Genomic DNA, 57671 nt, shown 5'->3' with positions numbered 1-57671 from the left:
GAGCAAGGCGGCACAGGCATAGCCTACGGCCATCACAAGCGCCCCGCATATCAGCGTGGTCTTCGCGCCTCGGGATTTGGTGATGCGTGCGCCCAGCGATGAAACCGCCATCATGCCCAGTCCGCTGGGGGCCATGCACAGCCCCATCTCCAGCATGCTCAGGCCCAGCCCGTATCCGGTCGCTGCAGGCAGCTGCATGAGCTGGGGCAGCAGCAACGACTGCGAATACATGGCGAATCCGATGAAAATCGACGCGATATTCGTGAACAGCACATTATGCTTGCGGGTCGTGCGCAGATCGACCAGAGGATTGGTGTGGCGCAGCTCCCAGTAGCCCCAGGCAAGCGTCACGATGAGCGCGGCAATGAACAGGCCGATGGTCTCCGGGCTTCCCCAACCCCATGCGCCCCCATCGATAATCGCCAGCAGCAGGCAGAGCAGCGCGACTCCCAATCCGATTGCGCCGACAAAGTCAAAGATATCGTAGGACTTCTGCTCAGCCGGAGCGGGGATGAGCACGGCGATAAGGACAGCAATAGCCAGCGCTATCGCAAAGTCCGCCATGAACAGCCCTCGCCAGTTGATGTACTCGATCACTGCGGCGGCTGCAGGCAAGCCAAGCGCCCCGCCGATGCCCATGGACGAACTCATCAGGGCTATCGCCGTGCCGACCTTGTCCTTGGGAAGAATGTCATGCAGCAGACTGATGCCGAGCGGGACCATGCCGGTGGCGATGCCCTGCAGCGCCCGTCCTGTGATGAGCACGGCGATGTTCGGGGCCACGGCACAGACGAGCGAGCCGACGATAAGTGGCACCAAAGCGATGAGCAGCATCCGCCGTTTGCCATAGGAATCCGCGAGTTTGCCGAGTATCGGCATGCCTACAGCCCCGGTGAGCAGCGTGACCGTGACCGCCCAGGCGCTCACTGACGACTGGGTGTGAAATAGGGTCGGGAGCTGGCCGATAAACGGAATCACCAGCGTCTGGGTCAGTGATGACGTGATGCCTGCGGCGGCGAGCACCGCGACGATGACGGTGTCGCTTGTGGTTTTTCGTGATGGGGTGGATGGTAATGGCGAAGTGGCTTGGGTTGGCATATGCCTCATGGATTCCTTCCGGCAAACAGAGAATGGTTATGTATCATACAATCAATATGTATAATACACATCTAGGTGTTTGCGCAAGCTGTGTATTCTGCATATCGGCGGGCTATACTGATAGGCGACTGTTGAGAGATAACTGTTGAGAGACGACTTAAGAATTGGCCAGACGCTGCGAACGGTGAGTTCGTCATCCGTCATGGTCGAATCGGTCAATGGTTGATGACGATGAATGGTGAATGAGGAGGAATGCATGTCAGCGAGCGACAATCGCAAGGACGCGATGCGCGATACTGCGGCGAATGAAACTGGCGAACGCGGCAGCAGATCGGCTAGTCTGTCTGCAGTGGAGCGAAGCGCTGCAGATCCGCCGGCAGCGGTGGCCGAAAACATTGTCGCCATCGAGTATGAAGCCTTGCTGCTCGGCAAGCGCATCAACCGGGTAGCTGGTTTCCGTGGGTCCCGTCTCGGCATGCTTGACCGCAGCGCCTACATACTGCTCGTCAGCTTGGAGGACCGGCCGATGAGCATCGGCGAGCTCAGCGAGATAACCGGTTTGGACGCTTCTACGCTCAACCGGCAGACGGCCGCGATGCGACGGCAGAATATGATTGAGCGCATCCCCGACCCCGACGGCGGGATGGCGCGCAAGTTCACACTCACGCAGGAGGGCGAGCACAGTCTTGCCCAGCAGCGCAAGCGGAACCTCGGTGCGCTGTCCACGGTGCTCGCCGATTGGAGTCCGGATGAGATATCCCAGTTCGCTGCGGCGCTCACCAGATTCAACCGTGCCGTGCAAAGCCTCGCAACGCGCATCGATCGAACGAATAACGACCATTGAATCGAGCGGCGGTGCCCTGCTCTAGCTGTTCAAGGCGCTCAGGTCGACGTTGAAGGGCATTGAATCGGGCAACCGCTCAGGTGCCAGAAACATCGTCATATAAAGCGGCAGATAGGTGATGCCTCGACCGGCGTCATGGCGAAGGTTGCCTTTGCACAGCACATACGCCTGGCCCAGATGCCATTCGCGAACCGCCATCGTGTTGCCCAGAGCCTTGTGAATGGTCCAGTCATTGCCTGATTTGACTTCAATGGGCAGGACATGTGCTCCCGACTGTATGACGAAGTCCACCTCGCCGTATCGCTTCGTATCGAAGTAAAAGAGTGTGAACCCATGCGCCAACAGCTCTTGTGCCACGACATTCTCAGTGATAGCTCCCATGTTGATGCTCAAGTCGCCCTGCAGAATGGGGAATTGCACATTGTCGAGCGAACTGGCGCACAGCAGGCCGGTATCGTTCATGAACAATTTGAACAGGCTGTGTTTCGCATTGGCCTGCAGTGGTGCGACCGGTGCCGTGACGTTGTAGCAGGGCAGCGCCACACCTGCGTCGGCAAGCCATAGAAAGCCGCTGGCATAACGGTTCTGTCTGGCATTCTTGTTCAAATTGGCTAGGACAAAACGTCGATTGCGGTCATCGAGCTGCGAGGGAACAGCGTCAAAGATCGAGCGAATCTTTGTTCTGTCGCTCGTTTCCGCATATTTGGCGATATCTAAACGGTACAGATCGAGTATGTCGTGCTGCAATGTCACGATTTGAGCGATATCGTGCGTGTCCACATACCGCTGCACGATCTCGGGCATCCCTCCGACCACGATGTAGGCTAGAAACAGACGGCTCATTGTCTCATGAACGGCTTCGCTCACTGGCTGGCGATTTGCGAAATGCTCGCGCAGCATCGTTATCGTCTCACTCTGCACGCCGTCGGCTAGGCAGAACTCTTCGAAATCCATCGGAAACATACGATGCTGTTCTTCGAACCCAACCGGATACGATGTCACCTCGCCGGTGCGCACGCCTAGTAGCGAGCCGGTTTCAATATAGTCGAAGCGGCCATCCTCGACGAGGAATTTGATGGCGGTTCGTGCACGGGGGCATTCCTGAATCTCGTCAAGCAGCACAAGCGTGTTGCCTGGTTCCAAAGGAGTGCGCAGATACGCGGTGAGATTTGTGATGATGGTTTGCGCGTCGAGCGGGCCCGCGAAGATGCTCGCAGCATTGTCATCGGTAAGAAAATTCAGCTCGGCAAACTGCGCATATTCATTTCGTGCGAATTCACGGACCAGCGTGGTTTTGCCGATCTGCCGCGCCCCCGTGAGCATAAGCGCCCGATGACGGCTGCGCGACTTTTTCCACGATTTGAGTACGTGCAGAGCCTTGCGTGAAAGCATTGCAATTCCTTACCTCGTAACGTTTTTCCTAATATTTATACTACCATATGTCACGTTTTTCTCATATTTGCATTGCTCATTTGTAACGTTTTTCTTGACGTATGGACTCGTTTTGTCACGTTTTCTGCATATGTAGGCCAATAAAATCTTTCTTAGTCGACTAGTTCTTGTAGTTGCCGAATGCCGATGACGCGTCCATGTAGGGTCATCGGCATTCGGCATATAAATAACTGGTATAGATCCCATTAACAGAATGTCATATACGCTACTAACAATTTGTCATAGATTATTTATCGGCGCTCTTGAGCTTTACCGCATCGCCGGTACTAAGGATTCCGTCGAGCCGCATCTGCGCAAGGTGCGGCACGGTGAGTCCTCCTAGCCGTTCAATGCTCAGGCGCAACGGTGAAAGAGATCGATTCAGACAGTTCGAGCCCTCGGGCCCCAAAAGAGTCCGGAGCTGGCCAATATGCAAAATCCCCGCTCTGGCATAGAAACCAGAGCGGGGATTAATCGGAATGAAGAAGCGCGAGAAGCGCCTCGTAGCGCTAAGGCAACGCCAGCGCCTACTGCACCTCGACGGAGATGATGATGGCCGGCTCTAATGGGGCGTCGGAGCGGTCGGTGGGGACGGCCTCGAGCTTGTCGACGACGGCCTTGGACTCGTCATCGGCGACCTCGCCGAAAATCGTGTGATGGCCGTTGAGCCAAGGGGTAGGCACCGTGGTGATGAAGAACTGCGAGCCGTTCGTGCCGTGGATCTTGCCGTCGGCGCCGCGGCGCACTCCGGCGTTCGCCATAGCGAACAGGTAGGGCCGGTCGAAGGTCAGCGCGGGGTCAATCTCGTCGTCGAAGTCGTATCCGGGGCCGCCAGTGCCGGTGCCCAGCGGGCAGCCGCCCTGGATCATGAAATCCTTGATGATGCGATGGAAGGTCAGCCCGTCGTAGAACGGGTCGTGGGAGGTCTCGCCGGTAAGCGGGTTCGTCCACTCCTTCTCGCCGGTGGACAGGGAACGGAAGTTCTCGACGGTCTTTGGCGCTTCGTCGTCGAACAGATTAATGGTGATGTCACCTTCGGAGGTGTGCATAACAACTGTGCTCATACGCCCAGTCTGTCATGCGAGTGGGACGGGGAACTATGTGTGGGGGCAGAAGTTCTGTCCGGCCTAAAAGCTGGACATGTCGTAGCTTTCACTATATGCATGCGCGCCCAGCAGAATCCCGCTCTATAAAATCTTGAAGTGCCGCAGCGCATTCATGATGCCGTCGTGGTCCACATCGTCGGTCACGTAGTCGGCGACCGATTTGACGAAGTCCGAGGCATTGCCCATCGCAATGCCGATGCCGGCGAACTGCAGCATTGTCATGTCGTTGCCGCCGTCGCCGAAGGCGATGCACTGCTCGCGGGTATAGCCGTAATGCCGCAGGAAACGCCGTATGCCAACAGGTTTGCCGCCATCGGCGGGAATCAGATCGGTGAAGGAGGGGTGCCAGCGCACGCCTTTGACGTTGTCGCACAGCGCAGTGATCTCGTGCTCCTGCTCCTTGCTGATGAATGGGCTGATCTGGAAGGTCGGGTGGTCGAGCGGACGTATGTGCGGGTCGTCGATGAAGGCCTTTGGAGCGGTTTTGCCCAATTGCCGCCAGGTCTCGCGCATGGTCTCGGTGACTTGATTGAAGTAGACGTAATCGCATTCGCAGAAGCTCGCCACGACGTCCGGATGTTCGTCGAGCCACGCGGTGATGATTCCTATATCATGCCCGTTCATGGACTCGGTCTCAAGGAAGCCCTGATCGTCGATGCAGTACTGCCCGTTCATGGCGACCACGCCGTCAAAGGATATCGGGATGGTGTCGAGCACCACGCCCATCTGGGAGGGCGAGCGCCCAGTGCAGATAAAGATCTTCACACCCTCGTCGCGCAGGCCTTGCAGCGCCTGCAATGTGGAGTCGGGCACGATATGCGTCGCGAAGCTGGTCAGCGTGCCATCGATGTCGAAGAAGGCTGCCTTGGTATCGGGACTGTCTGAATTGTCGGGACTTGCATTGCGAGACGGCTGCGGCGCGGGCTTTCCGTGCGCGATTCGGGAATCGGCATATACGGATGCGGGTTGCGCTGCGATGGCATCATTGATTGTCATGCTGTCTAGCCTTTCATACGATGCGAATGCTGCTCGGTCGTTCCAGCGGCCGGCAATGGACCATCCTGATGTGTCAAGGCATGTGGTCCCCAATGCCGTGCGTTTCCATGACAAGTGTATTTCCAAAACAAATTCGTCTTCAATACACGTTCATTTCCCATGCATTCATTTCAATATCACGTTTATTTTAATATGACGGTTTCTAATGTCACGTTTATTCCTAATCACACAGTGTAATGGGAGCGGTGCACGCTTGTTCGGTCAGCGAAAGGCGGCAGCGAAAGGCAGCAGCGAATGCACCTACATCTATACATGCGGTCCATTGACATGGATTGCCGTTATACACACGGTCCCTCCGCGCGTTTCGTCCCACTGAGTCCCGCAGGCTGAGGCGCACAATGCCGCGGATCGAATACAGGCTATAACGAATATGTATAGAGGGATTGCTACTTTTTGCTCGCTTGGCCGCGTTCGTTCTCGTATCGTGGTGAGGGCCATCCGGCCACTGCAAGAAGCGTGGGGGACTGTGTGCGGCAAACGCTGCATGGGGCTCAGCCAACACGAGGTTGCGTGGTGCGGAATGCAAGAGAACAAGTGAACATCAAGAGAAACAGAGGGAAATATCATGACTTCTTCAAACCAGCAGCCAGCTGACACGGGAAGCAGCCAAGAGCCGGTGCGCGTCAACCACACCGCGCGCAACATCATCATCACGGTGGTCGTCATCGCCGTCCTCGCCGTGGCGGTCTTCTTCGGATACCGCGCCATCGCGGGCAAGTCCGATTCGGCCGCGAAGGGCTCGCAGTCCAACCCGGTCAAGATCGGTGTCGTCGGCGCGACCGAGCCGCAGTGGATCGCCTTCACGAAGAAGGCCGAGCAGGAGAACATCCACGTCAAGATCGTCGACTTCCAGGACTACACCTCGGAGAATCCGGCGCTTGATTCGGGCGACCTCGACCTGAACGAGTTCCAGCACCTGCTGTATCTGGCAAACTACAACGTGAAGAACAACAAGGATCTGCAGCCGATCGGCGGCACTGCGGTCTACCCGCTAGGCCTGTACTCCGAGCAGGTCAAGGATGTCAAGGACATCAATGCCGGCAGCACGGTCGCGATTCCGAACGATGAGACCAACCAGGCCCGCGCCATCGGCGTGCTCAAGGCGGCCGGCCTCGTCAAGCTCAAGGGCGCATGGACGCCATTCACCTCGCCCGCCGACATCGACACCGCGACTTCCAAGGTCGCTGTCGCTCCGCTGAAGGCCGAGCAGGTAGCCAACTCGCTCAAGGATCCGAAGGTGGCAGCAGGCGTGATCAACAACGACTATGTCAAGGACGCGGGCCTCAACCCCAAGGATGCCATCTACTCGGATAACGCGGAGACCGTGTCGGCACGGCCCTACATCAACGTGTTCGTCTCCCGCAAGGCCGATGTGAACAACGCGACCTACCTCAAGCTGGTCAAGATATTCCAGTCCAAGGAAGTGCTTGCCGCGCTGCAGAGCCAGTCAGGTGGCACCGCGGCCTTCGCCGACAAGTACAGTGCCCAGGAGCTGCAGGGCTTCCTCGCCACCATCGAGAAGGAAGCCAAGGCGAGCAAGTGAGTTCGGCTGACTGATTTGCATTGAGGTTCACCGATATGCATGGTGCTTCTGCTCAGCATGGGCGGGTAGCATGTCTGCGGCGGCCGGGCCTGCTGCGTGACTTCGGTTATGCGCCGATTGATTGGTGCATGACTGGTTGCGCGCAGATCGGCCGCCGCACAGACATGACAATACGAGACTCGGCAACCGAGACAGAGAACGACGGATAGGGCGGCAGGAATGGCAGAGGCGATTATCACGCTTGACCATGTGGTCAAGGAATTCCATAAGCGCGGCGGCTCGGGGAGGCAATCCGGCACATCACGCGCAGTCGACGATGTGAGTCTGCGCGTGGATCGCGGCGATATCTTCGGCATCATCGGCTACTCGGGAGCCGGCAAATCGACGCTGGTGCGCATGATCAATGCGCTCGAACGGCCGACGAGCGGCACCGTGAGCGTGCTGGGCACCGATATCACTGCGCTGGGGGAGTCCAAGCTGCGCCCGATACGCCAGAAGATCGGCATGATCTTCCAGCAGTTCAACCTGTTCTCCACCAAAACGGTCAGCCAGAACATCGCCTACCCGCTGCAGCTGGATCATTGGCGCAAGGACTATCAGGAGAGGCGCGTGGCCGAGCTGCTTGATTTCGTCGGGCTGCGCGATCATGCCGACAACTACCCATCGCAGCTCTCCGGCGGGCAGAAGCAGCGCGTCGGCATCGCTCGGGCGCTGGCGACCAATCCGCAGATTCTGCTGGCCGACGAGGCGACCAGCGCGCTGGATCCTGAGACCACCGACGAGGTGCTGGCGCTGCTCAAGCGGGTCAACGAGCAGTTCGGCATCACCATCGTGCTCATCACGCACCAGATGAGCGTCGTGCAGAACATTGCGAACCGGGTTGCCGTCATGAGCCAGGGGCGTGTCGTCGAGCAGGGCGATGTCTACGATGTGTTCGCCGCGCCCCGCCAGCCGGTCACCAAGCGTTTCATCGCCACCGCGCTGTCCGGCGTGCCGCAGGAGGAACGCGTCGAGCAGCTGCGCCGCGACTGGCCGGGCAGGATTGTGACGGTGCTTATCCGCCAGCGGGATGTGCTGAGCAATAAAGAAAACAACGGTAAAGAGTACAGCGATGAACAGTCCTCCGCCGTGCTGGCTTCCGGCCAGCGCATCTCGCAGCTCATCGCAAGCTGTGGCATCGCCAGCAGTATGCTCTATGGCGGCATCGACACGGTCGGCGGCTCCGCCATCGGCGCGATTACCTATGAATTCGACGATCAGCAGGAAGGCTTCGAAGCGTTCTTCGACGAGCTGACGCACGACAGCGATGTGGTCGATTTCGGCACGGCGAGCCATCCGATTGCCTACGAGCAAGCCGTTGCATCGCTCGATTCCGCAGCAGCGCGGCGAACGACAGTTGAAGACGTCACAGACATTGCAGGCAGTGCAGGCTTTGCAGGCACTGAGCGCACTGACGGCAGCGATACGAAGGGAAGCGAACGATGAGCGAGATAGTCACTGCGGCCGGACGCACCAGCATGGCTTTGGCAGGACAAGGCGATTGGACCGTACTCAAGCCGATGCTCTTCCAGTCCATTGCGCAGACGCTGGAAATGGTGTTCATCACGCTGATCGTCGGCGGCGCGTTCGGGCTGGTGCTCGGCGTGATCCTGTACGGCACGCGCCCGGGGAACCTTTTCGAGAATGCGGCGGTCTACCGGGTGCTCGACATCGTGGTCAATATCGTGCGGCCGATTCCCTTCATTATCTTTCTGGCGGCAATGCAGCCGCTGACGATCAAGGTCGTCGGGACTTCGATCGGCACGATGGCGGCGGTGTTCCCCATGGCCGTGATGTGCACCTTCGCCACTTCGCGCCTGGTCGAACAGAACCTCGTGCCGGTCGATTCCGGCGTCATCGAGGCGGCCCGTTCGATGGGCGCATCCAAGATCACCATCATCCGCACAGTGCTGATTCCGGAGGCGCTTGCCCCGCTGATCCTCGCCTACGCTTTCCTGTTCATCGCGGTGCTCGACATGTCGGCGATGGCCGGCTACATCGGCGGCGGTGGGTTGGGCAACTTCGCCATCGCGTATGGCTACCAGAAATTCGACCCTACGGTGACTTGGACCGCAGTCGTCATTATGATCGTGCTTGTGCAAGTGGTGCAGGGCATCGCAAACGCCTTTGCCAAGCGCTTGCTCAGGCGGCAGCACTCCTGAGCGGGTGTTCTCGCTGTGCGTAGGCCGCACGGGAACGGCTTGGCGAGTTAGCTGGTCGGCGAAGCGGCGCAGCGGGCAGTGACAGACGGGGCATAGCGCGACGCATCCGCCCGTCGCTCCGGGGCAATTCGAGGAATGAGGATATATGGTTGAGCGTCTGACTATCGGACCGGAGCTTATTGGCATCCGGCGGCATCTGCATGTCGACCCGGAGCTTGGCTTCCACGAGGAGCGCACAAGCCGATTCATCGCCGAGCAGTTGCGCAGCCACGGCATCGCGGTCCTTGATAATCCGCTGCCGTCGCAAACCGGCGTCATCGGCTTGATCGAAGGCGAACAGCCAGGACCATATATTGCCCTACGCGCCGATATCGATGCGCTGCCCGTCGCGGAGCGCAGCGGGCTGGACTACGCCTCACACAACGAGGGCGTGATGCACGCCTGCGGGCATGATCTGCATATGACCTCGCTGCTGGCCGCCGCGTTCTGGCTGGCCGAGCATCGCGAGCACATCGCGGGCCGCATCATGCTGCTGTTCCAGCCGGCCGAGGAAACCGGCCAGGGCGCGCAGGCTGTGGTCGATGCCGGGATCATCGACGGCGTCGACGCGATAATCGGCACGCATAACAACCCTGACTATCTGCCCGGCCAGATCGCGGTCGGGGCCGAACCGATGATGGCTGGATGCGTGAAATTCGCCGTGACCCTTCACGCGCAGGGCACGCACGCCGGCTACCCGCATATGGGCACCGGTCCAATCGAGGCGCTGGCCTCGATGATCCTGTCGGTGCAGAGCATCGTGAGCCGCAATGCCACGCCCTTCCATCCGCTGGTCGTCTCGATAACCGAGGTGCATGGCGGCGACGTATGGAATGTGGTGCCAGCTGAGGCGGGATTCCTCGGCACTGCGCGGTATTTCTACAAGGACGACGGGCAGCTGGTCGAACGCCGCTTCCGACAGATTATCGCTTCGACGGCCGAAGCGTACGGCATCGAGGCTGACGTCGAATGGGATGATTTCGCCGATCCGCTAGTTTCGGACGCCGCGCTGGCTGCCGCCGTGGCGCAGGATGTGCCGCAATATGCGAGCCTTGAGCCGATTCGTCCGTCGATGGCGGGGGAGGACTTCTGCGAATACGCGCAGCGCACCCGGCTCCTGTTCGCCTTCATCGGCTCGAACGGCGCGCCTGGACACTATGGATTGCACAGCCCGCACTTCGTCGGCTTGGACGGCGAGCTGCAGCCCGCCGCCGAGTTCTATGTGAATGCTGCGCTGCGGGTGTTGGATGAGTTGCGCAAATCGCCTGTGAACCGGGTGGCGCTAGTATGAAGCCATGACTCAATTGCGTTTTGCTCTGGCCCAAATCGACACCCGCGTAGGCGACCTCGACGCCAACGCCGAGGCGATTATGGCCTACTCGCGCCGTGCTGCCGCACACCATGCCCAAGTCGTGGTCTTTCCGGAGATGTCGCTGACCGGGTACCCGATTGAAGATCTTGCCTTCCGCGCCACCTTCCGCAGGGCTGCATGGGACAAGGCGAACGCCATGGCCAGGCAGCTTGCGGCGGACGGCTTGGGCGGCTTATACGTCGTGGCGGGCACGGTCGGCACTGATACGGAATCCGACAAGCCGCGCAACCGTCTCGTGGTGCTGCATGATGGCGTGGTCTGGGCCGGCTACGACAAGCATTTCCTGCCCAATTACGGCGTGTTCGATGAGTTCCGCATTTTCTCCTCCGGGCAGCGCTCCGTCGTGCTCGACATCGATGGCACGCGCGTCGGATTGGCGATATGCGAGGATATCTGGCAGGACGGCGGCCCGGTCGATGAACTTGCCGGGCAGCATATCGACGTGCTGCTGACCATCAATGGCTCGCCCTACGAGGAGGGCAAAACCCATACGCGCTATGATCTGGCAGTCAGGCGGGCGCATGAGGTCAATGCCCCGATGATCTATCTCAATCAGGTCGGCGGTCAGGATGATCTGGTCTTCGACGGCGGCAGCTTTGTGGTCGATGCGGACGGCACGCTGCTCGAGCGCTCGCCGATGTTCGTTGAGAATCTGAGTTATTTCGATTTCGACAAGCAGGCAGAGCGTCAGCAAATCGGCACCATAGCTGCCGAGATGGAGCGCGATGAGGAAGTCTACTGCGCCTGCGTGTTGGGCCTGAAAGACTACATGGCCAAGAACCACTTCAGCGGCGTGTGCCTGGGGCTCTCCGGCGGCATCGACTCGGCGCTGGTCGCCACTATGGCTGCCGACGCCTGCGGGGGCGAGAACGTGTGCGGCATCTCCATGCCCAGTCAATACTCTTCCGACGGCTCCAAGGATGACGCCGCCGACTTAGCCGAGAATCTCGGCGCCCATTACGAAGTGCAGGCCATCGAGCCATTGTTCCAGTCCTTCCAACGGCAGCTCACCTTGGGCGGCGTCGCGGCGGAGAATCTGCAGGCGCGCATCCGCGGCGTCATCGTCATGGCGTATTCGAACAGCAGGAATCTGCTCGCCCTGGCCACTGGCAACAAGTCGGAGCTGGCCTGCGGGTATTCCACGATTTATGGCGATGCAGTCGGCGGATATGCGCCGATCAAGGACCTGCTCAAAACCCGGGTGTGGGATCTTTCGCGCTGGCGCAACAAGGCGGCGCAGGATGGGCTTGGCCTTGGCATGCTGCCGGTCGTTGGCAATGAGGCTGCGGCGTCTGCCAAGACGGTGCCGAGCGTACTCATCCCGGTGAGCAGCATCGAGAAGGAGCCGAGCGCCGAGCTGCGCCCCGGTCAGAAGGATTCCGACTCCCTGCCGCAGTACGCGCTGCTCGATCAGGTGCTCGCCGCCTACATCGAGCATGCGCATGGTCGCGCTGACCTGCTGGCGGACGGCTTCGATGAGACGACGGTGGATACGGTGATGCGTCTGGTCGACCGAGCGGAATGGAAGCGTCGGCAATACCCGTTGGGTCCCAAGGTCACGGCGCTCGCCTTCGGGCGCGATCGTCGGCTGCCGATTACCAACGCCTTCCGGGAGTAGCAGGTACAGGCGGCAAACGCGCCGCACCGGGCCTGAAACACAACGCACACAACACAATCGCATAGACTATACAGCAATACAGCAGAGGAATCGACACGAAGGAGGCCTGCCGTGGCAGACGAGCAGCAGTGGTATTTCAATACGGTCACCGGGCAACCCGAGCAGGGCATGATTTCGCCCTCATCGCACCGCATGGGCCCTTATGCTTCGCGCGAGGACGCGCTGCACGCTTGGGATATCGTCAGGCGGCGCAACAGGGAATGGGACAGCGAGGACAGGCAGTGGAATCAGTGGGATGAGAAAAAATGACGCTGCTGCAATGACACCTGTGAAACGCCGCGAGAAACTATCGCAGACCACACAAGCCGTTGCCGTACGGGCAAGTATCGCTCTCGGCACCATCGACGTCGACGCGCTGCCGCGCGACGAATTCGCCTATCCTGGTCCGCTGCGCGACAAGCTTATTGCGTCGATTCTCAACGGATCCAAAACCACGACGACCAGTCTGCTTGCCGAATATCTCACGGATGGCGACGAGCCTTCGCCAGTCGGTGCGCTTTCCGCCCCCATTGATTCGCAAGGCAAACCCGTCTGCGTGCTGCGTCAGGAGGCGGCGTATATATGCCGGCTGGCCGATGTAACTCTCGAACGCGCGATCAACGAGGGAGAAGGGTACCGTACAGTCGCGCAGTGGCGCAAAGCGCACGAAAGCTTCTGGTCGAGTCCTGAATTCATCGCCGAACTTGACGACCCTGATTTTCGTCTTGACGACGACACCGTGGTCGTGTGCGAGCGCTTCGAACTGATCCAACGGCTATAGACCAAGGCTTTTTGCGACATAGTGTCCGTTTCGTCAAGAGCTTGCATTGTTTTTCTTTTATCGGCGTAAAGGGAAGCTGGCTCTATGTTGAGCAGCAACGCTAGATCCGCAGAAAATAGCGGTTTTTCGAGGCTGTTAGAAATTCGCGGCAATGCCCCCTTGTGGACACTCAACGAATGTGATATAGCTCACGTTGAAACGCGGACGGGTCTTAATACCCTACGCATACAATGAAGGAAAACGCAGATGCACAGCTGTGCAATCGCGTTGCAGTAAAACACGAAGGAGTGACCATGACAGCAGTTGACGAAACCGCTCTCTCCCCTGAGGAACTCCAAGCGAAGGCTTGGGATGGCTTTACAGGCGGAAACTGGCAGAAGGACATTGACGTCCGCGACTTCATCCAGAAGAACTACACGCCTTACGACGGCGATGAGTCCTTCCTGGCTGACGCTACGGAGAAGACCAAGCATCTGTGGAAGTATCTTGACGACAACTACCTCGCCGTCGAGCGCAAGCAGCGCGTCTACGACGTGGACACGCACATTCCGGCCGGCATTGATGCGTTCCCGGCCGGCTACATCGAGGGCCCTGAGAGCGACAATGTGATTGTCGGCCTGCAGACCGATGTGCCCTGCAAGCGCGCGATGATGCCGAATGGCGGCTGGCGCATGGTCGAGCAGGCCATCATGGAAGCGGGCAAGGAGCCTGACCCCGAGATCAGGAAGATCTTCACCACCTACCGCAAGACCCACAACGACGGCGTTTTCGGCGTCTACACCAAGAACATCAAGATCGCCCGTCACAACAAGATTCTCACCGGCCTGCCGGATGCCTACGGCCGCGGCCGCATCATCGGCGACTACCGGCGTGTGGCGCTCTACGGCGTCAACAAGCTCATCGCGTTCAAGAAGCGCGACAAGGAGTCCGTGCCATATCGCAACGACTTCACCGAGCCGGAGATCGAGCATTGGATTCGCTTCCGCGAGGAGCATGCCGATCAGCTCAAGGCGCTCAAGCAGCTGGTCAACCTCGGCAACGAGTACGGCCTGGATCTGACCCGCCCCGCACAGAACGCGCAGGAAGCCGTGCAGTGGACCTACATGGGCTACCTCGCCTCCGTCAAGAGCCAGGATGGCGCGGCCATGAGCTTCGGCCGCAACTCCGCCTTCTTCGACGCCTTCTTCGAGCGCGATCTGAAGAACGGCACGCTTGACGAGACCGGCGCGCAGGAGATCATCGACCAGATCGTCATGAAGCTGCGCATCGTGCGCTTCCTGCGCACTAAGGACTACGACAAGATCTTCTCCGGCGATCCGTACTGGGCCACTTGGTCCGACGCGGGCTTCGGCGACGACGGGCGTTCGATGGTCACCAAGACCTCGTTCCGCCTGCTCAACACGCTGACGCTCGAGCATCTTGGACCTGGCCCCGAGCCGAACATCACGATCTTCTGGGATCCGAAGCTGCCGGAAGGCTACAAGCGCTTCTGCGCTCGCATCTCCATCGACACCTCGGCCATCCAGTATGAGTCCGACAAGGAGATTCGCGCCCATTGGGGCGATGACGCCGCCATCGCATGCTGCGTCTCGCCGATGCGCGTGGGCAAGCAGATGCAGTTCTTCGGTGCTCGCGTCAACTCCGCCAAGGCGTTCCTGTACGCCATCAACGGCGGCCGCGACGAGATGACCGGCATGCAGGTCATCGACAAGGGCGTGATCGAGCCGATCGCACCTGAGGCCGACGGCACGCTGGACTTCGAGAAGGTCAAGAACAACTACGAGAAGGCCCTGCAGTGGCTCTCGGAGACCTACGTCGAAGCGCTGAACATCATCCATTACATGCACGATAAGTACGCCTACGAGTCCATCGAGATGGCGCTGCACGACAAGGAGATCTACCGCACCCTGGGCTGCGGCATGTCCGGCCTGTCGATTGCGGCCGATTCGCTTGCCGCGCTGAAGTATGCGAAGGTCTACCCGATCTACAACAAGGACGCGAAGAACCTTGAAGGCCACGAGGCCGAGTACGTCGAAGGCGCCGAGGACGATCTGGTGGTCGGCTACCGCACCGAAGGCGACTTCCCTGTCTACGGCAACGACGACGATCGCGCCGACAAGCTGGCGACTTGGGTCGTGAGCACCGTCATGGGCCAAATCAAGCGCCTGCCGGTGTACCGCGACGCAGTGCCGACGCAGTCCATCCTGACTATCACCTCGAACGTGGAGTACGGCACCAACACCGGTTCCTTCCCGTCCGGGCACAAGAAGGGTACGCCGTACGCCCCGGGCGCGAACCCGGAGAACGGCATGGACGCCCACGGCATGCTGCCCTCGATGTTCTCGGTCGGCAAGATCGACTACAACGACGCGCTGGACGGCATCTCGCTGACCAACACCATCACCCCCGACGGCCTTGGCCGCGACGAGGATGAGCGCGTGAACAACCTGGTCGGCATCCTCGATGCCGGCAACGGGCACGGCCTGTACCACGCGAACATCAACGTCCTGCGCAAGGAGCAGCTGGAAGACGCCGTCGAGCACCCGGACAAGTACCCGCACCTGACCGTGCGCGTCTCCGGCTACGCGGTGAACTTCGTCAAGCTCACCCGCGAACAGCAGCTCGACGTGATCTCGCGTACCTTCCACCAAGGTTCCGTCGTCGACTGAGCGGTACTGAGGTAACGCTGGATTGCGTTTAAGACGGAATCCAGCGAGAACATAACAAGGTAAGGGGCGTGGCTGCTGGCCGCGCCCCTTATTCATGACTTCATGACCGTAGCCGTATGTTGCCTGAGCGTTGAGGCACGGCAGGCTCCATAATTCTGGCCTCCGTTCCGTCACTTGCACGGAACATTGGTTCAGTGGCTCGTACAAGCGTGACCTACGTCATGTTTTGCCGACGGCACACCGGCCGCGGCCTGCTGATGCATCTGCTTTCAGTATCATGGAGGCAGAGCTACAATCCGCAGGGAATCCAAAGGAGGACGACGATGTCTGACACAGCGACATTCCATGAGGCATTCCACACCGCGTTCCATACCACCAAGCCGCATATGCTCAAAGGCTCGCGCGAGTATGCGCGCCAGACGCTGATGGGCGGGCTCTCCGGGTTCGAATCGCCTATCGGGCTTGACCGCCACGACCGCATCGCAGCTCTGAAAACCGGCGACATCGGCTTCGTGCATTCCTGGGATATCAACACTTCCGTGGACGGCCCGGGCACCAGAATGACCGTGTTCATGAGCGGATGCCCGCTGCGCTGCCAGTTCTGCCAGAATCCCGACACCTGGAAGATGCGCGACGGCCAGCCGGTCTACCTCGACGCGATGATCAACAAAGTGGCGCGCTACGCGGACCTATTCAAGGCGACCGGCGGCGGCATCACCTTCTCCGGCGGCGAGTCGATGATGCAGCCGGCCTTCGTCTCGCGCGTCTTCCGCGCAGCCAAGGAGATGGGCGTGCACACCTGCCTCGACACCGCAGGCTTCCTCAACAAGAACTACACGGACGAGATGATCGACGACATCGATCTGTGCCTGCTTGACGTCAAAGCCGGCGACGAGGAGCGCTACAAGGTGCTGACCGGCGGCACGCTGGCCCCGACCATCAAGTTCGGCCAGCGCCTGGCCGCGCGTGGCAAGAAGATCTGGGTGCGCTTCGTGCTGATTCCCGGCCTGACCGACCCGGAAGACAACATCGAGAACATCGCCAACATTGTCGAGACCTTCGGCGACGCAGTGGAGCATATCGATGTGCTGCCCTTCCACCAGCTCGGCCGCCCGAAGTGGCATGAGCTGCGCATCCCGTACCTGCTTGAGAATCAGAAGGGGCCGTCTGCCGCGCTGAAGGACCGTGTCGTCAAGCAGTTCGAGGCGCACGGATTCACGGTGTATTAAATTCACGGTGTGAAAACCGGCTGTGCGGCATAATTCGTGTGTCTTTGTGCGTGGCGATGCTGGGTTGCGGCGCTGCGGTTTCGTAGCCTAGAGACATGAATCATATTTACGCGTTCCCCGACGCCCCGCGCATCGAGGACATTGGGCGTATCGAGGATTGTGAGCGCACGGGCGGCATCAGGCATATGAGTGGCGCGCGGCACGCTGGTGAACGAACCGATCTGTTCCGTCCTGCTGGCGTGCCCGATGCGGTGTGGTCGGCGGTGCTGTCGGTGATGGCGATGCGGCGCCTTGACGGCATTGCATACCGGGAGATCGAAGTGCCGCGCTCGTTGGCCGATTTCGGCATCGGCGTTTCGCTGCGCTGCTCCGAAGATTCTTCCGAAGATCGTTCCGAAGACTCGCTTGGTGCCTCGGGATGGATTATGGCGTTGTACGCGCAGCACCCGGATGCGCAATGGGAATCGCACTGGCGCTGCACGGCATACGCCCGCGTGCCCTATGACGACTGCGTGAATGACGAGCTGGCGGCGCAGATCGTTTGGGACGAGATGCGCATGGCCTTGGGGCCGCTGACAACTGGCTTGCCCTCGGGCACCGTCAGTGTGACGCGGGACCGGTCCTTCGGTCTGCATGAGCCGCTTGAGTCAATTGAGCTAATTGAACCGACTGAGTCGACTGAACTGAATGCAGCCGCTGAATCACATGAAGCGAGCAGACCGGAGCAAATTCCGGAGCAGATGCTTGAGCGCACTGCGGTTGGTTGTGAGCTGCGTGTATCGTGGTCGCCTGCCAGCGCGCCGGGCGTGGAAATCGCCGACGAGATCGGCACGCATATCGAGGCGTGGGCCGGTCTCCTGCATTCCATGTCCACGGCGGAGACTGGGAATAGCAGCAATGAGGAGGAAATCGCGCTTGGATGACGAACCACGATTGCAGGCAGAACCGCGCGGGGGAGTTCCTGACGTCATCGACACGCTTGAGGGATTTCACGAGGCCTGCGAGCGTTTCGCCGCGGCCGACGGGTCTGTGGCGGCCGACGCGGAACGCGCATCCGGATTTCGCTACGGCCATGAGGACTGGCTGGTGCAGTTCAGGCGCGCAGATGCCGGCATCGCGCTGTTCGACCCGATTGCTTTAGGCCACAGCAGCGCTGATTGGAACGAGTTCAATAGCGCCGTCGGCGACGCGACGTGGATTCTGCATGATTCGCTGCAGGATCTTCCCGGCTTCGCCGATCTGGGCATGCGCCCCCAGCGCCTGTTCGACACGGAGATAGCGGCGCGGCTGCTGAACATGCGCCATTTCGGACTGGCCGCAGTCACCGAGCATTATCTAGGGTTGACGCTGGCGAAGGAGCATTCCGCTGCAGACTGGTCGTACCGTCCGCTGCCGAGGGACTGGCGCAACTATGCGGCGCTCGATGTCGAGCTGCTCATCGAGCTGGAAACAGCGATACGCAAGGATCTGCAGCGGCAGGGCAAGGTCGAATGGGCCGAAGAGGAATTCGCTCATGCGTTAGCCAAAGGCATGACGCCGCGCAAGCCGCATCCGGTGCCGTGGCTGCGCATCTCGCATATCACCGCGCTGAATCATGACGGTCAGGGCCAGGCGGTGGCGAAGGCGCTATGGGAGGAACGCGACAGACTTGCCAGATATTATGACATCGCGCCAACGCTGCTGCTGTCCGACTCGGCGATTATCGAAGCCGCACGACGCAAGCCGCATAATGCCAAGGAATTCAGGGCCGTGCGTGCGCTCAACGAGCGCGTGCGCGTGCATACCGGCGGCGAACAGGACAAGATGTTCGAACGCTATGCGCCGATTCAGCGCGAAGTGAAGCCCTCCGTATGGAAGGGCGTCATACAGCAGGCGCTTGAGCTGCCCGAGGAGCAATGGCCGACCATGCCGGTCCCATCGCCGGACACGCAGGGCAACGCGCCAAGATCGATGAAGCTGTGGTCCACGCGCCATCCTGAACGCTTCCGCCATCTGCAGGCCGCGCGCAAGACGCTGAACTCCATCGCCGAAGACACGCGCACGCCCGCCGAAATGATCGTGAAGCCGCAGATCGTGCGCAACCTGTGCTGGACCGATGAGCCGCAGCGCCGCGATGTGGCGCAATTCCTCGCGGAGCAAGGTGCCAGAGGGTGGCAGATCAGGCTTGTGGCCGAGTCCCTGAGTCGCGTTATCATATAACGGTTGCCTTATGGCAGAAATAGTTGCATACCGTAGTTCAGGAGCGCAAGCGTGAAAATCAGCGTCAGGAATCTCGAGCCCACCAAGGTGAAGCTCACCGTCACCGTCGACCAGGAAGAGTTCGACCCCTATCTTGATGATGCCCGCAAGGAAATCGCCAAGCAGGTCAACGTGCCTGGCTTCCGCAAGGGACACGTTCCCGGCAAAATCATCGACCAGCGCATCGGCTTCGCCTCGGTGGCCGGGGAAGCGGTGAATGCCGCCGTTCCCGATCTGTACTCCAAGGCGCTTGAGGAGAAGAAGATTCGCCCGATGGCCCAGCCTGAGTTCGACGTGCAGGAGGTTCCGGCCTCCGCGAAGGACGAGACCAAGCTCAAGTTCGTCGCCACCGTGGAGCGTCGCCCCGACATCGAGCTGCCCGAGCTGGAAGGCTTGCAGCTTGAGGTCGCCAAGCCGGAAATCACCGACGAGGACATCGACAAGCGTCTTGAGGCGCTGCGTCAGCGCTTCGGCACGCTCGTGGGCGTGGACCGCCCGGCGGCCAAGGGCGATTACGCGAACATCGATCTCGAAGCGACGATCGATGGCGAAGTCGCCGATTCCCAGGAGGGCGTGAGCTACGAGCTGGGCTCCAACACCATGCTCGACGGGCTTGACGAAGCACTCGACGGCCTGTCCGCAGGCGAGGAGACCACCTTCGAAGGCGCGCTTGAAGCGGGCGACCACGAAGGCGAGAAGGCACAGGTCAAGGTCAAGGTCAACTCGGTCAAGACCGAAGAGCTGCCCGAGCTTGATGACGACTTCGCGCAGGATGCCTCCGAATTCGACACGCTTGACGAGCTCAAGGCCGACATCCGCAAGACCAGTGAGAAGGATGCCGAGGGCCGCCAGGCCACCGAGGCGCGCGACGTGTTCATCGCCAAGCTCGAAGAGGGCGCCGAGATTCCGGTGCCCAAGGGCGTCAAGGCGCAGACGGTCGAAGAGCATCTCAAGGGCGTGTCCGGCGATCCGGAGAAGGCCACCGACGAGCAGAAGAAGGAAGCCGAGGAGAGCGCCGAGAAGGAACTGCGCGATCAGATGGTGCTCGATGCGCTCGCCGAGAAGCTTGAGGTCCAGGTCTCCCAGGCCGATGTGACCAATTTCCTGGCCTCCATCGCCCAGCAGTACGGCATGGATCCCAGCGAATTCATCAACGCGATCGTCAACAATGGCCAGCTCGGCTCCGCCGTGCAGGAAGTCGGCCGCTCCAAGGGCCTGCTTGCCGGCATGCGCGCCGTCACCTTCACCTCCGAAGGCGAGACGCTCGACCTGAGCGCCTTCCTCGGCGAAGAGGCGCAGGAAGAGGAATCTGAAAGCGTCGAGGCGGCTTCCGCAGCCGCAGCCGTCGCCGACGAGCTCTCCAACATCGACGCCGCCGCAGACAGCGAGTGAGCGCCCCGCGTTGATGTGCGGCTTGCGGCGCTGATGCATGGCTGAGGCGTCAGGCACCTCGCACATTGTGAATGCTACGGCCCGAAACCTTGCGTAAGGTTTCGGGCCGTATTCTTATGCCCATGCTGATTGCTGGGCATGCTGATTGCTGGGCAGAACGGCGGCGGTGTCGAAACCGCCATTCCTGAGGCATGTACGACACTCCCAACACAGGGTACTTACAACAACATACTGATAACACTCGAATCCCTACGTCAAGGAGCGATGATGGCAGACGTCAATTCCACGCGCACGAGAACCGCCAGACTCATCGTGGCGGTGCTGACGCTCGGCATGGCGATTGGCATAGCTGCCGGTCTGCTTTCGCAGATGCTCTACGGCGTGGAATACCTCGCGTTCGGCTACACCGAAAGCAGCTCGCTGCCAGGGCCGTTCACGGTTCCGGCGCTGCGGCGCATAGCGGGCGTCGTCGGCGGTTCGCTTATCGCAGCGACCATCTGGTGGCTGCTGCGTACGAAAAGCACGCGCGTGCCTTCGGTGAAGAAGGCCGTGAACGGCGAGACGATGCCGGTGTGGCAGACCACGGTGCATGTGCTGCTGCAGATTCTCATTGTCGGCTCCGGCTCGTCGATAGGCCGCGAGGTCGCCCCGCGCGAATTCGGCGCGATGCTCGGCCAGCGCTTCAGCGGCGTGATCGGCTTCACCGGTGCTGATAAGCGCATGCTGGTGGCGGTGTGCGCGGGCGCAGGTCTGGCCGGCGTCTACGATGCGCCGCTCGCCGGGCTGTTCTTCACCGTCGAGATTCTGCTCGCTGATGTTACGCTGGAAAAGGTCGCGGTCTCGCTCGGTATGTCGGCGACGGCGGCTTACGTGGCTTCGCTCATCAAGGGGCAGAAGGTCTTCTACCATCTTCCAGGGCTCTTGCACGAGAACACGCCGACCCTGATGCTGTTCGCGCTGGTGGGCGGCGTGGTTTTCGGGGCGCTTGGAGCCCTGTTCCGCTTGGGATCGCAGTGGGCCGAGAAGGGGCCGCGCAACGACGCCGGCATTCTGTGGAAGATGCCTGCGGCGGCGCTGCTCACCGGCGTCGTGGCGATCTGGATTCCGCAGGTGATGGGCAACGGCCGTGCCTCGGCACAGTTGTCCTTCGATGTTTCGCTTATTTCCAACCTTGCCAAGGGCCAAGGGCTGTCGCTATTCGGTACTTCAGTAGGCCAGCCGCTCGTCGTGACGCTCGTTGTGCTGACTATATCGCTGATTGCCAAGGCGCTGGTCACGCTGATTACGATACGTTCCGGCGCGTCGGGCGGCGTGCTGCAGCCGGGCATCGCGCTGGGTGCCATAGCCGGCGCGCTGCTTGGCCTGCTGTGGATGCTCGCATTCCCCGGGGCTTCGATTCCTATTGCGGCATGCGCGCTGGTCGGCGCTGCGGCGCTGCTTTCGGCCTCGCAGCAGGCTCCGCTGATGGCGATGTGCCTGGTGATGGAGCTGTGCGCGGCCCCGATATCGTATTTCGTGCCGGTCGCGCTGGCTTCGGCGGCTGCTGTGGTCGTCTCGCGCTGGGTGCTGAAACGTTGCAATGCCGCCTTTTCTCGCAGTGAGCGCAAAACGAAGCAGGCCGTCGCTTAAAGGCGGTATTGTTCTAACGGTACGAAACGCGTTATATACGAAAACGCACGATCAAGGAGATATTGGTGGCAGATTTTCTGACATCATCGCCCGCAATGCAAGAGGGCGATGCGCCGTCCATCACGGACCCGATTTTCAACAGACTGCTCAGAGAACGCATTATCTGGCTTGGTGACGAGGTCAAGGATGAGAACGCGAACGTCATCTGCGCGCAGATGCTCATGCTCGCCGCCGAGGACCCCAAGCGGGATATCTGGCTGTACATCAATTCGCCTGGCGGTTCCATCACTGCAGGCATGGCCGTCTACGACACCATGCAGCTCATTGCGCCGGATGTGGCGACCGTAGGCCTGGGCATGTGCGCTTCGATGGGGCAGTTCCTGCTGAGCTCCGGCACCAAAGGCAAGCGCTTCCTCACATCGCATGCGCGCGTGCTCATGCATCAGCCTTCGGGCGGCATCGGCGGCACTGCCACCGATGTGCGCATCAACGCCGAGCTCATCATGGATATGAAGAAGACCATGGCCGAGCTCACCGCGGAACAGACCGGGCATACGATCGAGGAGATCTACCGCGACAACGAGTACGATCACTGGTTCACCGCGCAGGAGGCGCTGGAATACGGCTTCATCGACAAGCTGGTGACCACGTCGGAAACCATGAGCGCCGACAAGTCCGGCAAGGAAGGGGAGTGACATGGCTTCACAGGAGGCACAATTCATATCCCGCGCCGAGCGTTTGGCCGGGCCGCGTGGAATAAGCGGATTGCAAGCGCAGGATCGCTACATCCTGCCGCAGTTCAGCGAGAAGACGCCGTACGGCATGAAGACGCAGGACCCGTACACCAAGCTGTTCGAGGATCGCATCATCTTCATGGGCGTGCAGGTGGACGACACCTCATGCGACGACATCATGGCGCAGCTGCTGGTGCTGGAAAGCCAGGATCCGAACCGCGACGTGATGATGTACATCAACTCGCCCGGCGGCTCCATGACTGCGATGACCGCGATTTACGACACCATGCAATACATCCAGCCCGACGTGCAGACCGTGTGCCTGGGGCAGGCCGCCTCCGCAGCCGCCATCCTGCTCGCGGCCGGCACCAAGGGCAAGCGGCTCATCCTGCCTAACGCCCGCGTGCTGATCCATCAGCCGGCCATCGATCAGGGCTTCGGCAAGGCCACCGAGATCGAGATCCAGGCCAAGGAGATGCTACGCATGCGCGAATGGCTGGAAGACACGCTCGCCAAGCACACCGGCCAGGAGGTCGAGAAGATCCGCCGGGACATCGAAGTGGACACCTTCCTCACGGCTCCGGAAGCCAAGGAATACGGCATCGTCGACGAAGTGCTTGCTTCGCGCAAGCAGTAGATAGCGCAAGCAGTAGTTCGAGAAGTGCGGGCGCGGCAGGGATTTCGGCACGTATCGTCGCCTAGCAATCTGTCCGCCCCCGCCCAGTATCCCAGTAATCTCCACAATCCGATGCCCCCGACAGGCTGCTGCCGGGGGTATCGTCGTAAGTGGCTCTCTGCCGTGTGATGCAGATGTGCGTATGCGATATGTGATGTGGCGTTTGCTACGTGATGTGCATGCCGCAGGTGGACGGGCCGAATGCGACCGAGAGAATAAGTTTCAAGGAGCGACGTATGGGACGCGTGATCAGCTACAACGAGGATGCGCCTCGCTGCACCTTCTGCGGCAAGACGGAACGCCAGGTGCGCAAGCTCGTGACCGGCCCCAGCGCGGCCATCTGCGACGAGTGCATCGCGCTGTGCGTCGATATCATCTCCGAGGAACGCCAGCGCGACGCCGATGTCAGCGTGCTGAAACTGCCCAAGCCCGCGCAGATCTACGACTATCTCGATACATACGTCATCGGTCAGGCTGCGGCCAAGCGCACACTGTCGGTCGCGGTCTACAATCATTACAAGCGTGTCAACATGGAGCTGCGCGAGGCCGCGAACCAGCTCTCCGATCGCAATGCGCGCTCGAATGCGGATGCCATCGATCCGTTGCGCGATGTCAAAGTGGCGAAATCCAACATCCTGCTCATGGGACCCACAGGCGTAGGCAAAACCTACTTGGCGCAGACTTTGGCGCGCGTGATGAACGTGCCCTTCGTCATCACCGATGCCACGACGCTGACTGAGGCCGGCTACGTCGGCGACGACGTCGAAACGGTGCTGCAGCGGCTTTTGCAGGCAGCTGACGGCGACGTGGACCGCGCGCAGCATGGCATTGTGTACATTGACGAAATCGACAAGATCGCGCGCAAAAGCGGCGAGAACACCTCGATCACCCGTGATGTAAGCGGCGAAGGCGTGCAGCAGGCGCTGCTGAAGATTCTCGAAGGCACGATTGCCTCGGTGCCGTTGGAGGGCACGCGCAAGCACCGCGACCAGGACACGGTGCAGCTGGACACCAGCGGCATACTGTTCATCTGCGGCGGCGCATTCGTCGGCCTTGACGACATCGTGGAGCAGCGCCTAGGCACGCACGAAAGCGGCTTCTCCGCCTCGTGGCGTGCTCGCGAAATATCGCGAAGGGAGCTGCTCGCACAGGCCGGGCCGGACGACCTGTCTGAATTCGGTCTGCTGCCTGAGTTCATCGGGCGCCTGCCCGTTGTGAGCGTGCTGGAAGAGCTGACCGAGCAGGATCTTGAGGATATTCTCATCAAGCCGGCCAACGCCCTGACCAAGCAATACCGCAAGCTCTTCGCGCAGGACTCGGTGGATCTGGCGTTCACCGACGAGGCAATCACGGCCATCGCCCAGACGGCGATGCAACAGGGGACTGGCGCGCGCGGGCTGCGCTCGATTATCGAAAAAACCCTCGAATCCACGATGTTCCGTCTGCCTCAGCTGGACGACGTCGAGCAGGCCATCGTCGACGCCGCTTCGGTCAAGGGCGTAAGCGAACCCAAGCTCGTGGCTGCCTCCCGGCGTCGCGCGGCGTAAGGACGCTACCGCTACTGCGCACTACGCGTCTTCCCCATTCCATAGTGTGCACGAATCGCACACACCTAGTGGTACAGACCTTCCCACGAGCCTTGCGATTGCGTCATTTTGGGCAGGACTGCCAGACCCTATATGTTCGTTTCGTGCGCACTACGTGAATCGCGACATGCGTAGTGCACATCCCACCATCAATCTGAAAGACAACGATAATGACAGGCATGGCATGAAACATGTGATAGTAGGGGTGCTGGCGCATGTCGATGCCGGCAAGACCACGCTGTGCGAGGGACTGCTGTATCGCTCCGGCCAGATGCGCTCGCTGGGACGAGTCGATCACGGCGACGCCTTTCTCGACACCGATGCGATGGAGAAGCGCCGCGGCATCACGATTTTCTCGAAGCAGGCCATTATCCAGCATGATGATGTTGCAATAACCATGCTGGACACGCCCGGGCATGTCGATTTCTCCGCCGAAATGGAACGCACGCTCGGCGTGCTGGACTACGCGATTCTTGTCGTCAGCGCCACCGATGGCGTGCAAGGCTACACGCAGACCTTATGGCGGCTTTTGGAACGCTACCAGGTGCCGACTTTTATCTTCGTCAACAAGATGGATGCTGCGGGTGCTGACCGTGCCGCCATGCTCGCCCAGTTCAGACGGCATTGCAGCGATGACTGCATGGCTTTCGACAATCCGGACGAGCTCGCCGCGCAATACGAGGACATCGCCACACTTGACGAGCATGCGATGGACGAGTACTTGGACCGCGAGACGCTGAGCGACGCGACAGTGCAATCGATGATCGCGCGTAGGCTGCTGTTTCCATGTTATTTTGGCTCGGCCTTGCAGCTCGACGGCATTGATACGCTGCTCGACGGGCTGCAGCGCTACACGCAGCAAGCCAATTATCCGCAGGATTTCGGTGCCAAAGTCTATAAGATATCGCATGAGAACCAAGGCAATCGGCTCACCTGGCTCAAAGTGACCGGGGGAGCGCTGCCGGTGAAAACGATGCTGACGAACGCTCGCACGTCTCCCGAAGCTACTGAAGAGCGTATGAATCAGACGCCTGAAGCCGAGCCGTGGCATGAGAAAGCTGACCAGATACGCATCTATTCCGGTGCCAAATTTGAGCTGAGCGACGTGGCGCAGGCCGGCTCGATATGTGCGGTCACCGGGCTGACGCAGACCTTCCCCGGCGAAGGCCTGGGCTGCGAACCGGACGCTGAGGCTCCCGTGCTCGAACCTGTGCTCACATACACCGTGATTCCCGGCGAAACGGATACGCATAAGGCACTCGTCGCCCTGCGCACGCTCGAAGACGAGGACCCGATGCTGCATGTGCGCTGGCAGGAGCGGCTGCAGGAGATCCAACTGCAGCTCATGGGCGCGGTGCAGCTCGAAGTCGTGCAGCAGCTTATGCACGACCGTTTCGGGCTTGACGTCAGCTTCGGTCCAGGCGGCATTCTCTACCGCGAAACCATCATGCAGCCTGTGGAAGGCGTGGGGCATTTCGAGCCGCTACGCCATTATGCCGAAGTGCATTTGCTGCTCGAACCCGCGCCGCGTGGCAGTGGACTGCAATTCGCCTCTTCATGCAGCGAGGATGTGCTCGACCGCAATTGGCAGCGGCTGATTCTGACTCATCTGCGCGAACGTGAGCATCTGGGCGTGCTAACCGGCTCGCCGATTGCCGATATGCGCATTACGCTCCTGACCGGGCGCGGCCATCTCAAGCACACCGAGGGCGGCGATTTCCGCCAGGCCACCTACCGCGCCGTGCGTCAGGGACTGATGAAAGCCAACAGCAGACAGCAGTGCCGCTTGCTCGAACCGTGGTATCGCTTCCGGCTCGAACTGCCGCAGGATCTGCTGGGTCGTGCGATGGCTGACATCCAGCGCATGAGCGGCAGTTTCGAGGAGCCACAGGCCGATGGCGACTACGCCGTGCTGGAAGGCGAGGCGCCGGTCAGCGAAATGCGCGACTACACGGCCCAGTTCAACGCCTACAGTCACGGGCAGGGCAGCATCACCTGCGTATTCGCAGGCTATCGGCCATGCCATAACGAGGCCGAAGTCATCGCGCAGGCGGGCTACGACCCGGAGAGCGATCTTGACAACACGCCGGATTCCGTATTCTGCGCGCACGGAGCCGGATACACGGTCAAATGGAACCGGGTTGAGGATTTTATGCATATTGACAGTATGCATGTTGACGGCGGTGCGTATATCGATGGTGCGAATATCAGCATCGGCACGCATTCATGAACCCGTGAATACCGAAGGCTTTCAAGCCTACCTATTGCGTTACGCCAATGGCGATGTGAGGCATGCGAATTTTCATAGCTGATCAGTTCGTCGCCTGCCGTCACGTATCATGGTTCTACTGCCCCTTCGACATCGCAAAGGCCCCACCATGACAGGGAACACTCCGGCCATCGGCCTGAACTGGCGACGAAACAGCTACTTGTTTCTGTTCAGCCAGTTCGCTACGGGCATCACCTCCATGATCGTGCAGTACGCGATCATCTGGTATCTCACCCAGAAGTCCGGCTCGGCGACCATCCTGAGCATGGCCACGCTGTTGGCGATGCTGCCGATGATTCTGGTCAGTCCGTTCATCGGCACCTTCATCGACCGCTGGAACAAGAAGGCGCTGCTCATCGTGCCGGACGTCGTGGCGGCGGCCTTTGCCGTGGTGCTCTCGGTGGTCGGCACGCTGAATCACGGCTTTCCGCTATGGCTCGTGTTCGTATCGCTGCTGGTGCGTTCGCTGGCACAGGCCTTCCAGATGCCCACGATTCAATCGATTCTGCCGACCATCGTGCCGGATGAGGAAATCACCAAGATTAACGGCCAGCTCGGCATGGTGCAATCGGCCACGATGATCGTCTCGCCCGCGTTGGGGGCGATGCTGTACGCCTTCATCCCGATCAATATGCTGATTCTGGTGGATGTGCTCGGCGCGGCGCTCGGCATCGGCTTGCTCATGTTCATCGCGATTCCCTCCAACATCGCGCAGGTGGACGAGAAGCCGCAGATAGTCGCCGATGTGGTGTTCGCCTTCAAGCGCATCGGCACGGTGCGCGGCTTGTGGTCGGTGCTGCTCATCAGCTCGTTGTTCACACTCATGTTCATGCCGGCCGGAAGCCTGTATCCGCTCATGACCCTGGGGTATTTCAAAGGCACCGTATTCCAGGCGGGCATCGTGGAGATGGTCTGGTCGGCCGGTTCGCTGATTGGCGGTGCGCTCATCGGCGTATTCGGCGTGTGGAAGGACCGCATGCCGGCAATTATCGCTTCGATAGCCGTGCTTGGCGTGGCATTCGCGGTATGCGGTTTTCTGCCGCCGACCATGGCCGGATTCGTTATGTTCACGGTGCTTAACGCCTTCGCAGGCCTGGCTGTTGCATTCCCTATGGCGCTGTCGATGGCGATGATTCAGCAGTCCTTCCCTCCACAGGAGCTGGGCCGCATCTTCGGCGTCACCATGGCCTTCTCAGGACTTGCCGGCCCGGTCGGGCTGCTGTTCGCAGGCCCGTTGGCGGACGCGGTCGGCGTGCAGTGGCTGTTCACGATTTCAGGCATCGGCTCGATTTTCGCGGCCATCCTGATGTTCGTTGTCCCCTCTGCACGGCTGTACGACCGACGCTTGCAGCGCCGGTTGCAGCAGGCGCAGGATGCCGAGCCAGTGCCGCCGCAGGTTCAGCAGGTTCAATAGGTTCAGGAAGCCTGATTGGTTGCCGCATGATTTCACTACTTGTACGACTGTGCTGCACGGCTGTGCTCTCCTCCTAGCGGTGAGCGAATCAGGCTTGCGCTTTGCCGCCCGCGTATAGTCGGTATATGAAGCGAATCAGAGAACTCATCGATGCCCTGCTTGGCGTGTGGAATCGTTCGCTGCTCGGCGGCATGATCGGGCGCTACTCTTCGCGCCGGGGAGGGCTGCTTGCCAATGGCTTGGCATACGGTCTGCTATTCGCATTCTTTGCCGGCCTCTGGACCCTGTTCAGCCTGCTCGGTCTCGTGGTGTCGGGCAGCGGCGGATTACAAGACAAGGTGATTGCTGTCGTCGGCAATCTGGTGCCCGGATTGGCGCACACGCTGGAATCCACGAATGCGCTCGGCAGAATCTCCACCACGCTGACCTGGACGGGCCTGGTGACACTCGTATCATTCTGGTGGAGCATCACCGGGTGGATGGACTCGCTGCGCAGCGCCGTGCATGCCATGTTTGACGGAGAGGATAGCTCCTCGGATGTCATCAGGACGAAGCTGCGCGACAGCCTGGGCATGCTGCTCGTGTTTCTGCTGCTGATTATGTCAACCGTCGCGGGCGCAGTCTCCGGCGGGGTAGTCCGCGCTGGCCTGCAGCTCGTCGGTGCGCCCACGGATTCCTTTGCGAGCTGGCTGCTGCTTGACCTGGTCGGCTTCCTGAGCGGTTTCGTGCTCAATCTCATGCTGTTCGTCGTGCTGATGCGCGTGGTGGCCCACATCAGCCGTGGGCGCTTCATCCTGCTAGGGTCTATGATCGGCGCGCTTGCCTTTTCGGTGATGCAGCTGCTCGGCGGCCGACTCATCGCCGGGGCGGCTACGAATCCGCTGCTGGCACCGTTCGCAGCCATCATCGGCGTGCTGCTCTGGTTCAATCTCATGGCGCAGGTGATCATGTATTGCGCGGCCTTCATCGCCCAGGCCCGTCATCAGTATGGGTTCAAGACGCGCAGCGGCATACGGCTGTTCGCCCGCATCAATGAGGATATGCGCACGATGATCGCAGGAGAGGCCGAGCATATGGCAGCGGCGAAGGATGCATTCCGGCCGGGCAAGCTGGATGGCACTCAGCCGGATGACGCTCCGTTGGATGGAACAGGGGAGTCATACGAATTGAGCGGCTCGGACGCTAGAGGCACGGTCTCCAATTCTGCAACAGCGCAGAGCAATGGCAAGGCCGCATCGGGCGGCGCGCAGAAAATGGATGCATAGACGATGCTGCGCGTTCCGCAATGGTTGTTTTTCAGGTTTGTACGGCTATCTCCGTTATGTGAGGCGTTAACTTGACCTTGCGGAGGTCCATCTGCGTTGTGTGAGGCGCTATTTCGAGAAGACCTGAGTATCAGGCGTTCCAAAGCCGCCATTTTCGGCCAGCGATATTTGGAGTGCCAAGGAATTAGCGCCTCACACAACGCAGATGGACCTCCGCAAGGTCAAGTTAACGCCTCACATAACGGAGATAGCCTGATTTTTCGCTTCGGGCCACAGCGTGTGCAGCGTCTGCGGACTTATACCAAGGCCGTAGCGGCAATGGTGACGCCGTAAACGCAACGTTTCGTCCTACCAGCGCACGGAGATGCGCTCGCCGATATGGGAGCCGTGCTCGATCTCGTCAACCACGGCGATGGCGTAGTCCGCGTAGCTGATCGCGCTGATGCCGTTCGCGTCGGTGCTGTAGTTCTCGCCTGCGAGGGTGTACGCGCCAGTGCGCTCGCCATCGGCCTGGAAATCGGCGGCCGGGCTGAGGTAGGTCCAGCGCACGTCGTCGTGCTGCCGCAGCTCATCCAGCGACTTGCCCATGGCGAGCGGCACCGGCTTGATGTCCTCGGGGAAGCCATCGCTGAGCTGCGCGGTGTGCTCGGTATTGGTGTACAGGCTGCCCGCGCCGCCCACGACAAGCAGTCGGACCGGCGAGCCGGACAGGATATCGGCAAGATGGGCGAGCGAAGTGGAGTGCTCGGATAGTTTATTCGGATCGAACACGCCAAAGGCGTCCACGACCGCGTCGAAGCCGGCAATATCCTCAGCCTCAAGCTCGAAAAGGTCCTTGACGATGGTCTTGCTGGCGCGTGTGCGATTCTCGCCGCGCACTATGGCAGTGACGTCAAAGCCACGGTTCAGCGCTTCGTCGACGATGCGGCTTCCGGCGCGTCCATTGGCTCCGATAACAGCGATTGCGGTCATGTCATGCTTCCTTTGTGTGATTGTGTTGTTGGCTTGCCTTGCTGGCTTGCACAGTTGAGTGGTTGATTCGTGCAGCAGGCTTATTGTGGTTGGTCGTGCAACGCAGGAATCCAAGCTCTCAATTCCCTTGTGCATTGCCGCATCATGCCACAGTCAGGCCCGCTGCATTCGAGTTCACCCCATCGTAGCCCGCATCGCATGGGACGCCAGCGTTTGCATACGTTTTCGGCCATGCGCGAAGGAGCGAACAACATCCTCAGGAAGGCATGCGTTGCGTACTCGAGCTTCGCATGACCAAGATCAGCACCACTGCGAACAATGACACTCCCACCCAGCCAAGAATCGGGAGTCGCTCACCGACGACCAGAACCGCGAGGACGGAGGCTACGGCGGGTTCGAGCTGCGTGATGGTGGTGGCGGTGCTGGCCTCCAGCCGGGCAAGCCCATAGCCGAACAGCAGATAGCCGAGAAACATGGGAATGAGCGCCATGTACGCAGCCACCAGCAGTGAATTGCGACTCGCCAGAATAGGGCCGCCGGTCAGGAACAGTACTGGCATAAGCAGTACTCCGCCGAGCGCGAATACTGAACCCATCGCGGCCGGACGAGGCAATCCTTTGGTGAGCAGATGCTTGACCGCCCATGAATAGCTGGCGTAGGTCGCTCCTGCGACGAGGGCGAGAAGAATGCCGGGAATGACTGCCGAGCCGGCACTGTGCGCATTGTGCGCATTGTGCGCCCCGCTGGTGAGGTCGGAGACGCACAGCAGCACGCTTCCCAGGATGCCGAGCGCCGCCGCCAACATCCAGGTTCTGCTCAGCGGGCGTCGTTCGATGATGCGTTCAAGCATGCCCGAGAACAGGGGAGCGGTCGCCAACGAGATCACCGACCCCACGGCCACGCCGGCGAGCCTCATGGAGCTGTAGAAGGCCAACGGGTAGAGGCCGACTGCGAGCGCGCCGAGAACCACCGTCTTCCAGTTGGTACGCAGCAGTTCGCGCTGGCTGATAAGGCTGGGGATGGCGATGACGCCCTGAAGTATCCCGCCGATGCCCAAAGCCGCCGCGCCGATGGCGAGAGGGCCGACAGCCGGTGCGAAGCTGGCCGCGGTCCCCGTCGTACCCCACAGGATTGAAGTGAACGTCACCGCTGCCACGCCAAGCATGCTGTCTCTGTTCAAGTTTTCCCCCTGCCCTTCGCTGCCGTACGCCCATCTTCCCGCGTGCTGTGTTCCGTGCGTGCGCTTCTGGTGTGTCGCGGGGCTCTTACTGGGCACTGAATCAGTCGGCTAGAGAGTGGTATATCCAAGTATTTCCAACGATTTTGAGCATCCTATAAATAACGTGTATGCCTCCCAGCTTGCCGCATGTGGCTTATGCGACCTAGCGTTGCTGAAGTCGCGGTCATATCCAGCCAGGATTCCGCATGAAACAAGTCCCAGGAGGTGCCTATGACGAGGTTCAATACGCAACTGGTTCACGGGCTGCCGGTGCATGACAACACCACCGGCGCCGTGAACCCGCCTATCTACAACTCATCAACCTATGCTTTCGAATCGGTTGACGCCATGCCCCGCTGGGACTACGCCCGCAGCGGCAACCCGACCCGTGATTTCCTCGAAAGCCAGATCGCGCAGCTCGAGCACGGGGTGCGTGGATTTGCTTTCGCCTCCGGGCTGGCGGCGATTCATGCGGTGCTTTCGACTTTTTCACCGGAGGATCGCATCGTCGTGGGCAAGAATATCTATGGCGGAAGCTACTCGCTGTTCAATGAGTTTTTCAGTCGTTGGGGATTGCGCATCGAGGCAGCTGACACCGCCGATCTTGAGTCGTTGGAGCGGATTATCGCGGGGAATGACGGCGATGACAGCGATGGCGATGATGGCGGCAAACAAGCCACGCCGGCGAAGGCCGTGTACTTCGAGACGCTGACCAACCCGCTGCTGCAGGTCAACGATGTGCAGGCTATCGCGCGGATCGCGCAGCGCTACGGCACTCGCGTGATTGTGGACAACACTTTCGTCACGCCGTATTTGCAGCAGCCGCTGGATTTGGGCGCGGATGTCGTGATTCACTCGGCGACCAAGTACCTCGCAGGCCATTCTGATGTGATCGCCGGCCTCGTCGTCGCTCGGGACGAAGACTTCGCGCAGCGCATCTACTTCGCACAGAACCGCATCGGTGGCGTGCTCGCCCCGGCTGAATGCGACGCGGTGCGCCGCGGCATGCAGACCCTGTCGCTGCGTATGGAGCGTCAGCAGGACAACGCCTTGGCCATCGCGCAGTATCTGCTGGCCCATCCGCTGGTGCGCAAAGTCAACTACCCCGGCCTTCCCGGCAGCGGGGAGAACGCGGCAGCCAAGGGACTGCGCGGCTTCGGCGGCGTGCTCTCCTTCGAGGTGGCACCGGGCGTCAACTCGTCGACCGTGCTCGACAGCCTGCACGTCTTCCGCCTCGCCGTCAGCCTGGGCGCGGTCGAAAGCCTCGCCGAGCTGCCCTGTCGCATGACGCATTTCGAGCTGCCGCGCGAGGAGCGCCTCAAAGTCGGCATCACCGACGAGCTGATTCGTCTGTCCGTCGGCATCGAAGATGTCAATGATCTCGTCGAAGATCTGGGGCAGGCCTTGGACAAGGCGTATGAGGAGCTTCCGGCCGAAGAGGTTGAAAGCCAGCTGCGCTCCGGCGCGTTTGCGTGAGGGGTACGTACGTAAAGCGGAAATCGTGCGCAGAGGGGGCGCACGATATATGCGATATGTGCCGACGCCATGAATTAGCGCTATGACAGCGTGCATTTGGAAAACAATAGGAAAGCGAGCCGCTCATGCCTCAGCGCGATCTGCAGCAGGAACTGGAAACGTACGCGAAATGGTTCCATCAGCATCCCGAACCCTCATATCGGGAGTTCGAGACCACCAAACGGATACGGCAGATATTCGATGAGCATGGCATCGAGATCTTGGATTCCGGGCTGAAAACCGGTCTGGTTGCCGTGATTCATGGTGAAGGAACGGGCGCAGGGGAGGGGCATGTCGTGGCGGTGCGCGGCGACATTGATGCCCTGCCGATCACCGAGCAGACCGGCTTGCCCTACGCTTCGCTCAATGAGGGCTATCTGCACGGATGCGGGCATGACTACAACATGACGACCGCAATTGGCGCGGCGCTCATCATCAACGAGCGGCGCAAGGATTTCGCGGGCACTATCAAGGTGATTCTGCAGCCGGCTGAGGAGGTCGCGGCCGATAAGGATACGCCCACCGGCTCCGTTGCCGTGCTCAACACTGGAGTACTCGCCGACGTGGAGGCGTTCTACGGCACGCATGACACCAACGAGGCTAAGCCGGGAACCGTCATCATTGGCTCGGGGCCGGACAGCGGCGCGGTCGACAAGTTCCATGTCACCGTGCACGGCCGAGGCACGCATGCCGCGCATCCGCAAGGCGGCCTCAACCCGATTCGCCCTGCTGTCGCCATCATCGAAGGCATTCAGTCCATCGCCGGGCAGGATGTAGACCCGGCGCATCCGCGCGTGGTCACCGTCACCCATGTCGAGGCGGGAAGCACATGGAACGTCGTTCCGGCGCAGGCGTTCCTCGAAGGCACTGCACGCACCGCGTTCCCCGAAGACAGGACAGTAATCCATGACCGGCTGCAGGCAGCCGTGGAGGGAGTCGCCGCCGCATACGGCGTCACGGCGGATTTCGAGTGGGAGTACGGCTCTCCGTCGGTGATGAACGACCCGCACTGGTCGGCGCTCGCCGCATCGACCGCGACCGACGTGGGCTTCACGGTTGCCGCTCCGCATCCGTCGCTGGGTGGCGAGGATTTCTCGTACTACTTGCAGCAGGCGCCCGGCGCTTTCATTCATATCGGCGTCGGCAACGCCGATCGCCCCATGCACGGCCCGACCTTCTTCCCCAAGCTCGATGCCTTGGCGAGCGGCTCAGATCTGCTGGCCACGGTGGCGCTGCGAACGTTGAAAGAGCTGTGATGAGGGCCCGTGGCGCGTATGAATGTCGGCATTGCCGCGAGCGCTCACACCTGTCGCAGCCATAAAGTGCTTCCGGCGCGTGGCAAGATTACTGCTCTCTGCGCTATCGAACAGTGCCTGTTCAAGGCTTTGCGTTAATGCAGGAATGTCACATAGTCGTAACACCGCTGTGCTTACCTATCCGCAAACACGCCAATATATGATAGACAATAGGTATGTCATAGATTTTGCGTGCAACCAGGAGGTTTGCCATGGTGCAGCTCAATCCGCAAATAATGGTGACATTGTGGAATATCGAACGTCTCGGATCCTTTTCCGCAGTGGCCCACGAGACCGGGTGGTCCCAACCCGCCATCAGCAAGCAGATCAGGAAATGTGAGGATGAGCTGAAGACTACGCTGGTTCGGCGCACGTCGCATGGCGTAGAGCTGACGCCGATAGGCCTGATCCTTTCCCGGCACGGTCAGCTTATCGATAATCGGCTCACGCTTGCGAGTAAGGACATCGAGGAATATACCCGCCATAGCTCCTCGCATATTCGGCTGGTGGCGCCTCCTTCGATATGTTCCTCGTTCGTAGCCAAGGTGCTGGTACGTATGAGCTGGTCATCAAATGTGCGACTGAGCATCATGCAGATGGAACCTCCTGAAGCCATGGATGCGCTGGCTCAGGGCATGGCTGATTGCGCCATCATATTTCGGTACAGCAGCATTCCCAATTTTCTTGAGATCAACGAGAATCTCAAAACAGATTCTTTCGGTCTGGACCCATTGCTGCTGCTGGTCAGCAGAGCATCGGCCATCGCCAAGCGTTATGAGTCCACGCAGGAGCCCGTCGCCCTGGTCTCGGCTAGGGACGAGCATTGGATTGCTGGATGTGAGACTTGTCAGGCGAATCTGATTTCGCTGGCCAGAACCGCGGGATTCTCGCCGGACATTACCCATTCCACGGACGACTACTGGGCAACACAGAACTTGGTGGAGACGGGCATGGGAGTGTCCATTGTGCCGCAGCTCTCCACCCGTACGTATCTGCGTGATGATCTGGCGGCATGCCCCATCAAGGACAAGAACGCCTGTCGTGAGGTCTTGTTCGTGACGCGCAACGGCGATGACCGCCCGGCGGTGGGCATGGTCAAGGACGAAGCGCGGCGCTCATCAAAGAAGTATCTTGCATAGAATTCGGCATAGGACAGTTATAACGTTTCTGTCGTGTTTCATGTTTCCTGTGTGTGACCGGTTATAACAATCAGTACGATGGCTCTAACTGTTCGGGGGAAGAAAAGCAGTCGGAGGCCGTGTTGATTCATGCACAATGGGGTCATGGAAACATCAACATTCACGATTACCGGATTCAATCCGGACAGCATCGATCATGAGACGGCTGACGATCTCGCCAAGCGCGGCAGTGACAAATGGACCCGTTATCCTGGCTGTATCGGAGCGTTCATCGCTGAGATGGATTATGGGCTGGCGCCGTGTATTCAGGAGGCGATTGAGAACGCGACCGAAGAATGCGCACTCGGGTATATTCCTGATCCTTGGAAGCGCCGAGTGGCTGAGGCCTGTGCTGATTGGCAGCAACAGCATTATGACTGGGATGTGAGTCCGGATTGCATTCGTCCGGTTCCTGATGTGCTTGAAGCCTATGAGATTTTCCTGCGAGAAATCGTCAAGTCGGGCAATGCCGTTATCGTGCCGACTCCGGCGTATATGCCGTTTCTCAGTGTGCCGCCGCTCTACGGGATAAAGGTCATCGAGATTGACATGCTTCAGGAGGGCGAGGAATGGCTCTTTGATTTCGACGCCATCGAGGACGCCTTCAAGAACGGCTGCCGCGCGTTTGTGCTGTGCAATCCGCATAATCCCATCGGCAAGGTGCTCACCCTCGACGAGGAGCTCAGGCTCTCCGCGCTGGCTTCCCAGTACGGTGTGCGCATCTTCTCCGATGAGATCCATGCGCCGTTCGTTTTCGACGGATATACCCATGTGCCGTTTGCCTCGATCAATGAGACCACAGCAATACAGGCCATCACTGCGACTTCCGCCTCGAAATCATTCAATATTCCTGGCACCAAATGCGCGCAAGTGCTGCTGACCAATCCCAAGGATCTCGTATTGTGGATGGAGCGAGCACAGTGGAGCGAGCATCAGACCGCCACCATCGGCGCAATCGCCACCACCGCGGCCTACACCAGAGCCGAGCCGTGGTTCCTCGAGGCGCTGAAATATGTCAGGAGCAATTTCGAACTGCTTGACGATCAGATGCACGGTCGGTTCAGCAAGGTCGGCTATGTTCCTCCTCAAGGCACGTATATCGCATGGCTGGATTTCACGCCTCTGGGCATCGAGCATCCAACTGAGTACTTCCTCGAACATGCCGGAGTCGCCCTGACTGACGGCGTCGAATGCGGTGAGATCGGCAAAGGCTGTGTTCGCATGAACTTTGCCATGCCGCATCCTCTGCTTGTCGAATGCCTTGATCGCATGTACAACGCGCTGCACGCAGATGCGCTGCTATAGATTCTGTAACTCGGTGTTATTTCTTTCGATATCTTCACCATTTAAGTTTTGACAGCATCACCCACTAAGGAGAACGCAATGACCAATCGTAGGACCGAATTTATGGACCTCGTCAACGGTAAGGAGACCACTGTTCCATTCCTTACCGCAGCCTGGCAGCATTTCAACTGCCATGAGAACGACCCTGAGGATTTCGCCCAGCATTCCATCGATTTTGTGGAGAAATGGGATTGGGATTGGGTGAAGATCAATCCACGCGCCACCTACTATTCCGAAGTGTGGGGGTCGACATATGACCCGAACGAATACGGTCCGAGCGATCCGATTCAAAAACAGCTCTCAGCTGCCATCACTGAACCTGCTGAAGTCAGCAAGATCGACAGGATCGCGCTCGCCGATTCGCCGGTATTCATGGAACATGTCAAAGGCGCGATGTTGATACGAAAGCACTTCGAGGACCGTGTCGTGGTAATGACGATGTTTTCACCCTTGTCCATCCTGCTGCAATGCGCCGGCATGTCCCTGTACAAGGGCGATGCGATCTATGGCTCCACTACGGACTTCGGCATCAAGGAGCTGATATTCGACCAGCCTCAAGCTGCCAAGCAGGCTTTGCAGAGTATCACCGATAGCTGCATCGAATACGTTCAGGCGCTCGTCGCTCCCTATGAGGAAGGAGGAGCTGGGCTCGACGGCATCTTTTTCGCCGTCACCGGAACAGCCAGTAACGGCTACTTCAGCAAGGAGCAATTCGACGAGTTCTCCCGCCCATACGATATGCAGGTGCTTGCCGCAGTGAAGGACAAGGTCTCAGTGTTCCATACATGCCGTATGGAATCTCATCCCGAGTGGTTTTCGGATTACCCAATAGATGCTATTCACTGGGATCAGTTCATGAGCGGGAATCCCCCCATCGACGAAGATCTCGGCATCGTCCCAATTGGCGGCGTCAACTTCACTCAGTTCGCTCCGAGCAGTGATCTTGATGAGGTCAGAACGCAGCTTGATCGGACCATGGAAGAACGCGAAGGCAAGCCATTCCTGCTAGCGCCAAGCTGCACGATTCCTACTCCTGCTTCCGACGAGGCGCTCGAACTGCTTCGTACAGCAGGGCACTGAGCCAACGGATACCCATACCCATCCATACAAACCACCAAATAGCCATAATGATTCGTTCTGCGGCATGCAGACGACAGAGAGGAAAATACCATGAAAGTTAAGAAAACAATAGCCGGCGCATTCGCAGTGCTGGCAGTGCTGGCGACTACGGCATGCGCCCAGAATTCGACATTCGGAGGAAGCTCGTCCAGCTCATCCTCCAGCAAGGTCGCCATCGCTGTAATGTATCCGGAGACCGGACAGTATGCGGAATATGGAAAGATGTTCAAGCAAGGCCTTGATCTCGGCGTCGAACAGGTGAATGGCAAGGGTGGAGTCAAGGGCAAATCCATCGAGCTCAAGTACTATGACACGCAGTCCGATCCCAAGCAGACCGCCGCAATCGCCCCGAAAATCGCATCGGATTCTTCGGTGGTAGCGGTTGTCGGCGATTACTCCTCTGGTGCATCCATGGCGGCTTCTCCCACCTTCCAGCAAGCAGGTCTGGTGCACTACGGATTCAACAACTCTGCAGCTGATTTCACGTCTACAGGCGACCATGTGTGGACACCGCAGTACAGCCAAGACGATTTTCAGGCCCAAGTGGCTGACTTAGTCGCCGAGAAAGCCAAAAAGATCTCCGCGGTCTACATCGAGAACGACTGGGGCAAGGCCGCATACGCCGCATTCAAGAAAGAGGCGTTGGCCAAAGGAATCGACATTGCATATGAATCCTCGTTCCTTGCCGATTCGACCGATTTGTCACCCATCCTGATTCCAGCCCGCGATGCCCATCCAGACGCCATCGTCCATGTGGGATATGGCCCGGACGGTGCCTTGGTGATTAACACCCTGCGAGACAAGCTCGGTTATACCGGCCCGTTCTATGGAGGGCAAATTACCAACGAATACATCACCACGTCAGGCAAGAACGGCGAAGGTACGATTCTCATGGCGCCATTCACTACCGATACCACCAATCCCAATGCGCAGAAGTTCGTCAAGGACTTCCGTGCCAAGTACAAGATTGATCCGGGCGAGTTCAACCAAACCTCATACGCCGCAATCATCGATCTTGCGTATGGCATGAACAAGACCAGTCCGACTCGTGCTGGTGTGCAGAAGGCGTTGCAGACCGTCACCGATTTCCCGTGCTATGTGGGCAACAAGACTACATTCTCTTTTGATCAGAAGACGCGGCGAATGTCCAGCACCAGTTTCCTTAAGCTGCAGCTCAAAGACGGTAAGTTCCAGGTCATGAATTAATCCGCATGACCTGTCTTCCCGCGAAGCGTGTCCCGGCTGCTCTCGGGCAGCCGGGACACGGAGCTGGACGACAGGAATGCAGAAAGGTCAGCAACAATGATAGATACATTGATAACCGGTTTCATGCATGGCAATGCGTACGCCATCGTCGCACTGGGTATGTCGTTGATTTTCGGCGTAAGCAATGTAGCCAATTTCGCCCATGCTTCGGTCTTCGGCATAGGCATGATGAGCGGATGGTGGCTCGGGTCTGTCTTGGATCTGCCGCTGATTCCGACGCTGCTGCTGGTGATGGTCATCACGGGCGTTATCGGATTGCTGCTCAATACGCTGGTGGTGTCGCCGCTGACGGGACGCCCTGCCGTCGCGGCGTTGCTGGCCACTATCGGTGTGGGCATGATTCTCGATAATATTTCGCAGATGATGTTCGATACCCCAACGCGCACATTCCCCGCTCTGCTTCCTTCGCACAACATAGAAATGCTCGGGGTGCGCTTCGGCACATCGGACATTGTCATGCTGATCCTGACGGTCATCATCATGGCGGGCATCTGGTTTTTCCTCAAGCATGGGAAGATGGGCCAGGCTATCCGGGCTACTTCGCAGGACACCGAAGCGGCCCGTCAGATGGGCATTCCCGTCAAGCGCATCCAGAATCTGTCCTTTGTTATTGCGTCCTCGTTAGCCGGCATAGCTGGAGTGTTCGTCGGCATGTTCAATTCGAATGTCAGCCCGAACACCGGCTCCTCCGTTGGTATGACGGCGTTCATAGCGGCCACTATAGGCGGTCTTGGATCCATGCCCGGAGCTGTTGCAGGCGGTTTCACTTTGGGTATCATCGAATCTGTGGGAGTGTATATCTTCGGCGACGGTGCGCATGATCTGATAACTTATGGTGCGCTGCTTATCATTCTCATCATACGACCCAACGGCCTGTTCGGAGGCAAACAGGTGATGCATGAGCCGATGGCCGGCTCCTTCTCAGGAGGCGCCAAAGCATATCGCATACCGAAGTGGCTTGCGCCGATACTGATCATTGCCGCTGCCGTGTCCCCGTTCCTCGCTTCGGACTATTTCTCCTCGGTCGGCATCCAAATTATGATCTATGCGATTGCGGCAATGGGACTGACCTTGGTCTCGGGCTCTGCAGGGCAGGTCGCCTTGGGACAGGCGGGTCCCATAGCACTTGGTGCCTACACTTCGGCGATTCTAGTGGGGCGGTTCAATGTGCCGTTCCTCATCGGCGTCGTATGTGGTGGACTTGTTGCAGCTGTTTTATCGGGCATCATAACCTTCCCGATTTGGAAGCTCTCGGGCCACTACATAGCCATCGGCACAATCGGCGTAGGTGCGGTGACCGTGGCTTTGATTCGCATTGCGGAGCCGATTACCAAAGGCTCACTCGGCATCACCGGCATCCCTTTTCCCAAGATTTTCGGATTCACTCTGTTCACGCCCCAGTTCCAGTACATCATGGTTCTGGCATTTCTGCTCATCGAGCTGGCGATTATCATGCGCATCCGAAGCTCGCATCTGGGCAAGGTCATCGAATCTATTGGCAATGATCCCGTGGCCGCCGAATCCATCGGCATCCGCACCTCCGCCTACAAGGCTCTGGCGTATGCCATAGCATCATTCTTCGCAGGGATCGCCGGGGCTCTTATGGCGCATCAATATACTTACATCGATCCCTCGATGTTCCCGTTCGCGATGTCCTCGTTGGTACTTACTATCGCGGTGCTCGGCGGTCTTAATTCGCCGATCGGCACCATTATCGGCGCCATTGTCCTTGTGGGATCGCCGGAACTGCTGCGCTTCATGTCGTCCGGTCGCATCATCGTCTATGGCGTTTTGCTGATCCTTATTATTCTGTTCCGTCCGCAGGGCCTGTTCGCCAAGAAGGAGTAAAAGACATGACTGCCGAAACTCAAATCGTCGCTGATTATGCGCAGCGACATGATGAACCGCATGATGAGCACGAGCACGGAGCGGATTCCCCAGTGGTGTTGGATATAAAAAAACTCGACAAGTCTTTTTCCGGCGTGCATGCGGTGAACAATACGTCGTTCACTATTCATCAGGGCGAAGTCGTATCCATCATTGGGCCTAATGGTTCGGGAAAATCCACAACCATCAACATGATCTCAGGCCTGTTCAATCCGGATTCCGGCGAGATTGTCTTCGAAGGCAAACATCTCGAACGCATGAAGCAGCGCGAGATCTCTGATGCAGGCGTCGCTCGTACATTCCAGAACGGCCGAGTCTTCGGCACCATGAGCGTAAATGACAATTTGGAAATGGGCCTGCATAAAAAGATGGAGTCGGGTCGACCGTTCAAGCAATTGCAGGACTACCCTTTCGCAAAGTGGCCGTCGCTGGTTGGTGAGCTTGGACTCAACCTTATGCCGGGGCCTAAGACCCGCAAGGAGATGAATGCAGTCACACGGCAGGTGAGCAATCAGGTGCAATCCTTTGGCGATCACTTGGTCGATATGGTTGATCACTTGACCTACTCGCTTTCCTACGCGAACAAACGTCGCACCGAGATCGGCCGGTCGATGATCGCTTCTCCGCATCTGCTGTGTCTGGACGAACCCACAGCGGGCATGAACCAGAACGAGACCGAGGAAGTCATGCAGCTGCTGCTCAAGCTGAAAAGCGAAGGCAACACCATGCTGCTTGTCGAGCATAAGATGGATTTCGTCATGGCTCTGTCCGACTGGATCATCGTCATGGACAACGGCGCCATTATTTCCGAAGGTGTTCCTTCGAAGGTACGTAATGATCCGAAAGTGATCAATGCCTATCTTGGCGGAGATAAGCGAGGGCAGCCCCAGACGGATGAGGGAATTGCTGCGGTGAACGAGGCAGATGCTGAGCCCATCCCTCATAGAATGCCGATCTCGGCTGATGCCCCGTACATTCTTGATATGCAGCATACCGATGTGTACTACGGTCCGGTGCAAGCGCTTTACGATGTGTCGCTCAATGTGCGCGAAGGACAGATCGTTTCCTTGCTCGGCGGCAATGCCGTGGGGAAGTCCACCACGATGCGCACCATTCTGGGACTGCTCAGCCCAAAGGATGGCAAGGTTATCTATGAAGGCAAGGATTTGCGGGGAGTCAGCACGGAGAACCGCGTCCGGAGCGGTATAGCGTCCGTGCCCGAGGCTCGGCGGATATTCCCGGAAATGACGGTGACTGAAAATCTGCTTTCCGGAGCGTATATTCGCAAGCGAGGCAAGGATATTGTGTCCGATGTGGATGACGTTTTTGTCCGTTTTCCGCGGCTCAAAGAGCGGCGTAATCAAATGGCCGGCACCCTCTCCGGCGGCGAACAGCAAATGCTTGCCTTCGGCCGTGCCTTGATGAGCAAGCCAAAGCTGATCTGCATGGATGAGCCGACCATGGGTCTGTCTCCAAAACTGGTGGATGAGGTACTGGCAGCGGTCAAATCATTGCGCGACGAACTTGGCATTTCCATTCTGCTCATCGAGCAGCAGGCGGATCTCGCACTGAGCATAGCGGATTACGGATTCGTTCTACTCAACGGGAAAATCGTGCTCGAAGGTTCAGCAAGACATCTTGCCGCTGATAGCGGCGTGCAGGAGGCCTATCTGGGCAAAGCGCAGTGAAATCTTATGAGGTTCGTATTAAGGAGAAGCCATGGATGACAGAAAACGAGTGGTGATTACCGGTGCTGGCGGTGGCGTGGGCTATGCTACTGCGCAATTGCTCAAGGATGATTGGGAGGTGATTGCTACTGCGCGCAAAGACGAAGACCTTACTCGGCTTGAGGCTTTGGGAGTAGCGGCTGTTCGACTGGATGTGCGCGACGAAGAATCGATCTTCGGATTGCAGCAGGTGGTGGGAGAAGCTCCTTTGGACGCCTTGGTGCAGGCTGCGGCCGTTTCGCACACCGCCCCTGCGACGGATTCGCCGAAGAACATGTGGACGCTGATGATGGGCACTAACGTCATCGGGCCGGCAATGGTCGTAGACTCACTCATCGAAAACCTACGCATATCCAAAGGCACGGTGGTATTCCTGAATTCCGGGGCTGGCGAACGCGGTGTGCCGCTGCACTCGGTATACGCAGCGTCCAAGCACGCGCTACGTGGATATGCCGACACGCTGCGAATGGAGGAGGCATCAAATGGAGTGCGCGTGAGCACGATATACCCGGGGCAAATCAATACTGGCATGCTGCGTACCATTAACGCCGAAATGGACGTCGATTTCACCCCAGCGGATTATATCGATCCGGCTACGGTCGCCGGTGCGATACGGTTCATCATAGAAGCCAGTGATGATGTGCATATTAGCAACGTCGATCTGCGTCCTCGCGTAGAGGTTTCTGAAAAATTCAATGTCTAAATTATCTTGGCGTTGCAATGTCATGCGCTGCTGACCGCACGAACCCGGTCCTCGTATCGAAATGTGTGAACAGCTACAGGAGCTAAGGGGCAGGTGGCGGGGTAGCGATGATTAGCCCTGCTCTGTAGCGGTATGACGCGAACGTCGCGCATACCGGTTGCCTAAGGATTGCACGGCCTCCACGATGATGACCTGTATGACCACTGTGATGAAGATGATAATAGTATCGAACTGCTGATAGCTGTAGGAGATTGTGAGATCGCCGACTCTGTCGCTGCACCCGCAGTCTTTCGTAGAATGGAATTCGTAGCTGTTACCTTGTGGTGTCTTTCTGCGTAGAGGAGGATACCCGGCTCCTCTTTATTTATGCTGTGCCTCACGCGGCCGGACTAATTGGCGATTTGCATATATGCACAGATAGTGGTCCGAGCGTTCTGCACAGTTGGCAGGATGCTCATGGAGGCGGTGCAGGCATTTCTCCGCTATGACCGGGAGTTGAGCCGGGACTAGCCCGCTAATGATAGAAGGCTAGGCTGCGCAACGCTTCTGTGGACATATAGATAGAAGTTAGAACGACTGCGAGACACGCTTTTTTTGTGGATTTATGAACCGCATATAAATTTTTGCTATAAGAATCCGCGTGGCTTAGGTGTTCGGTCGCGTTAGTTTCGTAGGGATGCGTATGTTATGAAGTCATATGGATGCAATGTGCGGGCATTATGGTGCGAACGTGCTGCATGCCCATGTAGCTGTGTAGCGTGCTGCTGTAGTGCGAGGCTTCAGATGCTGGTTGCCTAGTCGCCAGTTGCTAAGCGTCGCGAAGATTGAGGAAGTAGGAGTGGATATTATGTCGCAGAACAGGACGCCGGAGGACGGATGCCGCGAGGACGTTCGAGAGGATGCTCAGGCGGGAGCGGATGCTCCGGGCAGCGAATTCGGGTTTGCGACGCGCAGCATCCACAGCGGGTACGACCCTTCCGCCAACCACGATTCGGCCAGCGCGCCGATTTACCCGAGCGTTGCCTATGCCTTGCGCTCTGCTAAGCACGCGGACGCGCTCGCCTCCGGCGAAGTGAGCGGCTTCTCCTATTCGCGCGTCGCCAATCCCACCGTTGATGCGTTGGAGCAGCGCATCGCGCAGCTGGAAGGCGGCATCGGCGCGGTCACCGTCGGCTCCGGCATGGCCGCGGTCTCCTTCGCGCTGCTGTGCGCGGCCGAAGGCGGCGGGCGCATCATTTCGCCTACCGACTTGTATGGCGCTTCGGTGGATGCAATGGACAGTTTCTTCCCGCAGTTCGGCGTGCATACTGATTTCGTGGACGATATCAACGATTTGGCCGAAGTCGAATCGAAGATCGGGCCGGATACGCGGGCTATCTTCGCCGAAACCGTTGCCAACCCATCGACTGAAATCACTGACTTGAAGCCGCTGGCCGATTTGGCGCACCGGCATGGCATTGCGCTGATTGTCGACAACACCGTGCCGACGCCCTACCTGCTGCGCCCCATCGAATTCGGCGCCGACATCGTCGTGCATTCCACCACGAAAGGCATCTCCGGGCATGGCAATGCGCTGGGCGGCGTCATCGTGGACGCGGGCAACTTCGATTGGACTAATGGCCGCTTCCCGCATCTCACCCGCAAGGAGCTGGTGATCAGCGACGAACGCAACGGCGTATGGCATAGCTTCGCCGAAGCCTTCGGCAATGCGGCCTTCATCAGGCGCATCCGAACCAAATACGTGCGTACCTTCGGCGCGGTGCTTTCGCCCTTCAACGCCTATCTGCAGATGGTCGGCTTGGAGACCTTGCCGCAGCGTGTGCGTCAGGAAGTCGCCACGGCGAAGCTCATCGCCCAGCATCTGCGCGGCGTAGACCATATCGTTCGCGTCAACTACTCTGGCTTGGACGACGACCCGCAGCACGAACTAGTCGCGCAATACCTGCCGCAGGGCGTGGGAACCGTGCTCTCCTTCGAGGTCGAGGGCGACGAATCGCATGTGAACCGCATCGTCGACGGCGTCAAACTGTTCTCCTATGTGCCCAACATCGGCGATTCGCGCTCGCTGATCGTCAACCCGGCCCGCATTACGCACCGCGAAGTCCCGGAGCGCTACCGCCTGGCGGCCGGCGTGAACGACAACCTGCTGCGCCTCTCCATCGGCCTTGAGAATCCCGCCGATCTCATCGCCGACCTCGACCAAGCGATTGCCGGCGCGTACTGAGCATACTGGTGGGGTGTGGCTCGGGGTTTGTCGGCGTGCATCTGCCTGAATCGTATGCACCCGAATGCAATATGGGCGTAGAAGTGGTAGGCTGTCGGGCAGAACGGTGATGGGCCCCGCCTGGACGTATGTCCGAACCGCACGGTTGGTTATGAACGCAATGTTCACTAACGCCATGCTGATGGTTCCTACTCAATCTGTCGTGTAACGGCGTGACGTTGTGCCATGCCGTTAGGCATATTGCTGAAAGGAGCTTTGGCATGGCGGAAGCTATTGGTAGTTCTCGGAATTCGGCTGCTCGTAGGCCGTCTGGTGCGGCGACGCAACAGGAGCAGCCGCAAGGGGAGCGGGGGATTGGTGCTGGTGCTCTTCGTGGCGCGACATCTCAGCGCGTGGCGATTGTCGGCATCGCGCCCGACCAGCCCGATTTGGTTATGCAGACGGCATTGCGCTGGGCCAAGACCGGCCTGTTCGATAGGCTGATCGCCGTCTACGTCGATCCTACCTTGATACAGGTCGATGGGCATTGGGAACCGCTCGACCCTGACAGCTTGGACGAGGAGCAGCGCGTGCAGGCTTTTGAGCTGGGGCAGCGCATTGACCGCATGGCGCGGAACTCCGGATTCCCTGTGACCTTCAGACGTCTCGGTGGCGACCCCATGCGTCGGCTGTCGGATGAGGCGAAGCGTGCAGATGCCAAGGCGATTATCGTAGGGACGCGCGAGCACGGCCCCGTCGCCGCAGTCGAAGAGTGGCTGCGCGGCTCGATTTCGGTGCGTCTTGAACACGGCCAGAGCGTCCCGGTCGTAGTGATACCTCTGGGGAAGTATGACGATGCTGCTAGTGCTGGTGGCGCTGGCGCTGACGCTGGCGCTGATGCTGATGGTGCCGTTGCGGGAATCTTCGCGCAAACCGGCAACGACGGCAAACAGCAAGGCGAGGGGGACGAGTGAACTCGCGCACTAGAGTACTGCTGCAATCCGTCGCCGCTGTTTTCGCAGGCGGCAGCGTCGGCTCACTCATCCGCATCTCATTGAGCAAATTGCAGGCCCCGGACGCGTCGTGGCCGTGGATGACTTTACTCATCAATCTGACCGGGTCGTTCATTCTTGGCTGTCTGTTGGAATATCTGGCCACTACGGGCGAGGACGTCGGCGCAAGGCGAATCTGGCGACTCGGCTTAGGTACTGGCACCATCGGCGGATACACCACTTACAGCACGTTCATTCTGGAAACCGATACCCGCATAACCGGCCACGCTGTCGCATTGGCGTTGGTATATCTAGCCATCAGCGTGGTGGTGGGCTTGGTGTGCGCCGGTTTGGGAATCAGCGCGGGAGAATGGCTCGGACATCGTCGTGTAACGGCTGCAGCAGGGAATACAGATGATACAGGCCTTGCTGCGCCAACGAATTCCGCTGGTTCTGCTGACTTCGGAGCACAGCCAATCGTCGAAGTTGACGGGACTGCTGAGGCTGGCGAAGCTAATGCAACTGCCCGTACGGACTCGCAGAAAGGAGACCAGTCATGATGCTCGTTCTTGCTGCATTGCTTGGTGGCCTTGGCGCTGCCAGCCGTTTTCTCGTCGATACGTGGGTCAACAAGCGCAACCGCCTGACCATCCCCTTGGGCACCATCGTCGTCAACATCACCGCCTGCCTGCTCATGGGCATTCTCACTGGCTGGGTGACCTCGCATATCGGTTCCGACACCGTGCGTCTGCTGCTCGGCTCTGGATTCTTGGGCGGCTACTCGACCTTCAGCACCGCAAGCGTCGAAGGCGTGCGCCTCATCAAGGCGCATGAGCCCCTGCGCGCGCTGCAGCACACCGGTGGCATGCTCATACTCAGCTTGGCCGCGACCCTGCTGGGCTTTGTGATTGGGTGAGAAGAGGAAGCGTATATCGCGCAGAAACGCAGATGAGTAGGCCAGCCTAGGAGTTGCGGATTATTTCTCCTTCATTTCATCCATATTGTTGACATGCATTGGAGTCTCCGCAGCGGCATCCAGCACCGATTGCTCGAATGGAGTCACTGTCGTCGGACGGAATGGCAGGCCGCCTTCACTCACTGATTGCGCAAGGAAAAGGTTCACCGCTGTACCGATATCGATTCCCAACGAATCAAAAAGCTGATCAGCTATAACATGCCACTCGACTGATACGATGGAATGAAGCCGCCGGACGATGGCCGTTCTGCGACATAGCCCAAAGGGGGTCATCATGATCGGGTCCGTTGTGTTCTTCGTTGTCGTTCTGGTGCTTGTTGTCGCGTTGCTGGTATCGGCGCTGTATGTCGTGCCGCAGCAGCAGGCGTATATCATCGAGCGATTCGGCAAGCTGCACAAGGTGCAGTTCGCCGGCATCCATGTCAAGATTCCGCTGGTGGACCGCATCGTCATGAAGACGAATATGCGCGTCAACCAGCTCAATGTGAAGCTGGAGACCAAGACGCTCGACAACGTCTTCGTCACGGTCGTGGCGTCCACGCAGTTCCGCGTGAACCCCGAGAACGTGGCGACGGCCTACTACGAGCTGCGCGACCCCTCGGGCCAGCTACGCTCCTACATGGAGGATGCGCTGCGTTCCGCCATTCCGGCGTTGACGCTTGACGATGCCTTCGCCCGCAAGGACGATATCGCTGCTGACGTGCAGAAGACCGTAGGCTCCGAGATGGTGCGCTACGGCTTCACTGTGGTGAAGACGCTGATTACCGCCATCGACCCGAGCAATGCAGTGAAGGCCGCTATGGATTCGATCAACGCCGCCCAGCGCGAGAAGGAGGCCACGCGCAATCGCGCCGACGCGCAGCGCATCCAGATCGAGACGCAGGCTGCCGCCGAGGCCGAGAAGACCCGGCTGCAGGGCGAGGGCCAGGCCAATTACCGCCGCGAGATCGCCAACGGCATCGTCGACCAGATCAAGAGCCTGCAGGCCGTCGGCATGAACATCTCCGACGTGAACAACGTGGTGCTCTTCAACCAGTACCTCGACGTGCTGCGCACACTAAGCGAGTCGAACAACGCGAAAACCGTCGTGCTGCCCGCCTCCACACCGGCCGGCTACCAGAACATGTACGACCAGGTCACCAGCGCCATGCTCACGGCCAACGAGACGCAGGCGAAGTAGTAGGTTTTAGGTTATAGACCGCAGATAATGGAGCGAAAGGGCCACTGAGCTTGGGGGCAGCGCCCCTTTCGCTCTATTAAGCCTCGGTTAGCGCGGCGTCACGCCAACCACTTTCACGACGCGAGGAAATCGGCGATCTGCTCGGCCTGTGCGTAGCCGGCGCGGTACATGCGCTCCAAGCCTTCGTAGGTCTTGGTGAGGGTGGAGAGGCCGTAGAGGCTTTCGGGCGCGAGGATGAGCACGCGGCCGTCCTGTTCGCATTCCTTGGCGAAGGCTACCTCGTCGTTGTAGGTCTGGTAGCGGTTGAGCAAGTGCTCGGCCGCGGCGGGGTAAGTGCGTTTGAGGATGCGCGCGGGCGCGATGTCCTTGCGCTGCTCACGCAGCACGTCCTTGAGCCGGGTGAGGATGAGCACTACGCGCTCATTGCCGTCGTCAAGCGCCTTTTGCACCGGCACCGGGTCGGCAATACCGCCGTCGTAATATGGCACATCGTCGATGACGTACGGTTTGCAGGCAACTGGAACGGCGCTCGAGGCCTTGACCGGATCCATCTGGTCGAAGCCGATATCGGACTTGTCGAAGTACTTGGTGGAGCCATCCAAGGCATTGCAAGCCACTACGGTAAATTCGGTCGGATTGGCCTCGAATGCGGCGTAATCGACAGGGAATTCACCGTCGTGATTCGACAGATCGCCGTACACGTAATCGAGGTGCACGAAATTGCGGTCCTTGATGAAGTTCGTGGCGCTCGCGTATTCCTTGCGGAAGGCGTACTCGGTGTAGAAGCGGTGGTTGCGGCCGTGCTGCCGGGCGATGAACGAGGTCATATTCGCCGCCCCTGCCGACACCCCGTAGCAATGGTTGAAATCGATGCCCAGCTCTTGACATCGATCCATGATTCCGGCTCCAAATATGGAACGGAATCCTCCGCCGACGTCAATCAGTGCGCTTGCAGTCATAATGCGCCTCTTTCCTACTAATGCGCCCGAGCTTACCCGTCGTGTCGGGACATTGGGCAGGAATGAAGACGGACAGCCTCCTATGCGCTGAAATTCTGGCACAGGTCCGTATCGGAAAACGTACGCTGAGCTGCAGTTATCGTACGTTTTCCGATACAGGCTCCGCAATCATGTCATAAAACGTACGCTGACAGCTATATGCCCTTTATCGTTCGAGCAGACTGCGTTCCAATGCGGCGACGCGCTCGCTGGGGTCCGAGTTATGCAGCTCGGCACTGCCCGTCGCGTCCTCTGGGGCGAGCTTGCCGAGGGATTCGAGCACGACCTGCAAGTGCCGGACCGTTCCGGCATTGCCGTCGATGATTGCCGTCGTTTCGGGCAGCAGCTCGCGGAAATAGCTGCGGAAGAAGGGGAAGTGCGTGCAGCCTAGCACTACGGAATCGATGGCATCAAGGTCATACTGATCGAGATAGCCATGCAAGGTGCGCATGACGCGGTCGCGGTCTTCGAGCTGACCATGTTCGAGGATCTCGACAAGGTCGGGGCAGGGCTGCGAAAAAATGGTGTGCTGATCCGAGAATCGGGTCATAAGGCGTTTGAATTTCGGTTCGTGCAGCGTCAGGGGAGTGGCGGCGACAATGATGCGCTGTGCTGTTCCATGTCCGCGGTCGCAGGCCGGCTTGAGCGCCGGCTCCATGCCGATGATGGGAATGTCATACGCCTCGCGCAGCGCATCCACGGCAGCGGAAGTCGCAGTGTTGCAGGCGATGACGACCGCTTTGACTCCTTGCCTCACGAAACGTTCGACAATGCCGAAGGACAGCTCGCGCACCTGCTCCGGGGTTTTGCGGCCATAGGGGGCGTTGGCTGAGTCGCCGAAATACAGCACGCGCTCATTCGGCAGGTCGTGCCGCAGCTGCCGCACGACGGAGAGACCGCCGAGCCCCGAATCGAACACGCCGATTGCTGCACGCGAAACCATGGACCGAACCTCCTGAAGACTTGCCGCCAACCTGCCTAGACATACGGGCAATACCATACTCGCATGCTTGGCGGCGTGCGCACTACGCGCCAGACGATTTCCATAGTGCGCACGAATCGAACATGCGCACATCGCATGATTCGTGCCGAAGCCGCGCCATTGCAGCGATTCGCCAATTGAGCACCTGCCTCGCCGTGTTCGATTCGTGTGCACTACGCACAATGCCGCGCGCGTAGTGCGCAGTGCGACTAACGCCTCCCGCTCATGCCCATTGATGAATCGACACCATGGGTGATGCCTCTGACCTGCCGATCAAAGTCGGAGAGCTGCGTCCGTTCGAACTTCGCGAATTCAGCCCGGGCCTTCTTATCAGCCTGCGCCTTGCTCGCATGCCCGCGATTATTGAGAACTGCCCCTCCGGTAAAGGTGTACTGATTGCACAATGCCACGCAGTCGGCCATAGTCGTGATTTGGTGATTCCTGACACGCAACTCAGCCGCGTCGAGAAATCCCGAAACCAACTGGTTGAGGTGGTCAATTTCCCCTCGGCTCAGATAGTTCTTCGCTACGGTTACATTAGATGAGTGGATTCGGCCCTCGGGAGAGCCTTTCCAACTGGTCAATCCCATATGCGGTTTTTCGGCGTCGGCTCGTTGGCTGATGATCTCGGCCGCAGTGCGTCCGCTTGACGCATAATGGAACCTGTTCTGGATGTTGGCGAAGAAATCCCTAGCGGTCTGGCTGTTCTTGTCGTAATCGACGCTGACATCCTGGAAAAGGTCGGTGATTTTCTGGTAGAAACGGCGCTCAGAAGCGCGGATATCCCGTATCCGGCCGAGCAATTCATCGAAATAGTCCTGACCGAACGCACGACCGTTCTTGAGCATGTCATCATTGAGCACGAAGCCTTTGATGATGTACTCTTTGAGCGTACTGGTGGCCCACTGACGGAACAGTGTGGCCTGCTTGCTGCTGACCCGGTATCCCACGACTATGATCGCATCGAGATTGTAGAACGCGATTTCGCGGCGAACCGTTCTGCTGCCTTCGTTGCGAACTTGTTCAAAAGATGTACAAGTTGCCTCCGGCGTAAGCTCATCTTCGTCATAGATATTCTGAAGATGACGCGTTATTGTCTGTGGAGTTACGGAAAAAGGTCGGCAATTCCTCTTTGCGAAAGCCAAAACGTCTCATCTGCATACGTGACCTGTACTGGCACGTTTCTGCCCTTGGCTTGGTACAGCACGACTTCGGACGTCGGCTGCTGTTCGATGTCGTCACTCAATGGAACGCCCTTTCTTTCGATTCTTCCCACCCAAAGCAGTCATTCCCATTTAATCAGATTAATCAGACGCTATCGCCCCTGCTCATGTGCTGCTGCCGGAGAGCCGGGCAGGGGAGGGCGGAGTGCGGGCCAGCGAGTAGGCTATGGCGTATGACACTTCCCACGCAGGTCACCAAGGGCCACGCCACCGGCAACGATTTCGTCATGTACTGGGACCCGGACGGTGCATACGAGCCGAGCGAGAAGGAAACGCGCTGGCTGTGCGACCGTCATTTCGGCATCGGCGGCGACGGCCTGCTGCGGCTCGCACGCACCGAAGACATGCGCGGACTGGACAGCGCTCTGGTTGAAGCCTGCAAGGCAGCCGGAGCCGAATGGTTTATGGACTATCGCAACGCTGACGGCAGCATTGCTGAGATGTGCGGCAACGGCACCCGGGCAATCACTCTATTCGCGCAGAAACTCGGCCTTGCCGCCGCAGGAAGCCCATTCGCGCTTGCGACCCGCGCCGGAGTGAAAACGCTGACGTCGCTGGGCGATGTGCCTGAGCTGGGGCAGGACGTGTTCCAAGTGGAGATGGGCGCCTTTTCACGCGGGGCCATTGGAGAATACCGCGTGACGATTCCGGGAACGCCAGGTCAGGCCAACGGCACCTTCGTGGACATGGGCAATCCGCATATTGTCGCGGTTCTCGGCGTCACGGCTAGCGCTGGCGAGGAGCTTGAGGGGCCGGAATTCGCCGCCTTGAACAGCGAACTGGCTGCCGCAAGCCTGCCGGATGTGGAGATGCTCGATCTGGTGACTAAGCCGATGGTCAATCCGGCGATCGAAAGCGACCAGAACGTTGAGTTTCTTGCGATTCGCGCGTTGGACTCGCAGCAGGATCAAGGTTCGGCATTCATGCGCGTCAACGAGCGCGGTGTGGGCGAGACCTTGTCCTGCGGCACCGGTCTGTGCGCCTCGGGCGTGATTCTGCAGGCCCTCACCGGCATTCACCAGTGGACGATAGCCGTGCGCGGCGGCCGTTTGCGCGTCATCGTGCGTGATGACAACACCGTCACGCTTACTGGGCCGGCCACCATCGTCGGCGAGATTCAGCTCGCGTAGCAGCTTCCGCCGTCCCCGTGTCGCATGGCATTTTCGGGTCTATGGCGTCCTCGCGATCCCCGCAACTCATGCGCAGCCGACACTCACACCTTGACAGGCGTGAGGCGAATCGGCGGCTTGTGGCGTAATGCGACCGAGACGAGTGTTGCGAGCAGCGCCACAAATGCCAAGGCGATAAGCAGCATGAAGCCGTGGCTGGTGCCTTCGACTGCCGTGTGCTTGGGGTCGCCAGGCAGCGCGATCTGGCTGATGGCCAGCGAGCAGGCCAGGACACTGGTGCCCAGGGATCCGGCGTACTGCTGGAAGGTGTTGAACATCGAGTTGAAATCGGTCTGCTGCTCAGCGGTGACATATTTGCTCCCATCGCTCATCGTGTTGCTGTAACCGAGGTTGAATCCCAGCTTCAGGAATAGATAGAGTCCGGTGATCAGTGGCAGGGTCAGGTTGCCGGTGAGCCACCAGAAAGCGCCGACGCCTATCAGCATCGAAATGTTCGAGACGAGCAGCGGCAGCACGGCTCCATGCCGGTCGTACAATGATCCGGCGAACGGCGTGATGAGCGCCCCCAGCAGCGAGCCGGGAAGCAGCAGCAGACCGGCGTGCATGGAGTTCGCGTCCAAAAAGAGCTCGGCGAATACGGGGATGAGGAATGAGCTGCCGATATTGATGAATTGCAGGATGAAGAAATTGATGGCACGCAGGCCCACGGTCGGCGTTTTGAGCAGCCTGCCGTTCAGCAGCGGTGCGTGGCTGGATATGCTGTGCCATATCAGCAGAGCGAATGCGACCACGGTTGCCGCGATGGCGATGAGCACCGGGGCGTTGAAGGTGCCGCTGGCGCCGAGCCGGTCGAATATCTGGGTCAAAGAGACCAAGGCAAACGTCAGCAATATGAGCCCGAGCGCATCGAAATGCTGCGCCGCTTTGCTGCGCGGCGAAAGACGCAGATAGAGTTCGCCCAGAACGTAGGACAGCAGCAGCAAGGGCACGGTCAGCACGAAGATGATATGCCATGACCAGTAATAGTTGATCAGTCCGCCATATGTTGGCCCTAGGGTGGGAGCGAGGGAGATTACCATGCCTGCGATGCCCATGTAGGTTCCGCGTCGGCGCTGGGGAATAAGCGAAAGAATCACATGCATCATCAGCGGTGTCGAGACTCCGGTGGCCGCGGCTTGCAGCAGTCGGCCTACGAGCAGCACCCAGTAGTCCGCCGGAATGCTGCACAGCACGGTTCCCGCCAGGCTGGTGGCGATCGCGAGCCGGAACAGCAGCCGGGCGTCGAAGCGCTTGAGTAGGAATGACGAGGTGCTCATCACCAGTGTCACCATGAGCAGATAGCCGGAGGTCAGCAGCTGAATCGTCGACAGGGGCAGCCCGAACTCCTTGGTCATGGTCGGGAAGGTGACATTGAGCGAGGTCTCGGTCAGCACGCCGACGAACGAGAGCAGTGCCGTCGCCCCGATAGAGAGTTTGGTTCTGGCGGAGACGCGGGTTTCCTCGTGTACAGTGTCGTCCTTCACAGTGTCTGCCTTCAATATGGCTACCTCGTTTGCGAAATATCGGTATCGGCAGATGTCGATCTCATGGAATGCGTTGCGATGCATACGCGCTGTCGAATATACAATGCATATCGCGACAATATGTATCGCCGACACCCGATAGCCGGTGTGGCTTGTCTGATAAGAAGGCGTTGGGAACCTGCGCCGGAGCGGGAAAAGGGGAAGTTATACGCCTAGTGTGGCTATTTATGATTTTACGCCAGTTTGATTTGCGATTTTACGCGAGTTCCAGCTATGGTTTTACGCCAAAATGCTTCCGCTTAGGTTGAACAACAGTCGGTGGCGCTCAAGTGTTGTGACGCGCTTATCGTTACTTTGTCTAGTCCGAGGTCATTTCCGGCGTATAGGTCTTAATCTTGTAGTTTGTCGTTTCGAGCGCCAATGAGAGCTCCCGCATCTGGCGTTCGATTCGTTCGCGTTGGGCAATCATCAGCGCTCGGCGTTGTGGCATCGTCGTGTCACCCTGCTCGACGAGGCCAATGTAACGCTGCAAATCCGCCATTGTCATGCCGGACAGCCGCATCCGTGCGATGAACACGATCCTGCGCAGATCGAACGCCGAATACTCGCGATATCCAGCCATGTTGTGGCGAGGGTGCACAAGTCCCTTCGACTCGTAGTAGCGCAGCGTGTATGCAGAGAGGCCGGTCAGCGCGGCCGCATCTGAAATGCGGACAGGCGCACTGATCGCTTCGATCGTAGAATCGTCAAGCAGCTCGTGGAGCACCTCGATAGTATCCGTTGCAGGAGTTGCATCGGCGGCGTCGAGCAGTCTAGTGATGAGTTCGTGAGTCGGCATATCAATGAGTGTACAAGCAGGAGATTGACCGCCAAATCGCCGTCAGAACCCGCGTCCGGCGTGCGACGCGTCGGGAAAATCAGCCGAGGCGGAAAGCTCGGCGATTGCCCGCGTGTTCGTCAGCTGCGTTTCGTAGAGCGTTGCGAGGCTGTGCGCCGCTTCCGTGCCGAGTGGCAGCCGCAAAGGCATATTATCGGCAGTAAGGACGCGGCGAATGATTTCGGCGGCGCGGGCGGGATCGCCTTCCTGCTGCCCGTCGGATGTTGTCATATCGGCGCGTACGTTGCCCACGACAGCGTCATACGTTGCGTTTTCCTCGGCGAGCTGCAGCACGTCCGAGCGGTTGAACCCTGTCCGGAATCGGCTTGGCTCGACGATAAGGACTCTGATTCCGAACGGCGCCACCTCGCCAGCGAGCGCCTCGGACCAGCCTTCGAGTGCGAACTTTCCGGCAGAGTAGCTGCCGACGGCCGGGAATGAGCGCCGCCCGCCCTGGCTGCTCATCTGAACGATTGCCCCGTGGTTGTTCGCTCGCATGGTCGGCAATGCCGCGCGCACCATCGCTGCGGGGCCAAGAATATGCTGCGCGAGCATGCCCAGCAGCTGCGCATCGGTGACCTCTTCCGCTGTGCCGACCTGGCCGACGCCCGCATTGTTAACAAGCACATCGAGTCCGCCGAATTGCCTAATCGTTTGGTCAACCACGGATGCGGCCATGTCTCGATCGCGGATGTCATGTTCGATCGGGAGGAATTGATCACCATATTCGTTGACGAGATCGGCGAAACGTTCGAGATGCCGCGCTGTTCCCGCGACCTTCTCGCCGCGACGCAGTGCCGCTACGGTGAGTGCGCGTCCAAATCCGGATGAAGCGCCAGTGATGAGCCAGATTGTTGAGTTTGGTGCGTGTTCGTTCATGCTGCCGAGCGTAAAGCTTCGAGTGCGCTCGAAGGCAAGGTACGGCGTGTCGTACATCATGGTGTTGCTGGTCAGTGCTTGGGAATTCTTTAGAATTGCATCCCGATATGCATTTGGTGTACATGCTCGGGTTATAGGAACAAACGTGTTGGTTGTGTTTGGGGTTTGGCTTTGCGTCTGTAGGCGTGTCGGGGTGCTGTTTTTTCGCGGGGAGAATAGGGGGCCTGCCGGGTACTGCTGAGTTGGGTGAGAAC

48 protein-coding genes (1 of these 48 running past the window's edge) are annotated in these 57671 nt (G+C 59.2%); 35 read left to right on the top strand and 13 right to left on the bottom strand.

Going from position 1 to position 57671, the window contains the following annotated elements:
- A protein-coding gene (locus tag DDF78_RS06255) for an MFS transporter (protein WP_152580897.1) crosses the window boundary here: on the bottom strand, positions 1-1098 show its 5' portion. Its footprint begins 327 nt before the window's first position; 1098 of the gene's 1425 nt are visible here — the first part of the coding sequence; its start codon is at positions 1096-1098; its stop codon lies off the left edge, out of view.
- A 256-nt stretch (positions 1099-1354) separates the two neighbouring features.
- Here DDF78_RS06255 and DDF78_RS06250 point away from each other — a divergent pair, with 256 nt between their 5' ends.
- Complete coding sequence (locus DDF78_RS06250) at positions 1355-1942, top strand: MarR family winged helix-turn-helix transcriptional regulator (RefSeq protein WP_237564578.1); 588 nt, start codon at positions 1355-1357, stop codon at positions 1940-1942.
- A gap of 21 nt (positions 1943-1963) precedes the next feature.
- Here DDF78_RS06250 and DDF78_RS06245 read toward each other — a convergent pair whose 3' ends face one another.
- From DDF78_RS06245 to DDF78_RS06235, 3 genes are all read right to left on the bottom strand, one after another.
- The gene (locus DDF78_RS06245) at positions 1964-3334 is read right to left on the bottom strand and encodes an ATP-binding protein (protein ID WP_152580896.1); all 1371 of its coding nucleotides are present in this window, start codon (positions 3332-3334) and stop codon (positions 1964-1966) included.
- A gap of 566 nt (positions 3335-3900) precedes the next feature.
- The gene (locus tag DDF78_RS06240; RefSeq protein WP_152580895.1) at positions 3901-4437 is read right to left on the bottom strand and encodes a peptidylprolyl isomerase; all 537 of its coding nucleotides are present in this window, start codon (positions 4435-4437) and stop codon (positions 3901-3903) included.
- 123 nt (positions 4438-4560) lie between these two features.
- Positions 4561-5475, bottom strand: coding sequence for a Cof-type HAD-IIB family hydrolase (locus DDF78_RS06235; protein ID WP_152580894.1), 915 nt, complete (start codon positions 5473-5475; stop codon positions 4561-4563).
- A 625-nt stretch (positions 5476-6100) separates the two neighbouring features.
- Here DDF78_RS06235 and DDF78_RS06230 point away from each other — a divergent pair.
- The 19 genes from DDF78_RS06230 (at position 6101) to DDF78_RS06140 (ending at position 30229) form a co-directional block, all read left to right on the top strand.
- The gene (locus tag DDF78_RS06230) at positions 6101-7078 is read left to right on the top strand and encodes a MetQ/NlpA family ABC transporter substrate-binding protein (protein ID WP_152580893.1); all 978 of its coding nucleotides are present in this window, start codon (positions 6101-6103) and stop codon (positions 7076-7078) included.
- A 219-nt stretch (positions 7079-7297) separates the two neighbouring features.
- Complete coding sequence (locus DDF78_RS06225) at positions 7298-8563, top strand: methionine ABC transporter ATP-binding protein (RefSeq protein WP_152580892.1); 1266 nt, start codon at positions 7298-7300, stop codon at positions 8561-8563.
- A 32-nt stretch (positions 8564-8595) separates the two neighbouring features.
- Positions 8596-9279, top strand: a complete 684-nt coding sequence (locus tag DDF78_RS06220; RefSeq protein WP_304308923.1) for a methionine ABC transporter permease — start codon at positions 8596-8598, stop codon at positions 9277-9279.
- Between the two features lie 145 nt (positions 9280-9424).
- A complete protein-coding gene (locus DDF78_RS06215; RefSeq protein ID WP_152580890.1) occupies positions 9425-10609 on the top strand; it encodes a M20 metallopeptidase family protein in 1185 nt (394 codons plus the stop codon).
- Between the two features lie 4 nt (positions 10610-10613).
- A complete protein-coding gene (locus tag DDF78_RS06210; RefSeq protein WP_152580889.1) occupies positions 10614-12308 on the top strand; it encodes an NAD+ synthase in 1695 nt (564 codons plus the stop codon).
- Between the two features lie 111 nt (positions 12309-12419).
- Positions 12420-12617, top strand: coding sequence for a hypothetical protein (locus DDF78_RS11975; protein WP_152580888.1), 198 nt, complete (start codon positions 12420-12422; stop codon positions 12615-12617).
- A gap of 10 nt (positions 12618-12627) precedes the next feature.
- A complete protein-coding gene (locus DDF78_RS06200) occupies positions 12628-13128 on the top strand; it encodes an ASCH domain-containing protein (RefSeq protein WP_152580887.1) in 501 nt (166 codons plus the stop codon).
- Between the two features lie 293 nt (positions 13129-13421).
- Positions 13422-15797 carry a formate C-acetyltransferase gene (gene pflB / locus DDF78_RS06195; protein WP_152580886.1) on the top strand — a complete coding sequence of 792 codons (2376 nt, stop codon included), beginning with the start codon at positions 13422-13424 and terminating at the stop codon, positions 15795-15797.
- Positions 15798-16120: 323 nt separating this feature from the next.
- Complete coding sequence (pflA, locus tag DDF78_RS06190) at positions 16121-17026, top strand: pyruvate formate-lyase-activating protein (RefSeq protein ID WP_152580885.1); 906 nt, start codon at positions 16121-16123, stop codon at positions 17024-17026.
- 95 nt (positions 17027-17121) lie between these two features.
- Complete coding sequence (locus tag DDF78_RS06185) at positions 17122-17949, top strand: DUF3000 family protein (RefSeq protein WP_152580884.1); 828 nt, start codon at positions 17122-17124, stop codon at positions 17947-17949.
- The gene (locus DDF78_RS06180) at positions 17924-19225 is read left to right on the top strand and encodes an HRDC domain-containing protein (RefSeq protein ID WP_152580883.1); all 1302 of its coding nucleotides are present in this window, start codon (positions 17924-17926) and stop codon (positions 19223-19225) included. The genes DDF78_RS06185 and DDF78_RS06180 overlap by 26 nt, the downstream gene beginning before the upstream one ends.
- A 51-nt stretch (positions 19226-19276) precedes the next feature.
- Entirely contained in the window at positions 19277-20656 is a 1380-nt protein-coding gene (tig, locus tag DDF78_RS06175) for a trigger factor (RefSeq protein ID WP_152580882.1), read from the top strand.
- 267 nt (positions 20657-20923) lie between these two features.
- Positions 20924-22285: a chloride channel protein gene (locus tag DDF78_RS06170; RefSeq protein ID WP_152580881.1), complete on the top strand. Its 1362-nt coding sequence runs from the start codon at positions 20924-20926 to the stop codon at positions 22283-22285.
- 95 nt (positions 22286-22380) lie between these two features.
- The gene (locus tag DDF78_RS06165) at positions 22381-22980 is read left to right on the top strand and encodes an ATP-dependent Clp protease proteolytic subunit (RefSeq protein ID WP_162000745.1); all 600 of its coding nucleotides are present in this window, start codon (positions 22381-22383) and stop codon (positions 22978-22980) included.
- Position 22981: 1 nt separating this feature from the next.
- Entirely contained in the window at positions 22982-23656 is a 675-nt protein-coding gene (locus tag DDF78_RS06160; RefSeq protein ID WP_152580879.1) for an ATP-dependent Clp protease proteolytic subunit, read from the top strand.
- A 275-nt stretch (positions 23657-23931) separates the two neighbouring features.
- Entirely contained in the window at positions 23932-25242 is a 1311-nt protein-coding gene (gene clpX, locus DDF78_RS06155; protein WP_152580878.1) for an ATP-dependent Clp protease ATP-binding subunit ClpX, read from the top strand.
- 223 nt (positions 25243-25465) lie between these two features.
- Positions 25466-27511: an elongation factor G gene (locus tag DDF78_RS06150; protein WP_152580994.1), complete on the top strand. Its 2046-nt coding sequence runs from the start codon at positions 25466-25468 to the stop codon at positions 27509-27511.
- Positions 27512-27659: 148 nt separating this feature from the next.
- Positions 27660-28964, top strand: a complete 1305-nt coding sequence (locus tag DDF78_RS06145) for an MFS transporter (protein WP_152580877.1) — start codon at positions 27660-27662, stop codon at positions 28962-28964.
- Positions 28965-29089: 125 nt separating this feature from the next.
- Positions 29090-30229 (top strand): YihY/virulence factor BrkB family protein, encoded by a 1140-nt coding sequence (locus DDF78_RS06140; RefSeq protein WP_237564577.1) that lies wholly within the window; start codon positions 29090-29092, stop codon positions 30227-30229.
- 348 nt (positions 30230-30577) lie between these two features.
- Here DDF78_RS06140 and DDF78_RS06135 read toward each other — a convergent pair whose 3' ends face one another.
- Complete coding sequence (locus DDF78_RS06135) at positions 30578-31201, bottom strand: NAD(P)-dependent oxidoreductase (protein ID WP_152580876.1); 624 nt, start codon at positions 31199-31201, stop codon at positions 30578-30580.
- Between the two features lie 256 nt (positions 31202-31457).
- The gene (locus DDF78_RS06130) at positions 31458-32381 is read right to left on the bottom strand and encodes a DMT family transporter (protein WP_152580875.1); all 924 of its coding nucleotides are present in this window, start codon (positions 32379-32381) and stop codon (positions 31458-31460) included.
- 270 nt (positions 32382-32651) lie between these two features.
- Between DDF78_RS06130 and DDF78_RS06125 the strand changes: the two genes are divergently transcribed.
- From DDF78_RS06125 to DDF78_RS06065, 13 genes are all read left to right on the top strand, one after another.
- Positions 32652-33896: a trans-sulfuration enzyme family protein gene (locus tag DDF78_RS06125; protein WP_152580874.1), complete on the top strand. Its 1245-nt coding sequence runs from the start codon at positions 32652-32654 to the stop codon at positions 33894-33896.
- 125 nt (positions 33897-34021) lie between these two features.
- On the top strand, positions 34022-35191 hold the full coding sequence (locus DDF78_RS06120; RefSeq protein WP_152580873.1) for an amidohydrolase: 1170 nt from the start codon (positions 34022-34024) through the stop codon (positions 35189-35191).
- A 251-nt stretch (positions 35192-35442) separates the two neighbouring features.
- Positions 35443-36369 carry a LysR family transcriptional regulator gene (locus DDF78_RS06115; RefSeq protein WP_152580872.1) on the top strand — a complete coding sequence of 309 codons (927 nt, stop codon included), beginning with the start codon at positions 35443-35445 and terminating at the stop codon, positions 36367-36369.
- Between the two features lie 144 nt (positions 36370-36513).
- Positions 36514-37713, top strand: a complete 1200-nt coding sequence (locus DDF78_RS06110; RefSeq protein WP_162000733.1) for a MalY/PatB family protein — start codon at positions 36514-36516, stop codon at positions 37711-37713.
- Positions 37714-37791: 78 nt separating this feature from the next.
- Positions 37792-38832 carry a uroporphyrinogen decarboxylase family protein gene (locus DDF78_RS06105; RefSeq protein WP_152580870.1) on the top strand — a complete coding sequence of 347 codons (1041 nt, stop codon included), beginning with the start codon at positions 37792-37794 and terminating at the stop codon, positions 38830-38832.
- Positions 38833-38922: 90 nt separating this feature from the next.
- Positions 38923-40077 carry an ABC transporter substrate-binding protein gene (locus DDF78_RS06100; RefSeq protein ID WP_152580869.1) on the top strand — a complete coding sequence of 385 codons (1155 nt, stop codon included), beginning with the start codon at positions 38923-38925 and terminating at the stop codon, positions 40075-40077.
- A 96-nt stretch (positions 40078-40173) separates the two neighbouring features.
- Positions 40174-41985: an ABC transporter permease gene (locus DDF78_RS06095; RefSeq protein WP_152580868.1), complete on the top strand. Its 1812-nt coding sequence runs from the start codon at positions 40174-40176 to the stop codon at positions 41983-41985.
- A 5-nt stretch (positions 41986-41990) separates the two neighbouring features.
- Positions 41991-43712, top strand: coding sequence for an ATP-binding cassette domain-containing protein (locus tag DDF78_RS06090; RefSeq protein ID WP_152580867.1), 1722 nt, complete (start codon positions 41991-41993; stop codon positions 43710-43712).
- Between the two features lie 31 nt (positions 43713-43743).
- Positions 43744-44454: an SDR family NAD(P)-dependent oxidoreductase gene (locus DDF78_RS06085; RefSeq protein WP_152580866.1), complete on the top strand. Its 711-nt coding sequence runs from the start codon at positions 43744-43746 to the stop codon at positions 44452-44454.
- Between the two features lie 847 nt (positions 44455-45301).
- Complete coding sequence (locus DDF78_RS06080; protein WP_152580865.1) at positions 45302-46678, top strand: O-acetylhomoserine aminocarboxypropyltransferase/cysteine synthase family protein; 1377 nt, start codon at positions 45302-45304, stop codon at positions 46676-46678.
- A 260-nt stretch (positions 46679-46938) separates the two neighbouring features.
- Positions 46939-47631, top strand: coding sequence for a universal stress protein (locus DDF78_RS06075; protein WP_152580864.1), 693 nt, complete (start codon positions 46939-46941; stop codon positions 47629-47631).
- Complete coding sequence (locus DDF78_RS06070) at positions 47628-48209, top strand: fluoride efflux transporter FluC (RefSeq protein WP_202613229.1); 582 nt, start codon at positions 47628-47630, stop codon at positions 48207-48209. Before DDF78_RS06075 ends, DDF78_RS06070 begins: the two co-directional genes overlap by 4 nt.
- Positions 48206-48565 carry a fluoride efflux transporter FluC gene (locus tag DDF78_RS06065; RefSeq protein WP_152580863.1) on the top strand — a complete coding sequence of 120 codons (360 nt, stop codon included), beginning with the start codon at positions 48206-48208 and terminating at the stop codon, positions 48563-48565. The genes DDF78_RS06070 and DDF78_RS06065 overlap by 4 nt, the downstream gene beginning before the upstream one ends.
- A gap of 60 nt (positions 48566-48625) precedes the next feature.
- Here the strand turns inward: DDF78_RS06065 and DDF78_RS06060 are convergent, their stop codons facing one another.
- Entirely contained in the window at positions 48626-48901 is a 276-nt protein-coding gene (locus tag DDF78_RS06060) for a type II toxin-antitoxin system RelB/DinJ family antitoxin (RefSeq protein WP_162000731.1), read from the bottom strand.
- Here DDF78_RS06060 and DDF78_RS06055 point away from each other — a divergent pair.
- Positions 48900-49805, top strand: coding sequence for an SPFH domain-containing protein (locus DDF78_RS06055; protein ID WP_152580862.1), 906 nt, complete (start codon positions 48900-48902; stop codon positions 49803-49805). The two genes, DDF78_RS06060 and DDF78_RS06055, sit on opposite strands and share 2 nt — an antisense overlap.
- A gap of 113 nt (positions 49806-49918) precedes the next feature.
- Here DDF78_RS06055 and DDF78_RS06050 read toward each other — a convergent pair whose 3' ends face one another.
- The 3 genes from DDF78_RS06050 to DDF78_RS06040 all read right to left on the bottom strand — a co-directional run bounded on the left by DDF78_RS06050 (position 49919) and on the right by DDF78_RS06040 (position 52930).
- Entirely contained in the window at positions 49919-50764 is an 846-nt protein-coding gene (locus DDF78_RS06050) for a patatin-like phospholipase family protein (protein ID WP_202613228.1), read from the bottom strand.
- Positions 50765-50969: 205 nt separating this feature from the next.
- On the bottom strand, positions 50970-51746 hold the full coding sequence (murI, locus tag DDF78_RS06045) for a glutamate racemase (protein ID WP_152580861.1): 777 nt from the start codon (positions 51744-51746) through the stop codon (positions 50970-50972).
- 248 nt (positions 51747-51994) lie between these two features.
- Positions 51995-52930, bottom strand: coding sequence for a virulence RhuM family protein (locus DDF78_RS06040; protein WP_237564576.1), 936 nt, complete (start codon positions 52928-52930; stop codon positions 51995-51997).
- Between the two features lie 251 nt (positions 52931-53181).
- On the opposite strand from DDF78_RS06040, the gene dapF reads away from it, so the two are divergent.
- Positions 53182-54138, top strand: coding sequence for a diaminopimelate epimerase (gene dapF / locus DDF78_RS06035; protein WP_152580860.1), 957 nt, complete (start codon positions 53182-53184; stop codon positions 54136-54138).
- 83 nt (positions 54139-54221) lie between these two features.
- Here dapF and DDF78_RS06030 read toward each other — a convergent pair whose 3' ends face one another.
- From DDF78_RS06030 to DDF78_RS06020, 3 genes are all read right to left on the bottom strand, one after another.
- Positions 54222-55661: an MFS transporter gene (locus DDF78_RS06030; protein ID WP_202613227.1), complete on the bottom strand. Its 1440-nt coding sequence runs from the start codon at positions 55659-55661 to the stop codon at positions 54222-54224.
- A gap of 358 nt (positions 55662-56019) precedes the next feature.
- A complete protein-coding gene (locus tag DDF78_RS06025; RefSeq protein ID WP_152580858.1) occupies positions 56020-56499 on the bottom strand; it encodes a MerR family transcriptional regulator in 480 nt (159 codons plus the stop codon).
- Between the two features lie 42 nt (positions 56500-56541).
- A complete protein-coding gene (locus tag DDF78_RS06020) occupies positions 56542-57417 on the bottom strand; it encodes an SDR family oxidoreductase (protein ID WP_152580857.1) in 876 nt (291 codons plus the stop codon).
- Positions 57418-57671 lie beyond the last annotated feature (254 nt).

The sequence above is a fragment of the Bifidobacterium tibiigranuli genome, from assembly GCF_009371885.1.
GTDB classification, from domain to species: domain Bacteria; phylum Actinomycetota; class Actinomycetes; order Actinomycetales; family Bifidobacteriaceae; genus Bifidobacterium; species Bifidobacterium tibiigranuli.
This window is presented reverse-complemented; position numbering and strand designations above follow the sequence as displayed.

What these genes read in the sequence shown, in the direction of transcription:
- DDF78_RS06250 (WP_237564578.1), top strand. Translation starts at nt 1,355, where the DNA reads ATGTCAGCGAGCGACAATCGCAAGGACGCGATGCGCGATACTGCGGCG.
- DDF78_RS06245 (WP_152580896.1), bottom strand. Translation starts at nt 3,334, where the DNA reads ATGCTTTCACGCAAGGCTCTGCACGTACTCAAATCGTGGAAAAAGTCG.
- DDF78_RS06240 (WP_152580895.1), bottom strand. Translation starts at nt 4,437, where the DNA reads ATGAGCACAGTTGTTATGCACACCTCCGAAGGTGACATCACCATTAAT.
- DDF78_RS06235 (WP_152580894.1), bottom strand. Translation starts at nt 5,475, where the DNA reads ATGACAATCAATGATGCCATCGCAGCGCAACCCGCATCCGTATATGCC.
- DDF78_RS06230 (WP_152580893.1), top strand. Translation starts at nt 6,101, where the DNA reads ATGACTTCTTCAAACCAGCAGCCAGCTGACACGGGAAGCAGCCAAGAG.
- DDF78_RS06225 (WP_152580892.1), top strand. Translation starts at nt 7,298, where the DNA reads ATGGCAGAGGCGATTATCACGCTTGACCATGTGGTCAAGGAATTCCAT.
- DDF78_RS06220 (WP_304308923.1), top strand. Translation starts at nt 8,596, where the DNA reads ATGGCTTTGGCAGGACAAGGCGATTGGACCGTACTCAAGCCGATGCTC.
- DDF78_RS06215 (WP_152580890.1), top strand. Translation starts at nt 9,425, where the DNA reads ATGGTTGAGCGTCTGACTATCGGACCGGAGCTTATTGGCATCCGGCGG.
- DDF78_RS06210 (WP_152580889.1), top strand. Translation starts at nt 10,614, where the DNA reads ATGACTCAATTGCGTTTTGCTCTGGCCCAAATCGACACCCGCGTAGGC.
- DDF78_RS06200 (WP_152580887.1), top strand. Translation starts at nt 12,628, where the DNA reads ATGACACCTGTGAAACGCCGCGAGAAACTATCGCAGACCACACAAGCC.
- pflB (WP_152580886.1), top strand. Translation starts at nt 13,422, where the DNA reads ATGACAGCAGTTGACGAAACCGCTCTCTCCCCTGAGGAACTCCAAGCG.
- pflA (WP_152580885.1), top strand. Translation starts at nt 16,121, where the DNA reads ATGTCTGACACAGCGACATTCCATGAGGCATTCCACACCGCGTTCCAT.
- DDF78_RS06185 (WP_152580884.1), top strand. Translation starts at nt 17,122, where the DNA reads ATGAATCATATTTACGCGTTCCCCGACGCCCCGCGCATCGAGGACATT.
- DDF78_RS06180 (WP_152580883.1), top strand. Translation starts at nt 17,924, where the DNA reads ATGAGGAGGAAATCGCGCTTGGATGACGAACCACGATTGCAGGCAGAA.
- DDF78_RS06170 (WP_152580881.1), top strand. Translation starts at nt 20,924, where the DNA reads ATGGCAGACGTCAATTCCACGCGCACGAGAACCGCCAGACTCATCGTG.
- DDF78_RS06165 (WP_162000745.1), top strand. Translation starts at nt 22,381, where the DNA reads ATGCAAGAGGGCGATGCGCCGTCCATCACGGACCCGATTTTCAACAGA.
- DDF78_RS06160 (WP_152580879.1), top strand. Translation starts at nt 22,982, where the DNA reads ATGGCTTCACAGGAGGCACAATTCATATCCCGCGCCGAGCGTTTGGCC.
- clpX (WP_152580878.1), top strand. Translation starts at nt 23,932, where the DNA reads ATGGGACGCGTGATCAGCTACAACGAGGATGCGCCTCGCTGCACCTTC.
- DDF78_RS06150 (WP_152580994.1), top strand. Translation starts at nt 25,466, where the DNA reads ATGAAACATGTGATAGTAGGGGTGCTGGCGCATGTCGATGCCGGCAAG.
- DDF78_RS06145 (WP_152580877.1), top strand. Translation starts at nt 27,660, where the DNA reads ATGACAGGGAACACTCCGGCCATCGGCCTGAACTGGCGACGAAACAGC.
- DDF78_RS06140 (WP_237564577.1), top strand. Translation starts at nt 29,090, where the DNA reads ATGAAGCGAATCAGAGAACTCATCGATGCCCTGCTTGGCGTGTGGAAT.
- DDF78_RS06135 (WP_152580876.1), bottom strand. Translation starts at nt 31,201, where the DNA reads ATGACCGCAATCGCTGTTATCGGAGCCAATGGACGCGCCGGAAGCCGC.
- DDF78_RS06125 (WP_152580874.1), top strand. Translation starts at nt 32,652, where the DNA reads ATGACGAGGTTCAATACGCAACTGGTTCACGGGCTGCCGGTGCATGAC.
- DDF78_RS06120 (WP_152580873.1), top strand. Translation starts at nt 34,022, where the DNA reads ATGCCTCAGCGCGATCTGCAGCAGGAACTGGAAACGTACGCGAAATGG.
- DDF78_RS06115 (WP_152580872.1), top strand. Translation starts at nt 35,443, where the DNA reads ATGGTGCAGCTCAATCCGCAAATAATGGTGACATTGTGGAATATCGAA.
- DDF78_RS06110 (WP_162000733.1), top strand. Translation starts at nt 36,514, where the DNA reads ATGGAAACATCAACATTCACGATTACCGGATTCAATCCGGACAGCATC.
- DDF78_RS06105 (WP_152580870.1), top strand. Translation starts at nt 37,792, where the DNA reads ATGACCAATCGTAGGACCGAATTTATGGACCTCGTCAACGGTAAGGAG.
- DDF78_RS06100 (WP_152580869.1), top strand. Translation starts at nt 38,923, where the DNA reads ATGAAAGTTAAGAAAACAATAGCCGGCGCATTCGCAGTGCTGGCAGTG.
- DDF78_RS06095 (WP_152580868.1), top strand. Translation starts at nt 40,174, where the DNA reads ATGATAGATACATTGATAACCGGTTTCATGCATGGCAATGCGTACGCC.
- DDF78_RS06090 (WP_152580867.1), top strand. Translation starts at nt 41,991, where the DNA reads ATGACTGCCGAAACTCAAATCGTCGCTGATTATGCGCAGCGACATGAT.
- DDF78_RS06085 (WP_152580866.1), top strand. Translation starts at nt 43,744, where the DNA reads ATGGATGACAGAAAACGAGTGGTGATTACCGGTGCTGGCGGTGGCGTG.
- DDF78_RS06080 (WP_152580865.1), top strand. Translation starts at nt 45,302, where the DNA reads ATGTCGCAGAACAGGACGCCGGAGGACGGATGCCGCGAGGACGTTCGA.
- DDF78_RS06075 (WP_152580864.1), top strand. Translation starts at nt 46,939, where the DNA reads ATGGCGGAAGCTATTGGTAGTTCTCGGAATTCGGCTGCTCGTAGGCCG.
- DDF78_RS06065 (WP_152580863.1), top strand. Translation starts at nt 48,206, where the DNA reads ATGATGCTCGTTCTTGCTGCATTGCTTGGTGGCCTTGGCGCTGCCAGC.
- DDF78_RS06055 (WP_152580862.1), top strand. Translation starts at nt 48,900, where the DNA reads ATGATCGGGTCCGTTGTGTTCTTCGTTGTCGTTCTGGTGCTTGTTGTC.
- DDF78_RS06060 (WP_162000731.1), bottom strand. Translation starts at nt 48,901, where the DNA reads ATGATGACCCCCTTTGGGCTATGTCGCAGAACGGCCATCGTCCGGCGG.
- DDF78_RS06050 (WP_202613228.1), bottom strand. Translation starts at nt 50,764, where the DNA reads ATGACTGCAAGCGCACTGATTGACGTCGGCGGAGGATTCCGTTCCATA.
- murI (WP_152580861.1), bottom strand. Translation starts at nt 51,746, where the DNA reads ATGGTTTCGCGTGCAGCAATCGGCGTGTTCGATTCGGGGCTCGGCGGT.
- dapF (WP_152580860.1), top strand. Translation starts at nt 53,182, where the DNA reads ATGACACTTCCCACGCAGGTCACCAAGGGCCACGCCACCGGCAACGAT.
- DDF78_RS06025 (WP_152580858.1), bottom strand. Translation starts at nt 56,499, where the DNA reads ATGCCGACTCACGAACTCATCACTAGACTGCTCGACGCCGCCGATGCA.
- DDF78_RS06020 (WP_152580857.1), bottom strand. Translation starts at nt 57,417, where the DNA reads ATGAACGAACACGCACCAAACTCAACAATCTGGCTCATCACTGGCGCT.